This is a genomic window from Priestia sp. HNGD-A6, from assembly GCF_045784335.1.
Lineage (GTDB): Bacteria > Bacillota > Bacilli > Bacillales > Bacillaceae_H > Priestia > Priestia zanthoxyli.
The window spans coordinates 57,672-115,342 of sequence record NZ_CP138622.1; the positions used below are offsets into that span (position 1 = coordinate 57,672).

Sequence of the window (57,671 nt, forward strand, 5' to 3'; positions counted from 1 at the left end):
CTAAAGTTGTTTTAGAGAGGACGGATAAAACCGTTATGCTAATTGAGAGGTAAGATGTTTTTTACAATATAGGGTGGTACCGCGAAATTTTCGTCCCTGCTGAATGATTCAGCAGGGGCTTTTTTATGTTAAAAGGAGGGCATCATGAAAGAAAATACTGCATCAAAGAATACGTTAAAGAAGCAATTATTACCGCGACACATTCGAATGATTGCTATTGGAGGAATGATTGGAACAGGAATTTTTAAAGGAAGTGCTGATACGATTGGATTAGCAGGACCTTCCGTTATCTTTTCATACTTATTTGCTGGTCTATTGCTTCTCATTGTAATGGGAGCTTTGGCTGAAATGGCCATTGTATACCCATCTCACAATATGAAGGATCTAATTCAAAAAGCTTTTGGGAGGCGTTTTTCTTTTGTAACTGGAGCTACTTATTGCTTTATGTGGCTTACCGTGTGTGTTATTGAAGTCATCGCTGCAGGTAGTTTTCTGCAGTATTGGTTTTCTTCTATTCCTTTATGGATTCTTTGTCTTATTTGTTCCATCGTACTTATCTTAATCAATGCTACAAGTGTAAAGTCTTTTGGAGAAATTGAGTTTTGGTTTGCAGGCATTAAAATCTTTGTTATTATTGCTTTCATTCTATTAGGTGTAATTATTTTATTTGGAATCATTCCAAGTAATAGCCCATCTTCTGAGTACCTTCATAATTATAGCAACTTTGTCCCAAATGGTTGGAAAGCCGTTTTTTCTACCTTGCTTGTAGTGATCTTCTCATATGGAGGCTCAGAACTAATTGGCTTAACTATTACAGAAACGAAAGATGCTGAAAAGGTCTTACCAGGCGTAGTTAAAGGTGTTATGTGGAGAGTAGTTCTATTTTACACCTTACCTATCTTTATTATCTGTGGCTTAATACCTTGGGATAAAATTGATGCAAATGCTAGCCCTTTTGTCCAAGTATTCGAAATAGCCGGGCTTCAAGGGGCTTCTCATGTTATGAACTTTATTTTATTAACAGCTGTCCTTTCAGCAGCCAATTCAGGTATTTATGGCTGTACAAGGATGCTTCATTCTTTATCTCAGTCGGGAGATGCACCTAAAAGCTTGTCCTATGTAAATAAACAAGGCGTACCTATTTACAGTTTGGCTTTCAGCGTCTTATTCTTATTAATGGGAACATACATTGTGTACTTATATCCTGAAAAAGCTTTTTCTTACTTATTAGCTATTCCTGGTTTTACAGTTTCTCTTATATGGATTAGTATTTGCTTAGCTCAGCTAAAGCTACGTCCTCAATATAAACAAAAACCATATTTTAAGCTTTGGGGATTCCCTTATTTAACAATTTTTGCTGCATGTGCATTAGTTATTAGCTTTATAGTCTTTCTAATAGATAGTGCGAATAGATTAAGCTCTACAGTTTGCGTGGCTTTCGTTCTTGTAATGATAATCCTTTCATTATTCAAAAGGGATAACAGATTCACTTCTCGTAAAGCACCAAATGATACAAATTAGATTTTAAATTCTCTAAGAACTTAAATCAAAAAAGCTACTTTAATAAAGTAGCTTTTTTGATTTATAGTTTCTCTATAATGAGTTTACTACTGAAAGTACTCTCAGTAATTTAACTCACAATTTGTTTTTGAGTTTTTTCTTCCTCATTCCAAGCCTCTAATGTTTCACGACCTGGTAAGTGTGAGATACTGTCTGCATGAAATACCGGATCTTTCCCTTGTTTCTTTTGAGCTATATAATCTTTTAATACGGCTTTAGCTACTTTAGATAAGCGAGTAATGGCATATAAATTAATTAGAACCATTAGTCCCATAAAGATATCTGCAAGAGACCAAACTAACTCAGCGCTATATAATGCCCCAAATAGGACCATTAAAATGACTCCAAAACGATAAAATAAGATTGTTTTCTTGCTATGCTTCATAAAGCTAATGTTTGACTCACCATAATAATAGTTCCCCATGATGGTACTCAACGCAAATAAGAAAACAGAAATAGATACGAAAGTTGCCGCAAATCCACCAAGTCCTACACGTAAAGATTCTTGTGTCAATGGAATACCTGTTAACTCAGAGGTTTTATATACACCAGAAACTAATACAATCATCACTGTAGATGAACAGATAACAAATGTATCGATGATAACACCTAAAGCTTGAATAAAGCCCTGTTTTGCTGGATGAGTAACATCAGCTGCAGCTGCAGCATTCGGTGCAGAACCCATTCCTGCTTCATTAGAAAATAATCCTCGACGGATACCCTGAAGTACAGCTGCACCCATTACTCCACTAAATAATTGTTTAAATGAGAATAGCCCCTCCGAAAAGATAGCACTAAATACACTAGGAAGCACGTGATAGTTTGCAATCATAATCCATAACGATAACAGAATATAAGCGCCTGCTTTAATTGGTACTAAAATTGTAGAAAATTTAGCTACGGAATGAACGCCACCAAATATAATAAGAGCTGTAATAACCGTAAGAATGATCCCCGTCATTGTCGTATTTATTCCGAACTCATTGTTAATTGATGCAGCAATCGTATTCGCTTGAACAGCATTAAAGATAAGACCAAAAGACAACGTAATTAAAATACTGAAAGCAATACCTAATTTTCTTTTTCCTAGACCTTTTTCCATATAATAAGCAGGTCCGCCTCGCCAAGCATCTCCGTCTTTCACTTTATAAACTTGGGCTAACGTACTTTCTACAAAAGCTGAAGCTGAGCCAATTAAAGCGATAACCCACATCCAAAATACTGCACCGGGACCTCCTAATGCAACTGCTGTTGCTACTCCAGCGATATTACCTGTACCAATACGAGCAGCCATACCAATCATGAATGCTTGCAAAGAAGACACACTCTTCTTATCTTTATCTTTATTTTTGCGTCCGTCTCCTAATAGACGTACCATTTCAGGTAAGAACTTTATTTGTAAAAAGCCAAATCTAATTGTTAAGAAAAGCCCAATTGCGACCAAAAAGATAACAATCAGTTTGGACCATAAATAATCATTAAGCATTGCAATAAATTCTGTCATATTTTTCTCCTCGTTGTAAAAATTTTTAGACTATAAAGATTATAATGTTAAGCATATTGTTTTGTAAACTAGATAAAATGTGGAATTCACAAATATTTTTTATAAGTAACTAACCTATATTTAAATGGTTACACAGTTGCTATTTGAGAAAATTCATCAGAAGCGCAGGTTATTATAATGGTACTTTAAGAATAAAAAAGAGCCTCCTCAAAGAATGAGAAGGCTCTTTTTGTAGTTAGAATCACCCACTATAATTTCCGTTACAGTAAGGTAAAGATAGTATAAATAAAATTCAATAGAATGTAAATAGAAAAAAACCAACTGCCCATAAATAAAGAAACATGTTCCACCATGCCCCCTTTGAACAGTTGTCAAAATTAATTTTCAGAATAGCTAAATTATAACACATATAATCTGTTATGTATGTTTTATTTTCAAAAAGGAAATAGCATGATTTTCTTTTTAATCCATGTTATGGTTTTAGTAGAAACCCACTTTTTAATAATCTCTCTTGCAACAATCTAATGTGTGATTTAGATACTTCTTAAATTTAAAACGAAAAAGACTTTCTCAAATAAGAAAGTCTTCTCCTAGTCTGAATGAATGTACTTGGTTAAAGTTAACATTCTCCCTTATTATACGTATTCTTCAGGTGTCTGTCACCTAGAAAGCACACCATCTATTTGCGTTCTTATACTGGAAATGATTAGCGAGACAAGGAATAAAATATAATTAAAGTGTTTATTACAAAAAATGATGTGGAGGGTTGTAATGACTATTTTAAGAGGAACAAAGGATAATTTTTTCTCACTGATTAAAGAAGGTATAACCTTAGCTTATTTTTCTAACCCCCAGACAGAAGAGTGCCAAACAACTCGAGCAAACTTAGAATCTATAGAGAAGAATATTAAAAAAGATATTAAGTTCGTAGAAATTAATGTGAATGAAGAAAAAAAGGTAGTCGACAAATTCCCAGTCGACATATTCCCGACCCTTATCTTGTTTAAAAATGGAAAAATACTGAAAAGTAAAATTGGAGGACAGCCCAGATCCCAGCTAACCCATTTTATAAGTCCTTTCAACTAAATATTTCACTTTTAATATGTATGTATATCAATCAAGTTAAGTGATTTTTCTTTAAAAGTTTGTTATCATATATCTCGAAGAAACTCATTTCCGGTGAGATAATTTCTTCGAAATCACATAACATGTATTTATCTCTAAGGGTATTAACGTAATATCTTTTGGATAAACTACTTACAATGCCGAAAGGCATTGACTTTCCTATTCTATTTTAGGTGAAAAAAGCTACTGTTGGTGGAGTCAGTCAGTAGCTTTTTTCTGTTTCTTTTATCTTTTCCTCACTATTTGCCTCCTAACCAAAGTTGAACATAATATATGGCACATACATCATGATTTTTTTCTTAGACGTGAATATTCTTCTCTCTTCCATCTAAAAATAATGAATATTCATAAGGTTTTGGATGTCTAATAAACTAAGTCTTTAGTTTGACTTTTATCCTTGTTCTTGTATAGTCTTATATCTTGGAGGTGACGTGATGAAATGAAGTTTAACAAGAAAAAAATTAACGTCGTAGATATTGATAAAGCTAAAAAAAGCGTCTTTGCTACAGGGGTAGGAAACGCGATGGAATGGTTTGACTTTGGTTTGTATTCATATTTAGCTGTTATCATTAGTCAAAACTTTTTTAGCGCAGTTCAAAATGATCAACTCAAATTAATGTTCACATTTGCCACATTTGCCATTGCCTTCTTAATGCGTCCACTAGGCGGTATTATATTCGGTAAAATTGGAGACAAGTTAGGACGAAAAGTCGTTTTAACCACTACAATTATTTTAATGGCTTTTTCCACATTACTCATCGGATTATTACCTACATATGATCAAATCGGTGTATGGGCACCTATCCTTCTATTAATTGCACGAATCATTCAAGGTTTTTCAACTGGTGGTGAATATGCTGGTGCGATGGTGTATATTGCAGAATCATCTCCAGATAATAAGCGTAATATGCTTGGAAGTGGATTAGAAATTGGTACACTTGTTGGTTATATTCTTGCTTCACTACTCGCTAGCTTACTGTTTATTCTTCTATCAGATAAACAGATGGCCTCATGGGGCTGGAGAATTCCCTTCTTACTCGGGTTACCTTTAGGACTAATTGGTTTTTATTTACGAAGTAGTTTAGGGGAAACACCTATTTTTGAAAATGAAATCTCGAATTCTGAAGATGAAATTGAAGAGGAAAGCTTCCTCTCTATTTTAAAAAATCACAAAAAAGATGTGTTTGTTTGTTTTGTAGCTGTAGCTTTCTTTAACATTACAAACTATATGTTATTATCATACATGCCATCTTACTTAAATGAAATCATTGGTTTATCAAACACAGTGGGTACGGTATTAATTACGGCCATTATGATTATCATGGTGCCACTTGCGCTTATGTTTGGAAAGCTAAGTGATAAAATTGGAAACAAGAAAGTTTTCTTAATTGGTTTAGGTGGGTTAAGCTTACTGTCAGCTTTTTCGTTCTATTTAATCAATTTAAACGGTTTAATCTTTGTTTCAATTGGTATTCTTATTCTAGGTATCTTCCTTGCTACGTATGAAGGGACAATGCCAGGAACACTGCCAACGATGTTCTATACAGATATTCGCTACCGAACATTAGCAATTACGTTTAACGTTTCAGTTTCTATCTTTGGTGGAACGACGCCATTAGTTGCAACATGGTTAGTTCACGCAACAGGCAACCACTTAGCTCCAGCGTTCTATTTAACCATTGTGAGCATCATCGGATTTTTCGTGATTTTGTTCCTGTTTGCGAACACGGCAGGAAAATCACTCAAAGGTTCATATCCAACAGTTTCCTCTAAGAATGAGTACAATGAAGCAGTTGAAAATCCTAAAGATTCATTATGGTGGCACACAGAACAAACTAAAAAAACAACCGAATAAAATTGAAGTGTCTTTCTAAACTATGTTACAATTTAGATGACAAAAGACAAGCTTTAAATAAAAATCTACCTAATTTGCAACCATTAGGTAGATTTTTTATTGTTGAATTCATTTCTTTCATCCTGACTTCTCTTTTTCTTATTACCTCATTTATCCTCTATATAGAGTTAGTTTATATGAATTTGATTATGTTCAGTTTAAATTCTGTCACATCATTAAGTAAATCTAAACACATTTCATTAAAATTAACGTTATTATTTACATACCTTGTAGAAAAACTTCGTATTTGTCGTCAGTTAGTGTAAATGATACAACTAAGATTTTTATAAGTTAGTTTATCTATTTACTTTTATAAATAAAATACATTATTTTTGTATTCCTACTTAAAAATATCTAGTTAAAGACATTGTAAGATTAAATATTTCACTATTTTCCTGTTAGGATAATATAAACAAATCAATGTCTTGAAAGAAAAGTAGAAGATAGATTAGTTATAATAAAAAGCTTAATTATTTACTTCTCATTAATATTGATCCTTGTTACGTATTCTCAATAAGTATTATAGTGCTTTATTTCGTTGTGAAAGAAACAAAAACTCGTTATACTGTATACAAATTAGGGAGGAGTTAGTATGGATAAAAGGCAGCAGTTAATGAGTGAACTTATGGATTTGTGTAATGAAATAATCTGGCGTAATAAACCGGAAGTAGAATTGGCTTTAAAGGACTATAAGTTGAGTGAAATAGAATTAATCGAAAATATTGCTTTAATCCCAAATGCAAATGTAACAAAGCTTGCAGCTGCAAGCTACATGACTCGAGGTGCTATAAGTAAGCTTACTAAGAAGCTAATAGCTAAAAATATGATTGAGAGTTATCAAAGTGTTGAAAATAAAAAGGAAATATATTTTCGCCTAACAACCAATGGACAAAAAATAAATGATGTCCATCAAGAATTACACCAATCTTTTCTTGAACGTGATAAAGAAGTATTTAAGTACATGACCGATGAGGAATTTGACACTATTTTTCGTTTCATTGGTCGATATAGACATCATTTGAAAAATATCACTGAGTAAGTGGTGTTTTTTTATGTTGTTTTATTGTTGACAAGGAAACAATAAAACAATAAACTTGTATTTGTTTCCTTAGAAACAATAAAGTCAAAGGAGAACTATTATGCATACTTCAATAAATAAACATGCCCTAACGTTTGGGCTTATCACGGTCTTCTTAACGGGTCTTGGATTGACTATAGTTAGCCCTGTTTTACCTTTTTTAGTAAGGACTTATACTAGTAGTCCCAGCAGTCAGGCTACTGCAGTGACATTACTTACTTCTATATACGCTCTTTCTGTCTTCTTGGCTGCACCAGTCTTAGGTGCGTTAAGCGATAGATATGGTCGTCGTCCAGTATTAATTGTTAGTCTAATCGGCTCTGCCTTTGGTTATTTTATCTTTGGAATTGGAGGTGCACTTTGGATTCTCTTCATTGGCCGTATCATTGAAGGTTTGACAGGTGGTGAAATTTCAGCGATTTTTGCTTACTTTGCAGACATCACACCTTCAAACGAACGCACTAAGTACTTTGGTTGGATTAGTGCTGTTGTTGGGGTGGGCACTGCTTTGGGTCCTATCATTGGAGGTGCACTTGCGACTTTTGGAAACAGTGTTCCTATGTATGCTGGTACGGTTATTACATTACTCAATGCCATATATGGCTATTTTTTTATGCCTGAGAGTCTTGAGAAGTCCAGACGCTCTTCCAGTATCTCTGTTAGACATCTTAATCCATTTATACAATTATCAAAGGTTTTTTCCTTTCACTCTGTAAAATGGCTGCTAATTGCCGGTTTTCTAATTTGGATTCCTAATGGATCATTACAAGCTATCTTCTCTCAGTTTTCAATAGATACATTTGCATGGCAGCCTATATTGATTGGCCTGACATTTTCTATAATAGGTGTACTGGATATCTTTTCCCAAGCACTTATTATGCCACGACTACTCAAATCTTTGACGGATAAAAAAATTGCTCTATTAGGCATGATAAGTCAAATTATTGGTTTTATCCTTATTGCCATTTCAGCCGTTACAGCCTTTTCTCTAGTCTTTATCGTTGGGATGGTTTTCTTCGGACTCGGTGATTCAATCTTTGGGCCATCATTTAACGGGATGCTTTCAAAATCTGTTAGTGACAGTGAACAAGGTCAAATACTAGGGGGAGCTCAAAGTATTCAATCTCTAGCCCGATTTAGTGGACCTATCATTGGTGGTCAGCTGTATTCAATAGTTAGTCACACTACTCCAGCCATCATGGGTGTGGTAATGATTGGTATCTCTGCTCTCGTTTTATCCAAAAAGCATCGTTATATTTAATAAAAAACAACCATTAAACAAGAACAGAAGAACTGCCTTCACCGATGGCAGTTTTTTCTGTTTTATAAATGTATACCTTATAAGCGTTTAGTTAACATAAAACCAATTACAGGAACCAAAGGCCCATTATTCTACAACATAGAAAAATGGGCCTTTAATTACCTATAATTACTTTCTATAAGTTCTCCTAAATTATCCAAATCTTGACTGATATTTAAGATAATTAAGTAATGCCATTCGCCTTTACGTTTCCCTAAATTGACTACTTGATGGACTTCAACTTGATCATTTTTATATTCTCTAGCTGCTTCACACATTTCCCACAACTTACTGCCAAACTCTGTGTTATCCCAATTTCTTATTGTCAAATCGATATAAGACTGGCTCTTTTTTAAATTCATATCCCACTCTCCCTATTACTAAAAATAACATTAAAGTAATAGTTCATGTAAAAAACTTAGTTACCATAATCACTCTTATCGGAAATTTTAATTATAAAACAAAGCCCCTGCTTATCAGCAAAGCCTTTGTTTTATTCGGCTGATTCTTTGATAAGATCAATAAATTCCATTGCATGAGATTGATCTTGTTTTATCATCTTTATTTTTTGAGGATCTAAAAGGATCCTTTTTATTTGTTTGTCCTTCCAAATTGTAGTGTTATAAGACGGAACCTTATACAACTCTTTAAACCACTCCTCCGTTGTTAACTCTTCAATAGCTAATCTTAACTTAGAATAAGAAGTAGGCTTCATTAAAATGCCGTAAGATAGCAAATCTTTAAATTCATCCATCTTGTCACCTTCCCTATATTTAGACTTTATTAAATACTGAAATTATAAATCACCATGTATATTAATCTATAAATATGGCCAAACTAATAACGTATTCCCCCTATTCTAATAAACTTGAAAAACCTTTGCCTGTATAGGAAAAGGTTTCTTTTTGTTAACTTAATTATGAAATTATAAATCGAACTTTCTTTTTTAATTTATTTTCCTTAAAATAGTTCAATTAGGCTAATAGGCTACAAACACCACATAACAAAGCCAATGTACAAGAGCCCAAAAGAGACAAATAAAATATATTTTACTATATGCAGACGTGTTTGAGACGTCATATTTGGTTCATTACTTTTCACTTCTTGATTCATTTCTAGTTACCTCTCACTTTGGTCGAAAATATACACATTTGATCTAAAACTAATATTTAAAACGAGTCCCATCAAACACATGCTACTCATAAGAGAACTGCCCCCATAGCTTATAAAAGGTAAAGGTATGCCTGTAATAGGAAGAAGACCTATACACATTCCAACATTCTCAAGAACATGGAAGAAAATAACGGATATAATTCCTGTACAAATGTACGTAGAATATTTATCTTTTGTATGAAAGGCTACCGTTATAATTTGATAAATTAATACCATAAACAAAAGGAGAACCAAACTTGTTCCCACGAATCCATAGTTCTCTCCAATTGCACTAAAAATGAAATCTGAATGCTTTTCCGGAACATACACAGCATAATGAGAGGTATCTCGCCCTGATATAGAACCCGAACCAATTGCCTTTACAACCTGCAAGTAGTTGTAGGAAAGACTTCCAGCATATGATTCTGGGTCAAACCACGCATAAATACGATCGAACTGGTAGGGGTGTAAATGAAGGTATTTTTCTAAGATTGCCGCATGATTCAGTACCATGTATAAAATGATAGAAGCGACTACTCCCATAGACGCAAAGATAGGAAGAATGAGCTTCCACGTGACACCTGAAATAAATAACATCATAAAAAACAAGAAAATCATTACGAGTGCTGTTCCTAAATCGGGCTGTTGCATAATCAAAAGTATCGGGATAGAAAGAGTTGCACCCAGTTTTCCAATGAGCAGCAAATCACTGCTGACATCTCTAACTCTAAATTTTTCGTTATGTTGTTGAATTACTTTACTAAACGCTAATATTAAGGAGATTTTCATGAACTCGGATGGTTGTATTGAACCAATTCCAGGGAGCACAAACCAACTTTTCGCATTGTTTTTGAGAGGAGCAATACTTGTGGGCGAAATAATTAGCAAAATAAGAATAAAAATAGTAAAACCGTAGAAAAACCACGTGATCCGATTCAGTTGGTCTTCATCTGGCCTCATCATCATGAAGATAATGACTCCGCCTACAATGTACCATTCCACTTGTTTAACGACGAAGTTTGTTGTGTACTGGCCTGTTTGCTGGGCATTAAAAATAGCAACACAACTAATGATAAAAAATAACAAAAGGGTGAAAGCAAGCCCATAATTAAAGCTTTCTGATTTCTTACGTTCCATTTGTAAAACACCATTTCTATATAGATTTGTTGACATCGTTAATTAGACGCTTCAAAAACAAAATAGTTTTCTATTTCTGAGAAAAAATTACTCATACACAGTAAGGTTATAGCCCGTATTCCATTTGATATAAACTAAAAAAGAAGTACCCTGAGAAATAGTGAGCCTAATCCTCAGGGGAGGAACGCGTCTATTTAATTTAGTTTTTTCTTTCCTTTAGCGTAAATAATGATTTTATAAGGATCACCTTTTATTTTAGCCTTCATGTCATCTGTTTGAAGGAATTCATCAATAATTCCTTGGAGTTCGTTGGCAAACTCTTTATTCTCTTTAGAATAACTTAATGATGTATAAATAAACACCTGTGGTTCAGGGTGAACAGAGTAGCCGACCATCTTCACATGATATTCCTCTTTTCCTAATAAATCTTCACCAACATCATCAAGGATATTTCCCCATCTACCTTCTTGTTCTTGCTTTTTTAAGTTAATTTTATATACCTTTATAGGTGTTTTTCCTTCGTTATTTTTAACAAGAACATCGCTAATCACTTGTTTAATATCTTCAATATGCTTCTCAGTATCAAGTACTTCTAGAGCTACTCTGGCGTCCGAGTCAAATCCTGCTATGCTAGCATCTAACACATGATAATTACGTTTTTGTAATTCAGCATCAATCTCTTGATTTATTTTGTCGTATTTTTCTTGACGAGGATCAGGTTTATACTCATATTGAACAGGATCATACCGTGTAATTTTGACTTTATAACTATCATAGTTACGTGCCTCTAAAATATCTTTTGTAATTTTATTTATATCGCCTTTAACGCGCTTAAAATACTTCTCTGAACCATCCACACTTATCTCAATTTGCTTCTTTCCTCCATAATAGGTCTGACCTAAAGAATCAATTTTATAACCTTTTTTCCTTAGCGTATTAATAATTTCAGTGCCTACAGACTCTTTCTTGAAAATCTGACCCAAATAAGGGATTTTAGAAACTACTTGAGCCATTGCAGGAGAAACAAATGCTGAACTAATGAATGCACCACTCAAAATAACAAGTGCAATCCCATAGTAGACAACATTTCTTAGAAGGTGATTTTTTTTCATAGGTAATATATCGTTTCCAGGCTTTACTGATTCTGATTGCTCTAATTGATCAATGGCTTCTAGAAGTCGCTGCTTCTGTTTTTGTTTTTGGTTTGATTTCCAGACCAAATCCTCATTCAGTTTTTCTAGTGAACTATCATCCATAAAAGAATTAAACCGTTTCTTCATATATATATCCGTCCTTTACTAACTGCTTTCTCAAAGCAGGAATTGCCCTGAACTGTGTAGACTTTACTTTGCTTTCAGACCATCCTAGGATAGTAGCTGTATCTTTAACAGAAAACCCTTGCACTTTTCGTAGTACAATGACCTTTCTGTGAGCTTCTTTAAGCTTTTCTAACGCTTGATACAGTTCTAGAGAGGTTTCTTTCAACTCAATCATCTCTTGAGGTAGAGGATTATTGTCTGTTTTAGAAAGAACAAAATCTTTCAAAAGACTTAAGGGTTTTTGTTTCCTAAAATAATCCATGGTAACATTATGTGCAATACGGAACAGCCACGTCTTTTCGCTAGAGTTTTTCTGAAAGGAATCATAAGAAAGGTAAGCTTTTACAAATGTTTCATGCGTTAAATCTTCAGCTTGCTGATAATCTTTCACCAGCATTAAAATAAATTTTAATATGGCGTCGCTATGGTCGTCATACCAACGCTCGATTTCTTCTTTTTTTGTATTTTCCAATATCCTGACCATCCTTTTAACCAATATTCGTTACTTAGACGAGAGTTTTTCAAAAAAAGTTGTGTTTTTTATACAAAAAATAAAAAAACTCTCTTATTTGAGAGATTTTAATAAAAATCTTCATGTTTTTCCGTGTCTGTTTCGTAAAATGAAAATATAGATACATTTTTTAAAACTTTCACTTATGCAATAGATAGTGCAAAATTGCTATGTAACGGTTGCATAACTGATGCAACCTTTGAGTACACTACTTGAGAAGTCTTTTAGGACTCAACTTACAACCTAATATTTATCAGTAGAAAGAGCTATCTTCCCTAAAGATGGCTTTTTCGCCTTGTAGTTCACATAAAACCATTTATAGGAAAATAAACAAGGCATCTTGTAAAATAAGATGCCTTGTTTACTCAATTTAAACGCTCTCTAACTTACTTTGTTTGACTAATTCCTTCTTATGCTTTTCTTCAAACTTATTAAACATAGAGATATTAGTTAATACGCCCATAGACAACATTAATAACGTGAGGGAAGATCCACCATAACTCACAAACGGTAAAGTTACACCAGTAATAGGTAAGATACCTGTTACTGCTCCAAGGTTAACAAACACTTGAATGCCAATCATAACTGAAATGCCTATAGCTAATAATGCTCCAAATGGTTCTTTACACTTTTGTGCTATTCTTAACCCTTTTATAATAATAAAAAACAATAAGCCTAAGACAATAAGTACTCCCCAGAAACCTAATTCCTCTGCAATAACTGCCATGATAAAATCTGTATGAGATTCAGGTAAATAACCAGCTTTTTGTACACCCTGTCCTAGGCCTAAGCCCTGTAGTCCCCCAGTTCCTATAGCCAAATAAGAGTTAACAAGTTGGTAACCGTCGCCTTGTTGATTTTCAAATGGATGTAAGAATCCTGTGAAACGAGAAATACGTACTGGAGAAAAGACTGTAGCGATATGGCCAGTTACTAATAAAACAAAAAGCATAACTCCTATTCCTACTACTCCTAACATCGCAATCTTTAACATTGATTTTTTAGAAATACCAGAACATAAGACAATAGCTGCAACCATTCCTAAAATAAGAAGAATTCCTCCATAATCAGGCTGCATTGCAATTAAAAAGCAAAGAAAGAAGACGATAAGAATAGGTGGAATAATAGCACGCTTTAAGTCATTTATGTATTGCTGCTTATTTGTAAATACAGCTGATAAATACACAATGATTACGAGTTTTGTTAATTCTAATGGTTGTATTCTAATTGGACCAAGAACAAGCCAACTTGTTGCATTCCCTGCCGTATGTCCAAATACAAGAACCAGAACTAGAAGTGTAGTTACTCCCCCTAATGCAAGTTTCAACACTTTTTTTTCTTGATAAATCTTATAAGGGATAATAGCTGTAACACAAAAAAAGAAAAAACCTGCTATAAGTGCAAGCTTTTGCTTTTGATAAAAGTAATCACCCGTGAATCCATATCGAGCAATAGCTGTTACCATACTGGCACTGTAAACCATAATTAAACCAATCATACTTAAGATAACTAAAGCTATAATAAGCTTGTAGTCATAACACCTTAAAACCTTTTTAAACATAGAAATATCCTCATTTCTTGCAGTATAAAACATATGATTTTAGAGAAAAGTTCTCAATAAATTAAACAAACCAAAGGCTGAACTTGCTACTATAGCCATAGTAGCTACTGTTTTGTTTCCTCCTGTCAAATAATAATGTAAACTATGTAAGATAAATGCAACTGAGACAACCATAATGACTGCCTCGTACCAAAAAGAACTATTTAGATACCACCCTAAACTCATAAAGACAAGTAGTAGTACTAAAGAGATTGTTCTTACTCTACTTTCTGTGACAACTTCTACGTACTTCATACAACACTCCTACCGTTAAATAAAAATTACCATTATGTGATTAATTATCATTTATTAACCATAAATGTAAACAAGGCTATAATTATAACATAGTAAAACCTTAAGTAAGATAGGGATAGTGGTAAAAAGTATAAGATATTGATTCTTATTCACTATAAAATGGATTATAGTTAGTAAATAAAAGGGGCACTGGTTCTAGAACCGGTGCTCCTTTTATTTATAATCAAAAATTTTCTGTTTCTCGTCTTTAAGTGTATACATTTATTACGGCTTATTCGTTGTATAAGTACAGGGAGGATAAATAATGAAAAAAGAAGATATACTCGCCTCCTACCTTATCGATCTAGGAGAGGAAGTGCTCAAACTATTATTAGCTAAGGGCGCTACAAAGGAAGATGCAGAAGACATCATTCAAAATACTTTTTACAAGGTATATACACTATTAGATGATCTAAAAGAGAGCACATTACGTCCTTGGTTTTTTAGAGTTGCACTGAATGAATACATAGACTTGAAGAGAAAAAAGGAACAGCAAAACATCTATTTAACAGAGAAAACTTATGCAAAATTACAATATACAGACTGTGAATTCGATGCCATCTTAAATAAAAATGAGATATTTTTTTTGTTAAGGGATGTAAGAAAAGAATACAAAGAAGTCTTTTTTCTAAAGTATTACTATGATTTTTCATATGAAGAAATTGCATCTATGTTAGACGTTAAAGTAAATAGTGTGAAGCAAAAATTATATCGTGCTCGTAACTTGATTCAATCAAAAGCAGGGGGGAAACGTTAATGGAAAGTTCTTTACAGAAAGCTTTGCAAAAAGCCAAACGCAAGCAAGTTCTTAAAATAGTCATTATATCAATTGTGGTTGTAATTGTAGCATTAGCAGCCCTTTATAGGGTTGGCAATTATTTTGTAACCAAAAATACTACAAGGCTTAGCGATGCACTTTTCTTAGAAAATGAGATTGCCGAACCAAATATCCAAATTGATTCTCAAGTACGAAGTAGTAGTTCAGTATTTGGGGGTAATATTGTGACAAATCGTTCCAAAAATATTGATGGCTACATAGTTCAATGGAGCACACTAACAAGTTCATATGGTTGGTTTATGTCCCATATTGATAGTAATGAATTAGTCCCAGCTTTCTATTCGCACGATGATGAGCTTTATCATTATGATAAACAAACTAAACAGAAAGTTGGTACTTTTTATAATCCATCTATTGAAGATTATTATGGGGGAATTAAAAACGATTTAAATGCAGTCTCAAAAATGAAAAATCACGTTGCAGAAGTGGCTATTTCTTTTGAAAAACCCTATACATTAGAGGAAATACAAAAACAAATTCCTGATAATTTGAATATTGTATGGTTGTATATGGCGTCACCTATTGTAGATGAAAGTAAGGGACCTACTGGTATGCCTGTTTATGGGTTTAACCCATCTAGTTCACCTAAGGAGAGCTACAACGAATTTACCAAGAACCTAAAAAAATATAATGCTGAAGATGAAACAATTCAGAAGTTCCTAGCATCAAACAAAGACAAATCATTTGATAAAGTTAAAATTCTAGGGGTGATGGTGACAGGCCAAACCAAAAATTTTAAAGCATTAGAAAATAAAGATTTCATTCGTGGCGCTTCTGTAGGAGCCACCGCACAAATGGTTCCTTATATCAAACCAGAAAAATAATTAGCAGAGACCAAGTAAATACTTGGTCTCTTTTTTGTTTCTTTAACAGCGAATATAAACTTAGTTAACATAAAACGTATTACCGGAACTATAAAAGACCAAGAACTTTAAATGCTTCCTGTCCTTTGTTAAATAAATCTTTATATTTCTTTTAAAAATGGACTTTCAATCATTGTATATTTACGTGCAAATCTTTTATAACTGATTTCTGTAAAATTGTTTCCTTTTTGAAAGACTAACCTGTTGTGATCTATATCTTTTTCTGACAGCTTATATCCTTTTTTATTCATTGTTTTAATGTAGGTATCTAAATGTCCTTTAGGAACTATATACAAGATATCATTATCTACATTTGATGTTTCGGCTATCCCTTTATCTTTGAATTCTAGCTGATAGATTGCCTTAGCATTTGCAATTGGCCTATTTGCACCAAAAATGTGCTGCCAATTAACAAAGACAATAAACGTAATTAGAACAATGAAAATAATAGAACTACAAGCAATTATCATTATTTTTTTCATTCAAATTTCCCTTTATCATTAAAGATCTGTGCTTGTTCTATTTGTTTTTGATCCTCTGCTGAAAGACTAACTTCAACCGTATTACCACTTTCTTGAGTTAGATTCTCAATATCTCTTACAATACCTTCTCGCTGCTTATTAGTTATGTGCATGCTATGTAGCTCAGCTTCTTTTTGTTCCTCTGCTGTTATGTGTGTAGTAGTATCATTATCACCGTTTAATGCTATATCGGAGCTTTCAAATAATGGTGATTCATTTGAACTTTGAATAAGCACCCCTAATGTAGATAGTCCTAAGATACATGTACAAACTAATAAATGTTTTTTTACTTTAATTTTAGACAACCCTTTCTTTACCTTAAATATCTAATTCACCCAATAATTATATCTTCTATTTTGCGTAAAAGAAATTAATAACACATATATAGACTATAATTTAGAGAGCTTTATATCATCTTTTCAAGGCTAGTTACGTCGGGTAGGCAGGCACTCTCACGAGCGCCCGCCCCCCTAAGAACCGTACGTGACAGATTTCCCGTCATACGGCTCAAGCCTTCTTTTTATCCGAACAACTTATTTAATACATGGTACATGTACTAATTTAGCCAATTTACCTGTAGAAACCTCTAGGTTTCGTACTGCAACTTTCTCTCCATTTTGTAGAGTCTGCTTACACATTGCACAACGATATCCTTGTTTTCTTGCGAGTTTCATCCTATCAAATGTATTTTCACTATTAAAGACCTTACGGTCTCGCTTTTCCCAATATTCTTTTAGACTAGGATTATCTGGGCTATTTTTATAGGCTACCATGACATGTCGTTCTATCTTAATCCAGGACATTTTTAACAATTGAATGTTAGTAAGTGGACATGTAAGAATCCATCTATTATTTCCACCGTGGTAGGGTTTCCTAAAATAACGCTTTGTAATCCATTTCCACGACTTTTTTTGGTGTAAATGTTTAAGGTGTTTGACTAATTTAGAGAAAATATAATTGTCCATATAGCTAAACGTCTGTTTGGATACGACATGTTTCCAATACTGCCCGTAACCTCTAATAATAGGGTTTAAGACACGTATAATTTCTTTTACTGGTCGTCCTCTCATCATTGTGAACGTATCTTTTATCTTGTTTTTAGCTTTTTGAATACTGTCTTTACTAGGTTTGATAAATAACTTCTTTCCTTGTCCTGCCTTGTATTGACGCAGCGAAAAGCCTAGAAAATCAAACCCGTCCTCAATGTGTGTAACTCTCGTTTTCTCTTGGCTAAGATTAATTCCTCGCTTTTGTAAGTACGGAGTGAGTTTCCCATACATGCTTTCAGCCTGTTCCTTTGTTTCTGTTACGATGACAAAGTCATCTGCATAGAGAACGCGTCCTATCTTACATTTTGGGTCGATTACGTACCCTCCATTTGGTTTGTATGTCTTTTTATAGACAATACCAATTTCTTCTTCCATACCGCATAAGGCGATATTAGCTAGAAGGGGAGACACCAAACCACCTTGAGGGGTTCCTTCTGTTGTCGTATGAAGCATGTCATGTTCTACGTATCCCATTTCAAGCCACCTTTTAATGAGAGTGTTTCCTGGGAACATAGACGTCTGTTTCATTATCCACTTATGATTAAGATGGTCAAAGCATCCTAGAAAGTCTCCCTCAAACACCCACTTTTTCTTGCTGTTGGTGTTAAGCTTATTAAAAAGGTTGCTTATCGCATCATGTGTGCTTCGTTTAGGACGAAAACCGTAGGAAGTAGGCTCAAACTTAACCTCCCATTGAGGTTCGAGTGCGTTTTTTACTACGTTTTGATAGACTCGATCTCGCATTGTGGGAATGCCCAAAGGTCTTAGCTTTCCGTTTTTCTTAGGGATAAATGTTCGTTTGGCTGGCTTTGGGCGATGTCGAAAGACATTGTATTTCACTAGCTGGTGATAAAATTTTATACGTTCGCTTGGTTTTGAGGCCATGTAGCCATCTACACCAGGTGTACGCTTACCGTTGTTTTGTTGTGTTACTCTACGAATAGAAAGCAGTAGATTTGCTTTACTCCGGAGGAGTAAACGTTGAAGTTTCCTTACTTTTCTTCGTTGTTTTTGTTGTTCGGCACGATAAATTCTTTGTCGTAACTTCATTACATATTTTTGTATAATACTCCAATCAATAGAGTACCAATCTTTATGCGAGACGTGCGCCGACGCTCGTAGAGAGGTATTCATAACAGCACGCTCCTTTTCATTAGAAGATAGCCACAAATTTATTTTCGTGTTGAAGACCAATGAGAAGTGGGCGCTCTTTCGAGCCTGTCATTGTCCATAAAGACAACAGTATCCGTCCAGTTATACAGTATTCCTGCTTTCCTGTTCTCTTTCGAGATAACGGCTTTCGCTTTTTCTCATATCCCATACCCTCTGCCACATTGTTTGACTTTGCAGTCATCCTACTGCTTACGCAGATGACATAGGGCTTACCAAGTTCCACTTTCTACAGATGCAATAGGGGAAGGCAGGTTCTTTACTCCGGGTAAGATGCGGGACGCATCAGAGTAGCATTATGATTCTACTTTTCCTCTTACCAAGACTCAAGCGAGACTTATGCATTATCTTGAGCTAACCTTGACGAAGCTTACAAACCTTCACTTTCGTTTACCATACCTATCTTCTCCTAGCAGTGTTCTGGACCATACATTTGTCCTCTGTTTCCGCATTTCCTCATGCAACCGACAGACTCGTTACCAAGCATGCCGTTTCGGATGGAGACCATCTTTGCGTCTAGATGAGTAGCGCTAGCTACGCTGTGAGAAAGCAACTTCTTGTCGCACCATAATCCAGATTCTAGGAACCAAAACAAAGGGTCACAAGCTTTGAAAGGCTTGTGACCCTTTGTTTGATTAGCTCCATATTAGTTTCCAATCGCAACACTCATTAAAATACGCGATTCATTTGTTGAAAATCCATTTCTTTTAAAAAATAACTCAGGCTTAGCATTACCTCTTTCAGTTGAAAGATATGCTTCTTGAACACTTCTAGACTCCAAAATATGTTTTAAATACTCTAATAAGCTTGTACCAATTCCACTGTGTTGAATGTTATTTAGGACACAGATTTCATTTATATAAAAGCTCTTAGTATCAGCCCACTGTTCTTCATTTCCCATTAAAAAGCCCAATAACTCATCATTAATAGAATCGAAATAGCCTATCCCTATGTAACCAGGTGTTAAACTGATGTCTAAAAGACGTTTGTAAGCTGTTTTATAGCTCCAGGGCTCATCCCAGGGCTCATCACTGAATACACTGGCAAATATATTTGCTGCCTCTTCTAAATCTTTGCCTGATAATAATCGAACTTTACCTACCATTCATAATTTCTCCTTAAAGTTTTTATTTTGATTTTACAGTAATTTAGATATAATTTCTTGTTTTTTAAGATGCATACGATATGCAAAGCTAGTTTACATAAAGCCTCCTCTAGGAACCAAACCAAAAAGAGAACCCCTTTGGGAGTAAGAGTTCTTAGGCAGAAAAATATATGTAGTATGAAGCTTTTTATACATCCTTGGTTTGTTAGGCTTTTCATTAGGAGAACCAACATATTCAATGCATAAAAAACGCACCTTTTATTCATATGCTTGCAAGCAAAAATATAGTATTTATGGGAGAAATATAATATTATTTACTTGCGATTATATTTTGGTACTTTATAATTGTGATTCCTACAACAAAGCAACCTCACTCCAATGACCTCGGAATGAGGTTGCTTCTTATTTTGTTAACCATGTTAAAGTAACAATATCTTCGCTCTTAAAATATGTTATTCTCGAATAAAAAAAGGCGTCTTATAAAATAAGACGCCTTTTTCCTCGATTCAAACACTCTTTAACTTACGTCGTTTAACTAATTCACTCTTGTGTTTTTCTTCGAACTTATTAAACATAGAGATATTAGTCAATACGCCCATAGATAACATTAATAACGTGAGTGAGGATCCACCATAACTAACAAACGGTAAAGTTACACCTGTAATAGGTAAGATACCAGCTACTGCTCCAAGATTCACAAATACTTGAATACCAATCATAACTGAAATACCTATAGCCATTAATGCTCCAAAAGGTTCTTTGCACTTCTGTGCAATTCTTAGCCCTTTAATAACAATAAAAAATAATAAACCCAAGACGATAAGTACACCCCAAAAACCTAGTTCCTCTGCAATAATAGCCATGATAAAATCTGTATGAGATTCAGGTAGGTAACCAGCTTTTTGTACACCCTGCCCTAGACCTAGACCCTGTAGCCCGCCGGTTCCTATAGCCAAATAAGAATTAACAAGCTGATAACCATTACCTTGCTGATTTTCGAATGGATGTAAGTATCCTGTAAAACGAGAGATACGTACAGGAGAGAAGACGGTATCAATATGGCCAGTTACTAATAAAACAACAAGCATAACCCCTATGCCTACTACCCCTAGCATTGCAATTTTTAACATTGATTTTCCAGAAATACCAGAACATAAGACAATGGCTGCAACGATTGCTAAAATAAGAAGAATCCCACCATAGTCAGGTTGCATAGCAATTAAAATGCAAAGGAAAAAGACAATAATAATAGGTGGAATAATTGCACGCTTTAAGTCATTTATATATTCCTGTTTATTTGTAAAAACAGCTGCTAAATACACAATAATGACGAGTTTTGTTAATTCCAATGGCTGTATTCTAACTGGACCAAGTACAAGCCAACTTGTTGCATTTCCTGCCGTATGTCCAAATACAAGTACCAGAACTAACAGGGTAGTTATTCCTCCTAATGCAAGCATTAAGAATCTCTTTTCTTGGTACATCTTATAAGGAATAACGGCTGTAACGCAGAAAAAGAAAAGTCCTGCTATAAGTGCAAACTTTTGTTTTTGATAAAAGTAATCACCCGTGAATCCATACCGAGCGATAGCTGTTACCATACTAGCACTGTAAACCATAATTAAACCAATGATACTTAAAACAATTAAGGCTATGATAAACTTGTAATCATAACACTTTAAAACCTTTTTAAACATAGAAAGATCCTCATTTCTTGCAATATAAAAAAATATGTTTTCAGAGAAAAACTCTCAATAAATTAAACAAACCAAAGGTTGAACTTGCTACTATAGCCACAGTACCTACTGTTTTGTTTCTTCCTGCTAAATAATAATGTAAACTATGTAAGATAAATGCAATTGAGACAACTATGATGACTGCCTTGTACCAAAAAGAACTATCTAGATACCACCCCAAACTCATAAAAATAAGTAGTAGTACTAAAGATATTGTTCTTATTCTACTTTCCGTTACAACTTCTACGTACTTCATATAACACTCCTACCGTCAAATAAAATTCCTATCATATGGTTAATTACCATGTATTAACCATAAATGTAAACGAAGTTATAATTATACCATAATAATTCCTTAAATAAGCCAAAGTATATTAGCCAAACATATAATAGTGATTTTGTGTATAGGATGTTCATTAGCAGTCAACATACTCGTATATCAGAATAGGCCATAAAAAAACTCCTTTTTCCATCAGGAGTTTAAAAAGCCGTCTTATTATAGCTTAGTGCATAAAAAGTAAACCTTTTATACATATCACAGTTTAAGTAATTAATTTTGTATTCAGATATGATACGATACTAAAGATCAGATTATTTTTTACCAATTTCATTGTAACCCTGTTTAAAAGCTACCTCGCATTCAGCGAAGGGTTCTTTTTAGGGAGTATGTCTGTTTGGTACTATTACTGTTCTAAATGAGCCAAAAGCTTGTTGGCTGACATAGTTATCTTGACTTACTTGATACGGATAAGGAAAAGCTATTAATTGAAAATTGCTATCATGTTTCACCTTAGGTAACGTGAAACTAAAAAGCTGACGTTTGGACCCTGGTACTGTTGTATATAATACCTCTTGATCATCAATAACTGTTGTCTGCTTCCAATCATTAAGAGCTATAATTGCATACTTTAATGGTTCACTTGTATCATTTCCACTAGAGAACCATAGTTTTTCACCTTCTTTTCCAACCATTACAGATTGCAGCTTATGTATATCATTTGTAATAAACATTTCTTCGTTTAATCCATCTTTTACTACAACATCAGATTCTATCTCTTTTAAATTATTCAATTCATTTTTATGGTTAATCGAATAACGCAGGCTTAAAACCTCTTCTAATACGGATGCTTTGTTGAGATCCATCTCTTTTAATTTGTAGCTAGGTTTTTTAATTACTAAAATTGTAAGCTCCTGTGTGTTTGGCTTAATAGGAATTCTTACGCCTATATTTTTAGCTGAGTTCGGTTTCATAGTAAAAAGATATTTTATGAACTCTTGCTTATTTTTAAGCTTAAAGGAAACTTGTTTAAAATCTTCTAGTACAATTAAACTATACTCTCTTCGTTCATTTAAATTATGATTTATAGAGATATTCATATTTGCTTCATCATCTTCAGGATAAATAGTACTTCCATTATCAATATATTTTCCATCCAAACTATATAAGCCATATTCAATAGTATTAGCTTGTTGTTCTTCACGATCACCACTATGAGAATTTTGTGAGATTGTAGCAGAGTTATTTGGCCTTATAAACTTATGAAAAATAGAATAGAATGTAACCACGACAATCATTATTAGGATAATAGCGATAAAATACTTCTTCACAGTAGCATCTCCCATTCTAAATAAAAAAGATATGCTTTAAGCACATCTTTGTAACTTTTAAGTTTGTAAACATAATTCTTCCCTGAAAAGTTATTTCCCAAGTATGAGTTATCGTTAAAGAAGAGGTTTTGTAACAATCAACCTAAGGTTTTTTTTCTATATTGGTAAAAGAAAAAGCCTATTACTGTTCCAATTAAAGCTATAACAACACCGATCCTAAGTAGAGGTATTATAAAGTCAGATAGATCTAGATAGTTCGTTTCCTCTAAATCTCCTACAACGACTTCTTTATAAGGAACTGTAAAGAGCCCCAATGAAATACCTAAAATAAAGCCATATAGAAAGCCTTTTTCTATGAATTTTAACAAGAGTATCCCCACCTATTATGTTTAAATCTGTTTACCAGTTGTACCAAATAAAAGCTCCTACAATTATTAAAGGAACACTTGCCATCAATACTCCATAAAAGGAGAACTCAAATTTTTCTGGGTTGCCTATATATGACCTCATCCCTGCTCTATCCAAGCTTAGCTTCTCAATTTCTGATTGCTTTTTCTCTCTATCGGACATAATACACAACTCCCCACTAGTGGCTAGTAATTTTCTTTTATAAAAAGTAATGCTTTATCAAGACTAGAGGTTCTCAAAACAATTTCTTTATCATTAAAGACAATAAAAAATGGACTTTCCTTGATACCTAAATCAGGATACTCTTCCTTTACTTGATCTAGAGGAGAAAGATATTTAACCTTTTTTAATCCCACTATATCTTCTGAGTGATCAATACTTTTCCCTACTGCTAAAACAGAGTATTCATCCCCTTCTGATAATAATTCTCTCGGCAGAGAAGTCGCATATTGTTTCTTCCAAGTTACATTTGAACATGCTGCACATAGTGTAAATAAACATATAATGAAAAGTATGGATAACCACTTTTTCATAATGCTCTACCTTCCTCTCATTATATTCTATGATTGAATTTAAACTTTATATGATATACCACATGAGCTTATAAAATCCCTTTTATTAACAACAAAAAGCTTATCTACCGATAGATAAGCTTTTGTCAGTTTGATTTAAATTAGATTTATGTCTTTTCGTTGTTACATTTATCATTTCACCAAAAAATAGTCCTGTAACGGCTACTGGAATAAATAGTTTAAACGTACTAGTGGAAATATCTACACCAAACGTTACTAAAAGAAGATAACCAAATAAAAATCCTGTTAAAATGAACGCATATTTCTTTGTAATCTTTTTCAAATAAACACCTCTTTTTCTTTATAATTACATTTTAACAGAGATTAAGCCTCATTTCAGATCTTTATACGTGCTCGCCAAGTATATGGTTTCTTGCATTTATGTATAGTGGATTAAAAAAACATTAATTAAACACTCCTTGTTCTTTCCATTTATCAAAATACTTTTGGTAACCCATCTCTTCTGCTGTCATGGTGTATTCTGTACCTTCCAATTCAAAAGTATGAGTTCCTGACAAGGCTTCATAATCTGGATTTTCACGTACATCATGAAAGAGTATTTCGAATGCATTTACATCTACTGAACATGTTGTTCCATTTTTGTCCGTTTCAAGATAAATAAAGTCGACTTCTCCACGTTCTGTATGCTCTTTAAACAATAGACCAGCTTTATTTAAAGATAAATATAGCTCATTCATACTCAAGATATACACCCCTTTAAAATTCATTATTATATTCTACTTTTTAATTTACCCTTTTTTACATCTCCATTAATTAGAAACACAAATAGTCCGTAAAAGTATACCTTTTTAGACGGTATACATGCTAATTTCCTAGACTTTTCATATATAGATCTATATCACTAAAAATACGAACTACTTGAGGTACAGAATGATGGGTTACAAAAACAATCTTGTTAAGGACGTAGTTACTTAAAGAAGAAGGACAGGTTTTAAAATATCCCTGTCCTTTTTCTTATTTTATTCGTTTACACATCATAAGTATGAGCCTTAAGCATATCAATTGAAACTATTTAATTTCTAATTATCTTTAATAATTTTATTCAATTTTTCTTGATCAGAATCCAACGCTCCATAAATCACTCCAGGCATATGATAAGTGTATTGATTATTATTAATTTTATAAGAAACAATAGGTGTCATAGTTATAAAATCATACTGTTCTTTATTTTTTAAATAAAAGTTGTTAACCTTTATTGTACTTTGCTTCTGAGGCTGAAGTTGTAGGTCGTTATTAAATTTGTGTGAGATTGTTTTTGTTAGGTCATATACTTCTATCGGTAAAATCATACTCTTAGTTTTATTTTTAACTCGTGCATTTAACTCTAGAGATGGATAACCTACAGTGTACCTCCCGGAGACGTCCAGATGTTGAGATGCATTTTTCTTTTGTTGAAGATTTATCTGCCCAAAATTATATGATTTTTTGCTACCATCCTTAAAATGAATAATCATTTCTTTCGCTTGCTCAACATTCGTAGTAGTTGATGTTACATCAATTACGAAGTTAACCAGTTCATAATTGTCCTGCTTGAAGCCAGTATTGATTTTAAAATTTGCAACCTCTATATTAGGATTGTCTAAACTGATATAATCAACTGAATTTTCTAAATTTGAAGCGCGTGTTTTTACATTCTCTGCAGCAAAAATATTAAATGACACTTCATCATCATCATCTACAATATAGCTAATAAAATTATGAGCAAACTTAAGGTTGGCGGTTTCCTTTCCACTTGCTAGTTCTTTCTTACTCTCATTTAAAAAAAGGAAGGTTGAAAACATAAGTACTACTACACACAGACCAATGCCTAAATATTTTTTATTAATAGTAAGCACCCTTTCACTATTTATTTATAAACAACTTGTAAGTACGTATCTTTTCGTGATCCGTCATATGCATAGAACTCGCTAGTTACTGGAAACATCACTACATGTTGGCTTTCTCCGGTTTTACTCTCATCTTGGTAAACTCTTCTTATTTTTTATTAATTCCATAATAAGGGATAAAATACGCCATTGTAAAAGAAAACGAGTAGAGTGATGGTTTATTCGCACAAAAAAAGCCGCATTCCATGATTAAACACATGGAATGCGGCTCAGATATTAATTGTTTTTCAGCTTATAGCCTTTGAATTTATACCCGTATACACTCGTAAGATCAACGAAGCTTTTATAGGAATACGTAATGGCAACCGGTGTGCCTACTTGTACTTTATCATAAAGCTCTTCGATGTCTGCATTATGCATTCTCACGCAACCCTGACTTACATATTTTCCAATGCTACTTTCATTGTTATTACCGTGAATGCCGTATGTATCACCATACGTACCGTTTGCATTCAATCCTAACCAACGTTTTCCCAATGGATTTCGAGGATCTCCTCCAGGAATATGACCCGTATAATAAGGGCGATCTTTAATTTTATTGACGATTTTAAAGAAACCAACTGGCGTTTTCTCCCATGTCTTACCCGTCGCAACTGGTTCTACCATTTCTAATTTTCCATCATGGAAATAAGCAAGCTTATTGTAGTATTTGTTAATAATGATTAAATCTTGATTCGCTGGTTTACTTGCTGCTTCTGTTTTCCCCTGATTTACTCCACATAATGCGACCATTAATAATGTAAGAACGGTCATTGATTTCACAAAAATGTTCTTCATAAAAACTCTCCTCTTTTTTATATTTTTATAGAAAACGAAAACAGCATCTTTTAATTAGAAAGTGCTGTTTCATCACAATTATTTATAAACAAAAACTTAGTTAATCGACGATTTTGACATACAGAGAAACGCTCTCTGACGAAATGAACGTTTATTTTGCGTATAACTGCTCATTCGATGCAAATTTCAGTACCTATTTAGAGCAAGAAAAAACAGACCTTGCTATACTGAAGGTCTGCTTTTTCTTACTTCCTTATTAATTTTTTCCGTATGACGACAAGAAGGGAAAGAGGAACAACCAAAAAAGCGAGTGCCATTCCCATCTCGTACGACTAGATCTTGCCCACACTTTGGACATTTACGAGGTTCTGGTGTGATATTTTCAAAGATTTCCCGTGCCTTGAAAACGGGGTTTACTTCATTAATAAACTTTTGAAGATCCGCCCGATCCAACAAGGTCACATCACATGCAGCTGCAAGCTCTTTCGCTTGTTTCGTAAAATAACTATTGGTCACAACCCACGCCTGATTCGCTTTATAATAAGCTTTTGCCCCATACACTTCTTGTACAGCTGAAATACTGACCCGATTTTTAATTCCATATCGTTTAGCTTGAATGACAATTTTTTCTTTGCCTTTCATCACTAAATCAGCTCCAAAGTCACCAGACTTTTTGGTTACTTGAGGTTTATATCCTAACTGTTGGAAAAGGGCCTGCAAATAAATTTCGAATTGATAACCATCCATTTTATCAATATAGGGCATACCCGATTGGGCTAACTCTTTCATATACCTCCGTTCACGAAGGACACGGTAAGCAAATTGAGAAAGTTTCACTAAAATCATGATAAGAAAGAGGTAAAATACACCTTGAAACACTTTATCCATTCATTGAAAGCTCCTGTTCAGTTTGTTTATTCCGGAGACGTGATGCCACAGGTTGAATGCTTTTTCCATTCTTCTTTAACTCGTCGTTCCAATCTTTCGCTCCTTTTGGAATATCTGCTCTTATTAAATCAGCATTAACAATTTGGTTCATTTTGTCAATAAATTCTTTTCCCCCTTGGTCATTATCGACAGCCAACACCATTTCATTGATGCCTAAGCCTTCTTTTCGAGCTTCAATATAAGACTGTGCAACGGTTTTAGGCTTTAATCCATTCATACTAATAAGTCGTGTGTTTTGTAGGCTATTCTCCTGAATACTCCAATAAGAAAGTAAATCAATTGGGCTTTCAAAAAAATGAATCTTATTTGGGCGACCCACATCAATTGAAAAGCCCGTATGTGGGTTATCGTTCGGTAAGACTTGTTTAAAGGAGCCACGCTTATTCTTTATAGAAGCTGTACCTTGCCGATCCACCCCAATTACTTTTCCTTTACCTCCATGCTCACGCCATTTAAACACCACATTGTTCCGTTTATCCTGGGCGATTAAATCTTTTTGAAGGAGCCAGTTAACTAATCGAGGATCTATTTTACGTTCTTTTATGAGATAATTTTTTACTTTGCTTTGATCCTTTACTTCTAGCTCTTTTGGGTAGCGAAAAGGCTCTTTTGATGGTGAAACCGATAGTTGCTCATATGACTGAGAAAGCTCTTTATAATTGCCTTTATTGATATCTAATACAGCTTGTGGAAACGACATCCCATAATACATTTGAGCGAAACTGATTGCTCCGTATCCTGTTTCATTCCGGCTATTCCAAGCGTACATATTTCCTTTGATGAGTAAGCTATCATGTTCCGTATGACGATAATACTTTCCTTCTTTGACAAAGGTTTCGCCTTTGGCTTCCAGATACGACAACAAATCAACATCTCGTGCTTTCATGATTTCCCCCTCATTGACGTGTTTTCGTTCTCCCACCTAATCCCTCCTTCTCTTTCACCCTATGAAAAAAGAGGACTAAATATAATATTTAGTCCTCTTACCTTTTTCAAACTTTTGCCATTTTTAACGTTCTATTTCTTGTTGGTCTTTCTGTTTTTTTGAAGAAAGTGCTCCATTATTCCGTGCAAAAAACTTGGTAAATCCATTTTGTGATTTCTCTTCTTTTTTCTGCTTGTCATGATCCTTTTTCTCCGTGTCCAACGCCTTTTCAAGTTTTGTTAATTTCTCACGTTGAGAATCAGTCAAATTCAGCCCTTTTAATTCCTGCAGCACTTCTTTTTTTAATTTGTATACCTTATCAAAGGAATGCTTTTGTTCAAACTCCTTCATTTTGGCCAAACGCTGCTCTTTCTCTTGAGGTGTTTCTTGCTTGAGCTGTTTTTCGACAGGATCCTTTTCTGATTCAGCTTCCTTTTTCACTTCTTTAGAAGAATCTTTTTCATCTGATATGCCTAATTGGGCCAACAAGCTTTGTTTAAATAGTTGCTTATACTGTGTTTCTTCACTAGGCTGCATAACTTCTAGTACTTCTTGTTTATAATCTTCTTGATATTGCTCCTTCTCTTGTGCCTGTTTTCGTGCTTGGAACTGATGAGAAAGTTCATTTTCCATTCCTTTCAATTGGTCAGGAGTGAACTGTTTTTCCTTTAAAGTACTGGATTTCAACATGACATAATCGTTTTCTACGTTCACACGGGCTAACATACTATCAATATCTTGAGGCTTTTCTTTTTCATGAGCTTGTAAAAACGTAAGGTAGCTTGTTTTGAGCTGCGTTTCTCGATCTTTCTCTAAAACAGGATTCACATCATGACTTCTCAAAAAATCAACTGTCGATTCACTTTTATAGGCTTGTTTTTGCCCTTTTTCATCCGTAGAAACAAGTAAAACCTGCGGTTTTTCCTCTCCTAGAGCTGATTGTGTTAAGTAAACAGCACCAGAAGGAATGTCTTGCAGCTGTTTCTCACTGATGTTCGCCCAATCTGCGTCGATTTTTTCATTTTGTGGGTGCTTCATAAACTTCTTTAATTCTCGTTTATCGGAAACAAGCGTTTTAAATTGGTCATTTGAAAGAGATGTTACTTTTTGCATGATCGATTCCTCCATTTAATTCATATTTGGACACAAAAAAAAGAGAGCATGTACGCTCCCTCACCTTTCTAGCTCTGGTTCTTCTTTTTTTCGTTTAGCTGTACCTGTACGTTTTTGGAATTGCATGTGACTGCCCACTTCCATACGGTCTTGAAAAGTAAGAGATTGTTCTTGAACTTGACCATGGGTGACCCCCTTTTCATTTCTCCTCATCGTTAAGTCAACCTGATGCTCAAGTTTTACGACTTCCTCCTTTGTCATCCAACCATTTTTAATCGCTTGTGTTTTGGTTGAATAGTAGGTTTCTTCAGCCGTAACACGCTCTAGAATGCTGTCTACATTTTGTGCCGATTCTTCTCGTTGTTTTTGTCTATAATTTCCATACCCTTCTTTCATCTTCATATGCACATTATCAGAAGAAAGAGGCTCTGTTTGCTGCTGTTTTTCTTCGTTTTTTTCTGGTGACTGATTTTTTTCCCGTTCTTTCACTAAGGTATCTTCGATTGTTTCAATAAAGCCAACGGACGTTTCATGAACTTCTTTTAAAAGCTTGTTTTTATCTTCAAAGGTCTTTCCTTTCGTCCAATTTGAGAGGTAATCCAAAGAGTAAGAACTGGTGTCGATTCCAAAATAAGAGGAAACCGTATAAGCTGTCATTTCTGCCTGAAACTCTTTTTCCGCAGCTGTATAGTTTAGATATGTGTCCTTTGTATGAAGTTTGGCATGCGCCAATAAATCCAAACGTTTGGATTTACTCACTTATCCCAACTACTTTTAAATCCAAACCTTTTTTTCGAATCGGTATAAAAAAAGATTCTTATGATAAAAAGGTTTGGATTTTATTTATTACTTTGCTAGAGCCTTTAATCCGCAGAATGAGCTTAGATCTTTACTATTAGATTTCCACTTTTTCGAGACCTTTGCATCATTCTCATCCTCCAAAGTTGCCATGGCTTTTAACTCTGCATCTGTTGTAATGTCGAGATAAATCATTGTAGTCTGAACATTGGAATGACCGAGCAGAAAAGAAATCTGTACGATATTCATACCGTCTTCAAGCCAGTGGGATGCTTTAGCATGGCGAAATTGATGTGCATGGAGACTTAACGGTACATCACCACATATCTCATGTGCTGCTTTAGCATGTTTTTTTAACATCTTGGCAATAGCTGGTTGCGTGAGCTTCCCATTTTTACCTGTGTTTCTGGAGTAAAACACATAGTCATCTGGGGTAGGCTTGTTACCATGAAACTCTTTTAAATAGCTTTTCACATGGGCTACGGCTTTCGGCAGAAGGTATAAAGTCCGTATTTTTCGACCTTTTCCAATGATAATTGCATATGGCTTTTGGTCATTTAAATGAAGTTGAGATATTTTCATATCCAATAGTTCATCCAATCGTGCTGCAGTTCCGTATAAAAAAACCATAAATGTGATATCTCTTTTTCCTGTTCTGGTCTGTGGATTAGGAACTGCCAGAAGCGCCTTTACTGCTTCACGACTCATTCCCTGTACATTTTTCTTTGTCGTTTTCCGGGACTCGATTCTCGTAGCATCATTAGATAAGTATAGATATTTAATATCCCGGCTTCCAAGAAATTTTAAGAATACTCGTAACGAAGATAACCTAAGATTACAAGTTTCCGGACTACAGTTTCTGTTTTTCATCAGCCAAGTGAGCCATTCCTCAATCACAGGTTGTTCAAAACAGCCTGCTGAAAGATTCTCTGGGGATACAGATTTTACATCTGATAAAAATCCGATGTAGAGTGTTAGGGCAATATTATAGGACTTTAGGGTGTGCTGGCTTGTAGTTTTTTGTGTAGGAGCATAGTTGTCTAAAAAGGTATGGATGTATTGTGCCAATTCCCGTGCTTCAACATTAGCCTTCTTCATAGTCCACCTCCGGAATCAATTCATTAAACCCTGTTTCAGTTTGTTCCAAAAGGACTTCCGAGAGAGCTGGAACCAATGAGTAATAATACTTTACGGTGATATCGGCAGAAGTGTGTCCCATGCTTTTGCTAAGGTAAATGAGATTATCTTCAAATGACATCCCATGACCTACTAGCTTATTGATATTCTCAATAGCATAATTATGACGAAGTTCATAAGCCGTAGCGTATGTTGATTCAACTTGTTCCCACATAACCTTAAAATAATGTTGAACCCATGTACGACTTCTAAAACCAGTCGGTCCATTCGGGAAGAAATACATTCTTCCTGGATATAAATCTTCTATAACAAAATCGTATGTCTTCATCAGTACCAACATGCTGTCATGCATTACGACATAGTGCTGCTCATAACCTTTCGTGTTTACAATGCTGATAACACCTGTGTCAAGATTCACATTACACCGTCGAAGTTTTCTGGCTTCCGTTGTACGCATCCCCGTACTATAGAGAAGCCTAAAAAAAACAGGCAATGTATATTTGATGTTCAGGTGACTGGCAGTACGAAAGTTAAACGGCTTATAGCTGTCACAGGCCCTGAAGAAGAGCTGAAGCTCTTCTTTTGTGAACGGATGCGGAATATATAATCGCTTTTCAGCAGAGGGAATAACAGGTTCATTAGCATTCGTTAGACCCCTTTCCCTTAAAAATCTGACAAGACTGACAATGGCATATATCCTAGAAATACAGCCATTGTTTGATTCTGACTCTCTTTGATTACACCAGGAATCTACCATGTCCTGAGTAAGAACTTTTTCTTCTGGAAAGTGCTGCAGGCAATGCTTATCAAACAAAAGGAGATTCATTCCATAAGAAGTATCATTCCATTTCATACAAGCTTTCCTAAATCGTACAAAAGCTTCAAACTGTTCAGCTAGAGGAGATTTAAATTCGCTCACTACAGAATACCCCCTCTCGCACTGGAAATGCTTCTATGCTTAGTGAACATTCCTTCAGATGAATCATGTCAGCAGACAGATAAGCCTCAGTGGAGGCTGGGGAAGTGTGCCCCAAGATTCTGCTAATAACAGCTCTTGGTGCACCATTTTCAAGCATAGATGTTGCAAAGTTATGTCGGAACAGATGCCCACCTCTGCGATCGTTTGGATTCTGTCTGATTTCGGCATTTTTGTAGATTTGATCTGCAATAACGCCTATGGATCCTGGTTTTAGCTTTCCATAAGGGTAATTATAGGATAGAAAAATGTAAGGTTCATCAGATGTTTTCCTTTCCTGGGTAATGTAATTGTAAATAGCATTTCCTATTATAGCTGTCATAGGCAACTTCAATGGCACATCTGTTTTCTGCTGGTCAATGAATAGTTCATCCTTATCCCAGTCAATGTCAGAAAGTGTGAGATTGGAAATATCACAGCAACGAATTCCAGTAAAGTATAGTAAACAGCCAATTGCTCGATTTCGTTGACTTAAGGTATTATCGACATCCTTTAAAGCACTTTTGACTTTTGTTCTTTCATGAGGCTCAAGATACTGCATATTTTTTCTATGTTTTCTGATTACCGGAATGCATAGAAGAATTCTCTGGCATTCTTGACTCCATTTGATGGCACCTCTAAAAACTGCGATGATCTGCATCACATACGATGCGCTTTTAGCAGGGTAACCAGAATCATCTGTAAGAACATGCAAGATGGCATCCTCTGTAATCTCTGTTAATGAGTTATATCCAGCTTTCTGGAGTGCAAGTAAAAATGAACTGGTATTCCAGCATTCATTACGGATAGTGGTTTCTTTTTTTAGTGCTTGATCTGCATTCGCATTGTAATAATCTATAAGGCTTTTAAATTCAGGATTCAGATAGTCATACGAAGATGATTTTTGGAAATAAATTGTTTTATTCTTTGCGCCAGGGAAAGCACCATAGCAATCAAATGAAGCAATTAAGTTTAGGATAGCCTTTTTCTTCGAAAAGTCCTTACCACTAATTGCTGCTTTCTTGTAATAATCCAAAATTTCATCATATGACTGCCATTGTTCGCTTTTAGACAGTATAAATTTCAGAACTTGCTTAACAACTTGCACATAGTTTTTGGAATATCCCGCAGCATACATGAAATCTACGAGCTGTGGATATGTGTTTTGCAAGTTTTCTACATTCATAATAATGTCCTCCTTTTAACCTGAAGACATTATTAACAAAATCCAAACCTTTTATTCATAAGAATCTTCTCTTATACCGATTCAGAAAAAAGGTTTGGATTTAAAAATAGTAGGGATAAGTGAGTTCATGAAGCAGCGTTTTTGCATTTTGCTTTTCTGAATTACGAGGATTCAGTGCAACTTCTTTTGTTAATGTATAGGAAACCCCTTTTGCAGATCCTAGTTCTTCTTTAGGAGCAATGATAGAGATACCGTTCTTTTCCGCAATAGCTTCCATTCCTTTATAAAGTGCCTTGTAATCCTCTATAGTGCCTTCTAACCAACGATTCGGAAAGATCTTAGGTAAATCACTTGCTTTTGCGTTCGTTTGCGCCACATCGAAAACATGACCGACTGAAAAGTACAGTCGGCCTTGAGTAACTTCTTTTTTTCCATCTTGTATGAGTTTCTTTTCTTGTGGAGTGGCTTTATTAATCGATTTCCACTTTCCATTATCAGCTTTAAATTTAGGAACCGTTTTGTTTGGTACAAGAATCTTAATGCCCTTTTCCCCTTTATTGACAGAGAACCCTTTGTCTTTCCAAAATTTAAATGATCCAACTGCTTGAGCACCAAAGAACTGTTCTTGAATAAGAGCTGTGTTCGACATGGAGTATTGATAAAACTTACCCATAAAAGATAAATAATCTTTTAGTTCTTCGGCAGAATGAAAATGCTGCTCCACTTTCTTTTCCATCCCTTTCGTTAACTCTTCAACCTCTTTACGCTTATCCTCAACGGATTTTTTTGCATACGTTTTACTCATTGTTCTCCTCCTCTTCTTGATAGGAGATCCCCTTAAGCTCTTCTAATTCTTGTTCATACCAAGGTTCTTCTAAATCCACAAAAAGCTTCTGCGTTTTAATATTCATGGGCACCAACATATTCTCTTGATGCACCACATATTGATGAAACTCCTTCGCTTCTTCTGGACTTAAATTCACCTCTACTTCTTTGTCTTGATACTGTACAATCGCATGATCCTCCCCTACAGCTTTAATCGAAGCTAACACTAAATCTTTGTTAAAAAACATATTCATTCCTCCTCTGAATTTTTAAATCTATCTTTATATAAATCCATCAATGAGATGGTTGTTTCCCTCTTGATTCTTCTGCATCAACCTTCTTTTGACGTTGATGAGCAATCCGATTTTCGACAACTTCTCTCGCAATTCGTGTACTATCCATTTCCCTCATACTTGTCGTCATAAGTCCTTTAAAACCATGATGAGCAAATAATCCATTCATATACTCAATTAAAATTTGTGTGTTTTTATCCGCACTGTTTGCGCCAAGACGAATCTTTTTTAGTTCTTCTTTAATGACATCATGCAGGCTATTGCTGACGACTTCAGAAATATATTTCAATGACCATTCTTGCTCTTGAATCTTTCTATATTTCTCACAAATATCAATAATCGCTTCTGAAGCAAAACGAAGTTTATGTTGCTTCATATACTCTTGAATGTATGCCTCTGTTTCTTCATCCACTGTCACCTTATGTCTGTATTTCTCCATTTTTAATAACCCCTTTCGACTTCACGATTTTGTTCAATATCTTTTTGTAAACGCTCATAATATTGTTGATTTTTCCAGCTTTCATATTCTGATTTAAAAGCACGTTCCATTTTCTTTAGAGAAACGTGTACAGGTAGATGGTTAGCTGAATAGGACTTTTGCTTTGCGCCAGAAGAAGAAGCTATTGCTTTTTTGATATGTGTTTGTTTTCGATCATACTCACGCATTTCACTTAAAAAAGCATTGCCCATTCGCTTATATAATTCATCTGTTTTGCTTTGCTTATAATGTTCATACCGTTTCTTATCAAACGTTCCTTCGCCGTATGCCTTCCTTAACACCTCTACCTCTTGATCCAATTTCTTATTGAACTGTTCAAACTCTTTTGCATGATACTTTTGAATATATTTTGCACTTAATGTATCAATAGAGGATCTTAAAGGTTGCAACGTGTTATAACTGTATTGCCATTGTCTCTTATCTTCTGGAAGATGATTATAGATGTGCAAAAAGAGTGGTTTAAGCTCTCGATTTCTCCATTTAAAAGAGGAATCCTGTTTCTTGCTTCCTACCATGTTTTTGCGGATTAAATCATTTATTTCTTTTTGTTCCTGACCACGTTCAAGAATCTGACTCACCACTTTTGATTTCATGGCATCTAACGTTTTAGGTTTTCTTTTGCCTCGATCACGTGTAGGGTGAGGTTCTACTGTCGCAACATGAATATGAATGTTGTCGGTATTGTAGTGTATGGCAGCTGACCAAATAGCTGACTGATCTAACCTTTCCCTTTTAAGCATTTCCTTCATGGACTGACGGGTAATCTCCATTAATTTTTTCTCATCCACTGTATGAGTATGAGCGTCATATAAACCATTTTCTTGGAGCCAAGGGTTATGAAATGTAACAACATCTTGCCACATGATACTGTTATTTTTTTGTGCTGTTTCAAATAAACCTTTCAATTCTTTTTTCTCATCTTCATTTAACTGATTTGAGTGCTCTGTAAATAAAGAGGACGTCTTATCAGGGTTATTCATATAGTCTTGATAAAGAGAAAATAGTTTTTCCTGCGCTTCTTGATCTTTCTTCGCATCGTCACGATCAACATACTCCACGTACTCTTGAAATGCTTTCTTATCAGACGTAACAAATTTCGTTTTAAGAACGACTCCTGGTGTAACAGAGGACTGATTCATTTTTCATATCCCTCCAATAGAGAAGCGAAAAGCTCACCCCGTTTTGCTATGCTATAATCCTCAACTTCTTTTAAACTGTTCCTCGTAGATCGTTCAATATTTTGCTCCATATATAGCAACTCTTTTTTAATATGAAGTCGTTCCTTCTGTAAAAGATCCTCTATATGTTGAGTAACATCTTTTACGATCTTTTTTATTGAACTATCCTTTCTCTTTTGCGCTTCTTCATGCTCCTGACAGATACGAGAAATCGCATCACCTGTAAATGACAAGTGATGTTCTTTCATATAAGATTGGATATATTTTTTCACTTCAGGTGGTAACGATACTTTCATACGCTCTTTCATCATAACGGTTCATCTCCTCCCATCAATTCATGCATGATGTCATTCATATTTTCCATTGTTGTTGAGCACTGACCCATCATTTGAAGAACTTTCTCTAGCATGTTTTCAAGCTGTAATTCTCTGTTGGTTTGTTCATGAAAAAAAGCCAGCGTTTCAAGCTGACCTTTTAAAAATTCCTGACGAGAAATCTTTTTTTCTTTTGCCTTTTCATCAATCTTTTTGATTGCAGTTGCACTTACATTTCGTATGATTATATCCACTACATTCGTTCCTTTCCTGTAATTTGTGGTTCTCCACTGAAACAGAGAGAAGAGCATAAGGGGTTTTTGCTATCACAGGGTGTGATAGGCTAGGCAAAGCCTAGCAAAACCGTGATAGCACGGAAACCATCAAAGTGGCGACTCTCTGGCGACACATTGGCGAGTCAGTGGCGATACCTCCTTTTTCACTTCATGGCTAAATCTTGTTGCTTTTCATTCAATTTTTGAAGCTTTTCTTGTAAACTTTTTTGTTCACCTTTATAGAGCTGAATGCTTGCATCACTCGATTGAATGGCATCCTTTTTCATTGCAATTTTTGATTCTGTATCGGCTTTTTCCTCCTGTACTTGGTACTTCATATCACGTTGTAATTCATTCATTTCTTGTTGTGTTTGACGCTTATGTTTGGCTTCTACTGTGATCGCTTTTTCATAGTTTTTCATTTTCTTTTTAACAAACTGTTTCTCTAAATCATTGACCAAAAGCGCATATTCTTGTTTGCTTTTGGTTCCTTTTCCTACTTCACTTTTCGTTTTTCGTTGGTCAGAATAGAGCGTTGTAATTAACGCATGAGCATCTATTTCCTCTGTTGAATCTGTTTCTGAATCACTTGTTACGTCATCCACATTGACCGTTTCTTTTTCTTCATTTTCTTGATACAGATCAAAGGCAAGTGCTTCCCAATTTGAAGATAAATCGCTGATTCTTACCACATAATAACCATCATCTTCATACAATAACTGAACAGGTAATTTGATGTTGGGATTCGCTTTTTCTTGTGCCACAAAGCTTACTTCTCCTTCATCTGTTTGATCCATTTTGATCACCATATCCAGTGAGCCATTAACCGGATGATACACACGATTTTCAATGGTTACGGTTCCTGTTATGTTAGAAGAAACCGCCTCATAGGTTTTGGTATGATACAAAGGATCTTCCGTTTTTAAATAGAATTTTGATGTCAGTAAGGATAAAAAACCGATAAAGAAAAAGATCAACACGGCTGTATACTTCCATGACCGATTGCGATTTAAATTAAATCGATAATCTTCAAATTGCTTCTTCAATACCATCTGCTCCACCTCATTTCATGATTTCTGTTTTCAATTCTTCGATACTATAAACCACCCATTTATTCTCTTCTTTCCGTAGAGAAACTTTAATAATGTCATGCGTTTGATCGTCGACATTCTCATCTTTTATGACAAGATGATTCGTAAATTCAGCAATGACTTCGACCTCTTCTTGCCCTCCATCATATTGTTGTACATAAAGCTGTACATCGTTTGGAACTGAAGTGTAACTATCTCCATATACGAACTTTTCAGAAGGATAAAATTGCTCATAAAGCTCTTTGTCCATGATGGATTTTGCAACCTTCTTTCGTTCCTCAAATCCTTCTTTTTCACGATGATAAGACACATCGATGAATTGATGAACCGTATTCAAGTAATCTCGTTTTTGTTGTTCTTGGGCAGAAGGGCGAACCTCACTTAGTTGTTTTTTTAACTCTTTATTTTCTTCTTGTAAGCTTTCATTCGTGACTTGAATTTGTTTCGAAGCTGTTGTGTTGGAGATATTGTGGTTCAGGTAAATGTTGAAAATGGTTACGCCTGCCACCACAACGGCAAGTGCTCCAAATAGTAGTGCTGCTTTATTTTTCATCGCCTTTTCTCCTTTTAAAATCGTTTTACTCTTCCATTGAATCGTTCACCAAAATACGTTCCTTTTGCCATACTTGCGATGGCTACACCTGTTTTTCCTTGGCAGCCTAAAAACTGATTATTGCCAACGTATATCCCAACGTGACCGTCTATCTTATAGGTGTCAAAAAACACCACATCCCCAGGCTTCATGTCTTTTGGATTAATTGCTTGCCCTTGTGTTTTGAGTGTATCGGTTGTTACACCCGACATTGGACCAACATTCATTCCTACCTGTTCGAATGCCCATCTGACAAAACTTGAACAATCAAAACGTCCTGCGTTAATATCAGATTGAGAGCGTCCACCACCAAATACATAGCGTGTTTTACCAATCAACGTTTTGCCTGCGTCAATAACTTTCACACCCGATTTACCGCCACTTCCACCACTCGCAGGAGCAGCCGGTTTTCCGTCAGCTGTGATCGTTCCCGTATAATATTTTAAGACCGCATCCACATACTTTGAGTCGCCGTAGCACGCTTGATACGGTACCATTTCAAGGCGTACACAGTGATACTTCCCTGTATGTTTGACTTGTTGATATTGAATTTGAGAAAACTTAATGGCTAATTCTGGTGTATATTTGCCTCCATTTTTCATAATGAAATTGATAAAGCCGGGGCCGAAGTTATAACTTTGAAGGCATAACTTTAAATCATAATGAGATTTTTCTAGTACACTTTTAAAATGTTTGACTCCTTGATCAATAGACGCTTCAGGATTCTGAATACACCCGACTCTTCCACATTTAGACTCTGAACTTTGCATGGGATCGTTGCCTCTTCCTCCACTTTCTTGCATCATAAGTGCCATCATAATGGGCACATAAGAAGCATCTAGCCCGTGTTTTTGTGCGTACTTTTCAAGCAAGGGTTGATACTTCATAACCTCTGGTGACACATTAGCTGTTCCCACGCCAATGCCTCCACCTTCAATCTCTGTTACCTCACTTTGTTGACTATCTTTTTCAAATTCGCCTGTGATCGCTACAATCGTACTCATGATTAAGAGGCCCGATAATCCTAACAGGATCAACGTGCCTCCAATCAAATATTTCTTTGGAATGAGCTGCAAAACAATATGCAAGGCTTATGCACCTCCACCGTACAGCACTTTTTCTTCCTCATCGATTTCAATATGAAACAGAATGTTTTTTACGGACTTAATACAAAGCAGCACATCCCCAATTGGCAGCTTCGGAATCTCAGCTAGTTCGCTGTCCGTAATCCCTGTTTTAAACACTCGTTGAATCGTATCTAAGTTGTTATCATCTTGCTGCATAATGAATTTATATTGTGTTAAATCAAAAAGCTTTTTAATTTTCTCAATCGCTGTTTGTTCCGAACCGTCTGGCACAAAGTCACTGATTAAATGACTTGCATAGATCAAACCTGCAAAGTATTTACGTGCTTCTCGACTGAACTCTGTTAGGAAATCTAAAGCATGTTCATTGCCCTTTTTCGTGTTCACAATGTGGTGCGCCTCGTCGATGACAATCAAATAACGAATGGCATCTTCAAAGGATAATGTCCCTTTCGTATAGGCTGCCAATTGTGGTTCTCCATTCTGCAGCATGCCATCCCATAATAAACTCATAACGTTGAAAAGCTGTGCCTGTGCAATTTCATCTTTTAATTTCGATAAATGACGGATCGAGAAGAATACGACTTGTTCATCGTTAAAATCTTCAATGGTTGAAATGCCATCAAACAAATGCGCGTACGTTTCAACCAAGTTTTCAATGTTCAGCTCGATTAGCTCAAGACGACGTTTCCGATACTCCCCTAAGTTTGGATGATGCTCTCTTGTTTTCTCATTTGCATATAGCTCTTTCCGAATGAGCTGTAGAAACTCACTAAAAGTTGGATAGGCTTCTGGTGAACGCCCTGTAATGTGATTGCTTGCGCCCTTTCCATCGTTCCATAACTGCTTTTGAATATAGAGTTTACGAAGGAGCTTTTCATACTCTTTTAATTCATCATCTTTTGCTTCTGGTGCAATAAAGCGATAAAAAACGGTTAGTTTGGATAGGTGCTGCGTAAAACTGTTTATTTCGTGCTCATGTGTTTTAAATACCTGTAAGGGATTAATTTGCCCTTCTGATCCATCTAGCGCAATCTGTTTACCTCCTAATTCTCTGACGAGACTTTCAAACTCTCCTACGATATCAAATCCTCGAATCTTATAGCCTTTAATGGCATTATCCGTGGTGACTTTCTTTAAAAATGTGGATTTACCTGCGCCCATTAAGCCCATTAACACCGCATTGTAACTTTTACGTTGTTGGTCTTTGTGAAACAAATCAAAGATGACGCTGCCACATGTACGAGTTGTCCCTTGATACGTACCGTATGGATCATCTAAGTGAGTAAAATGAAAAGGAAACCCTCCGGCTAATGCTAATGCGGGGATTTCCTTTCCTTTTCGCTTACTGGGATACTTCTTTTGCATGTCAAAGTGCGTCACTAACGATTCCCACTCATACTCTTGTTCATTTAAGAAAATGGATCCTCTGAAGTTATGCGTTTCAAGGTGATGAATGACTTCTTTTAATCGCTTTTCTAAGTCAGGAATCGTTTTTTCCGCAATATAAATACGAAGGTGTATCCGTTTGATCACTTCACCATTTGCGACTTGACGATATAGCTCTTTCATATCTAAATACTGTTCTTGGGCATCCATACGATCAATGTTTTCTTTAGCATTCACATGCCGTGCATTTTGTTCCGACATATTTTTATTAATGGCTTCTACGACTTGTTTTCGCTCATCGCTTACCACATCTAAGGTAGTAATGGCATTGGGCATATTCATAATCGGTTCCAGCCAAAAATCATTCACGTTCGTTGGGTACTCATAAATATGAATGCAAGTCGAATATCCATCTCCGTTTCGAACAAGGTTTTCTTTAAAGCTCACGCCCCCTTGTGGTTGAATCTGTGCCACAAAATGAGGATTGTATCCTTTTTTTTGCTTGATCTCTTGAGGTGTTTTCTCTTTTTTACCAAAAGGTAAAGTTATCATGGTTTTATCATCCTTTCTTATTGTTTATTACCAAGCTTGGCGTTTTGATTGTAGAGTTTGTAAAGAAGGTTAATCTGTTTTTCATCCGAAACAGGTAAAAGAGGTATAGCCAGTTGAATATCTCGCATAAATTGATCTTTTCGCTCTTTAACAGCGAGTTCAGTCGGTCCATATAAGAAAAGAAAGTATTCTCGATTGGTTCGCCCCCATTCTAAATATTGAAGTTCTTTTAACTTTTTTCGTAAGAATCGAAGCGATAACGCATTGTTAGCCTCTCGAATTTTTTTCTCAAGATACTGTTGTTGCTTTTGTGTGGAAACAGGCAAGTTTAATGAGATAATTTTAAATGGATCTTTATCGCCCTGGTATGTTTTCGCCAATGTATAGATATTGCGTTCTGCCTCTTGGTTGTGCATGGCATTGATATCTGTACTCTGAAGCTGCCAGATCCCAAAAAAGCCTCCCTCATCCTTTAGTTGAAATAACCCACTATCCGTTTGATCGATGATAGGAATAATATCAGCTACACTTTTCTTTACCTCCGGTAGCTTCTCTTTCTTTTTTTCCTTTTCAGCCTTTGGAAGTTGTAACAAAGAAAAAGGATTCTTTTTCTTTGTACGAGCAATCTGTTTATCCAGTTCCTTTTCATCAAAGAGAAGGGATGTACTTGCCTTTTTTTCTTTTAAAATAGCTTTCTCTTTTTCTAGGATTCTTTCATCAAATAATGCCATCAATCATACCCTCCTTTATTCTTGATCCCGATCTATGGCACAATACGTGCTCTTCTTTCGCACCAATGTAAGCAATAACGCCTCATACATCCGTTTTTTAGGGTTCGTACTTGGTCTAACAATCATCAATAGACCAAATACGCCCATAAAGATATAAAAGGGAATTTGAAGCGTTGGATGAATAAAAAAACGTAACATCATCGTGACCATCAGTAAGCCAATAATAAACAGCAAATCAAAGAGATAAAGAGATTTATTAATCTTTAATTCCGTTGAAATTTCTTTTGGAATGTTATAGTTTCCCATGATCTTTCTCCTTTCCATAAAAAAGAGAAGTAACACCTGTTACTTCTCATCTGGTTTATTTCGCTTTTTTGATCCAAGGTTTCGTAAATCTCGTCCTGTATTTCGTCCAATTTGATAAGAACGTTTTGTTTTATGGATCGTTTGTGAGTTATCAATACGTTCTTTTACCTTTCCTACGCTCTCTTTGACATTATTCCGTACCACTTGTGCAATATTACGTGTTTCTGTTCGATGTTGATGCGGCATTGGAATATCTTCTGTTGAAGCAGGAACAGTATCTTGTTTAACTTGTTGTTTTACTTGACGAGGTTCCTGTGTAGCTGCCACTTGCGCTTGTGCTTGATCCATTCCTGTCGGCATGGAAACAGAAGGTTCTCTTGTTGGTGTAGGATAACTTACACTTCCTACAGAGGAGCTGCCTTCATTTATACTTCCACCGTAACCGGAAGTTTGGACTTCTTCATGAACAGGTGTACTCATACTTCCTACAGAAGAGCTGCCTTCGCTTGTACTTCCGCCGTAACCGGAAGTTTGGATTTCTTCATGAACAGGCGTACTTGCACTTCCTACAGAAGAGCTGCCTTCGCTTGTACTTCCGCCGTAACCGGAAGTTTGGATTTCTTCATGAATAGGCGTACTCACACTTCCTACAGAAGAGCTGCCTCCACTTGTGCTTTCACTATGACCAGAAGCCTGCATTTCATTATGAAGAGGAGAACTTGCCTTTCCTACAGAAGAGCTGCCCCCATTTGTGCTTCCACTCTGACCAGAAGCCTGTATTTCATCATGAAGAGGAGAACTTGTCTTTCCTACAGAGAAGCTGCCTCCATTTGTGTTGCCACTCTGACCGGAAGCTTGCATTTCACCATGAAGAGGAGAACTTGCCTTTCCTACAGAAGAGCTGCCTCCATTTGTGTTGCCACTCTGACCAGAAGCCTGCATTTCATCATGTAGAGAAGTACTTCCACTTTCTACAGAAGATCCAGTACCTTCACTTGCACTTTCAGCATAACCAGAAGCTTGCATTTCATCATGTAGAGAAGCACTTCCACCCTCTACAGAAGATCCAGTACCTTCATTTGCGCCTTCAGCGTAACCAGAAGCTTGCATTTCATCATGTAGAGAAGCACTTCCACCCTCTACAGAAGATCCAGTGCCTTCATTTGAGCCTTCAGCATAACCAGAAGCTTGCATTTCATCATGTAGAGATGTATTTCCACCTTCTACAGAGGAAGTTGATCCTTGACTATCAGTAGAAACAGCTGCTGCTTGCATCTCATCCTGTAAAGAACTTCCTTGACCTGATCCTTTTCCTTCTGGAACATTCCCTTCACTATTTTTACCTCCTTCTTGTTTTTCAGTAGAAGATAACCCTTGTTGTTGGTCCTTTTGCTCATTGCCTGCGTTTTGACCTTTAGAAGCAGCGTTTCCTTTTTCACCTGGCATTCCTGCCTTTTTCATTTCTTCATGCAGAGCTGGCTGTTTTTCTTTATTTCCTTGTGTAGCTAACCCTTTTCCAAGACCCCCAACTCCTGCTGCTGTTTGAAGGACACCACTACCAAGACCTTTTCCTACACCACCAATCCCTTTGGCAAGGTTGGCTCCTCCTTTTGCTGTTCTGCCCATCATATTTATGCCACTTTCAAGTCCTTTTGCCATCGCAAAACCTCCTGCCAGAGCACCCCAACCACTTTTGAGACCCGCATCGATACCAAAGAGACGTTCACACATGATTGGGCCATCTACGACCGCAATACTATAGGCAATTAATGCAACAATATACGGAATACCATCTAATTTATTGCTAATAAAGATTGTTCCCATCAAATAGACCTTCATCGAAATGAAAATCATAATAATAACTAGGAACGTATTCATTATGTTTTTTAGTACAGCTTTTAACTTCTGTCCATCTGCTACATCGGCAGGCGCAACTAATTGGGCCAGAATCGCATTGAACCCTAGCTCGTAACATAGTTTTGCTAACTTAATAGACGTAAATAACAACGTCATCCCTATTACAAAAAGGGAAACCGCAATTGTCCAGAAGTTCCATGCCCATCGATAATAAAGTTCGGGAAAGAAATCAAACCATCCATTATTTAGTTCTGCAACTCCATCTTTTCCATCTGGTGTTAAGGATGCTTTATGTGTGAGTATATCTTTTCCTTTGTCTGATAGTTTATCTTTCTCATTTACTTTAAAGTCACCATCAATCTTTTCAGTAATATCGATCATCATAATATTTTTTTGTGGCACTTTATTTGGTTCTTTTAATTCCGGACTCTTCCATTTCGTAAGATCAAATTGTGCGACATCTGTTAAATTACTTTTAATAATCTTTTCACTTACCGTACCTTTTTCATTTAAATCAACAGCTTCAATGGCTTGATCGGTGAATTTATCAGCTTTTAACATACTTGTATTTAATAAAAGTAAGACTGCCATTGAGATAAAAATGTTAATCATGATCTGTTCACGATTGACTTTTTTTTGAATAATCAACATGTAACCGATATACAGAAAGGAAAAAGCCAGTAACACATATAAAAAGGGTTGAATCTTCGTAATAAAGTCTTGAATATCAGGAGAATTAAAAAACGATTTAACGCCTAATACACTGTCTGTAATCCCTTCTAGTCCATCCACTAGAAATGAAAGAACTTGAATACATCCCCAACCCAATTTCCGTAATAAATAAGTGAGGATATTTCCAACATCTAAGTACTCCGAAAACTCATGTAACTTTTCAAGAATTTCTTCATCTTTCATCTGCTCATCTCCTTATGCACGTATTACATGCCTTGAAACAACGTATCAACGGTTATTTCTAATCGTTCATCCAGAGGAGAAACACGAATTTGTACAGGCGCTTCTCCCTCCTGTCCTTTTTCTAGCTGTACAGTACCGTCTAACAACCCAATCAACACCTGATGTCCTTCCTTCACAATCGGTGTATAGTCCTCTAAAATACGTTCTAATTCCTTCGAAATACGAGTCATTCTTTCTCCCCCTTTTGATATTAGGCTTCTTGTTTTTCCATTTGGTCTTGTAACTGAGTAAGAGTAGAATCAATTTTTTTACGAACAAGTTCATAGCCTTTAGGATCAATTCCGTTCATGAAAGCTAGTTGCTCAAACTCTTCATCAAAATCTCCCATAGCTAGTTGTTCAACATCTTCTGTCGTTTTCTTCATTACGTGAGGTAAAGAGGTTCTAATAAATTCAAAAACACTTGGATCATTGCAAAAGAACTCTTTGACTGTTCTAGTTTTCCAGTTTTCAAGGGTTATAGCAGTAAAAAGCTCATTTGGTGACTCCTTGACTTTCTCTTCTGTTTTTATCACTTCCTCAACTTTTTTTGTTAACTCCTCAACTGGAGGAGTTGCAAATGGTGAAAGAAAGTTATCAATAACCAGGGATCTTGGATTGACTTTTTCATGTAAAGACGAAATATCAATATCTAGAATCGAACGATCCGTATTAAAGTCATCTCCAAGGTATTCCCAACGGTATTTCAACGCTGTTTTTCCGGTGTTATAGATGGGATGTGCTTTAATTCTCTGACGTGCTTTATCTTGACGTTTTACAACACGTACAACCACACTTTCTCCTTCCTGTAATTCCATTAATTCATTTGGTGTTAATAATGGCTTTCCATCCACTCCCTCTGTTTTACTTTTATCTGTTGATAACCCTTTTCCACTTCGAGAGGTGGAATTGATTGTACCGTCTCCTAATTTTTGTGAGATGGTTCTAGCTGTTTCATAGTTATTGCTTAAAATATAAATCGTATTCCCACAGTTCCCTTCAATCGTTTCGGCATCATCTCCATATTTATTTTTTAGCTGTGCATAAGCTTGTATGACTAAGTTGAAGCGTATATTTCGCCCTAAACAAACCGTGATAATGTTGGACATTCCTTCGATTGCCGGCATGTTGCCGAATTCATCTAACAACACCACTACTTCTCGATGACACTTGTTTCCTCTTGCCAACGAAGCGTTCTTAGAAAGCACATAATATAACTGCCGAACAAAAATAGAGGCTATTACATGATTACTTGAATCGTAGTCTGGTGTGACCATAAAAATGGCGATTGGTTTTGTAAAATACGTCACTTCCTTTACATGAATAGTTGGATGCTGATTCTCGACTGTAAACGTCGTAGCTCCTGTTTCTTTCGTGATTTTATTAATCGATATCACTGTTTCAAGCCTCGATGAAGTAACGATTTTATCACTCAACTTTTCACCAAGAATAATTTCATCATTACTTTTTAACTCACTTGTAAAATTGACTTCAAATAACCCTTTGGCATCCGTTTTAATTGTTTCTTTTTGACCATTTGGAAAGATGATTTCTAAGCGAGTAAGAGGTGCTGCTGTTCCTTTGATCGTTTTCCCAAAGCCCACACGCTTTAAATCGACACTGTTTTTAGAGGTCATCTTGGCGATTTCGTCAAACGTAAAAATGGATAATCCATTCATTGTTTGAGTAAAGATCCCTCCTCTTGTCGTACCTTTTGAGAAGTTCGATGTCGCATACTGCATTTTGGCGACACTTTCTGTTGGAAGACCATCAAAGTACATATCTAACGCATTTTGGGTATCCCCTTGCTTATTAATGACAACTTCTTTTGAGCCTAGCTCCGACAACATATTTGCCACTGTGTACATGGTAATCTTCTCTTCTGTTTGTTCTGTAATGCATTTATCCGTTACGGCAAGAATCATGGCATTACATAAACTCATGGCACATTGTTGCCAGAACGGATCTTTCGCATTTGGATTGTAATAAAGCGTATACGATAGCGTGTTACATAACGCTTGAGCTGTTGAATAATCACCATCTTTATACGTTTCTTTTATCATTTCTAAAAGGTTATAACTCATCGATTCTAATGGATTGAGTAAGTTTAACACTTCAACATGATAGCCTCTTTCCTCTAGTGTGTTTTTAGAAGCAGCAAGCAACTCCCCCTTTGGATCGTTGCAGACTAGAGAAGGTTGTTTTTCAGCTCGTGAGTAGATATCAATCGTTGGAAAAACAAAGGTTTCCCCTTTCCCTGATCGTGTAATCCCAATGATTAAATTATTAACGGGTGTGTCATCAATCAGCATGTAGCTTTTCTTCGTAAAGAATCGATGTGTGTGGAGAAGCTTCTGTATTCCCTTTAAAGCTTTGTACTCTTTCCATGTTTGAATGAGGTCATAGGTTTGAATACGTGAAACAGGTACGCCACCTCCACCTTGATACGTTGTCGTTTTTTCAGGTACTTTTCGATATTGCTTTTTCAGTTCACTTCTTGTTGTAAAGCGTCCCGATCCTTTTTGATTGTGGTTTAAATCTTTGAAGTTGGATCGAATATTATAAGCAAATTTGGCCGTTAATAAGGTAGCCACTAGACACATCACTCCATATAAAGGCATGTACTGTTGAAGATGAATCTCTGTCAAAAAGGATGTTTCTAGATGAAATGGCTGCGGTTCAAACACATCACTAAATGTTGTTTGAACAAGGTTTCGCATCATGTTAAAAAGAAAGTTCAAGATAAGTAGAATAGACACAAAAAAACAAGCACTTAAAGGAATAAGTACTTGTTTTTCAGCGACCACATATTTGATGGATTTATTAGTTTGCATTTCTTATTCCCTCCTGGTCAATCTCTTCAGAAGTAGGAATAACATAGTAGGCACTCGATGAAAGAGAAAAGAACGTTTGATCTCTTGCCTCATACTTGTGTTGAAGGTAACGAAAAGCCGTGTTAATGTCCCATTGTACCTCTTTCATATCCTCTTCGGTTATTACATAGGCTTCATTAAAAACTAAGTCGTCTTTTTCTTGTTGAGTGAGCTTGGAGATATCAAAAGGAGGCATCGTTGGTTTCGTGCATAATCGAAACTTAAACGCATATTTCAGAAAATCGTCTGTAAGAGTGATCGAATCGGCATTTTTAAAGATAATGACAATCTGATTCTCTAAAAGAATGACATTATGAACACTGTTCGCAATACGTTGGGCATGAAGTTGAGTCGTATGAAAGCTGCCTAATTCAATTTCGAGGAATAAATCTTCTTCATAGTACTCGACCCCTACGACAAAGGCTTGCTTCTGGTTTTTCACTTTTGTTTGTGTATACATCCTATTCATCCTTTCTTATAGATTTTTTAGAAGTTCTTCTTGTTTCTTTTGTTGATCCGTTAACGACTTGATTTTGTTTTCATCCTTTTTGTCCTTCTTGTTCTCTTCCTCTACTTGTTTTTTTGTTTCTTCTACCTCCTTTTTCGTTTTTTCATAGGTTTCTATTTTTTGATTCAATTCTTGGTTTTGAATATGAGCTGCCTCTTCTTTGGCCTCCTTAACTTTATCTAACTTCAAATAGCAATAAGCCTTCATTTCATACCGTTTATCAGTCATTTCTACTCCTGATTGTCGCATCATATCTTCCCAACGTTGTTCGTGATAGGCAAGATCAAAGGCTCCGTTTGGAGAAGGAAACGTTTGTTGAAACGCTTTTAACGCATTGACATCTCCCTTCTTTGAAATCATACTTTCCACTACTTCTGGATGGCCTCCCTGAAGCTGAACAGCTTCTTTATACTTTTTTTGATCGACGAGAAGGCTCATATAAACGTTTTTCTGTTCTTTCGCAAGACTTTGTTCGTCAATAGAAGAAAGCTGTTTTAAAGCCCCTTCTGAATCTCCTAAGAGCGCTCTTTCATATGTTCCTGTTATTTTTTGTTCGAGTTTGACTTGTTGTTGTAAATCTTGAATGGTTTCAGCTCGATCTTGGGAAGTAGCCACTGTTGAAAAACACGTTGCTGAAAGGATAAGAAGGGATAAAATCCCTCCTATATAGGTCAACCTTCGATTACGAGTAGAAAGGACAGATGTTTGAGCCGTTTGCATATGATCCTCTGTTTCTTCCTCTAAAGAAAACGAACCATCTGTTGTTTTCAGATGGTCCGGTACTTCCTTTTCCAATTGTTCAAGAAAACTTCTCTTTCGAGCTTCCTGTATATCGTCCATTTTTAAAGAGCTTAACTTTTTCTTAATATGATCGACTACATGACGAGCATGCCCCGATCCAATGGACAATGTTCCTGCATATACCTCTTGATCTTCCTCATCGAGGATAAAAAAATCTGCATGAGCTTTTTTCTTCATACGCTGATAGTGGGTTTCTAAAGTCTCTGTCATCTCACAAGCATCCGAAATTGATAACTTTTGAAATGGCTTCAGCTCTTTTGTTCCACTTTTTATAAACATGACAGACAGCATGTTTCTCCATTCCTTTCGTCTAAAAATGAGCATAGAAAAAAGCTATACAATTAACTGTATAGCTTTCTTAGCTTCCGAATCGGATATTTGTATTAACACCTTCAGCTAATGCATAAGCACCCATAACAACCACTAAACCAACTGCGCCTCCAACAAACCATGCGATACATTTATGACGACCTCGTTCTCCACCTAAAATTAAGTGATAACCACCTATACAAAAGCCAAGAGCTGCGGCAACCATCGCAATACGCTGCAACCATTTGATAATAGACTTTCCACTTTCGATGAGGCCATTCATGCCATCGGCCGCCCCAAGGGTTAAATGCGAAGTTAACTGCGTCACATCCACGCTATTTAATAAATCTAACATGTATTTCACTCCTCTTTTCATTAATTTTGCGTTACGGGAATACTTTGTGGTCTTACAGGAACTTGTTCAGCTGTTTTCGGTTCGTTTTTTTCCTCCTCCTCTTCTTCACCTGTAAAGGCACTTAATGCTTGAAGAATTAAATCCTGATTTTCTTCAATAAACTGTTGGTGTTGTTGATGTAGCCAGTCATTGTATTTGTTTCCATTGACTTTCAGCAATTTTTCCACAAGATCTTTGGATTTCTTTAATTCCTTTTGGGAGATCGTCAAGATACCACCACCTTTCAAAGCTTATCTCTTATTCTTCGAAATACAGTTCTTTTGAGGTTTCAATAAAATGAGAAAGTTCTGTTTCTAACTGAGATGACTCATAATCGTCTAGTTTAATTTGTTGCTTTAACTCCCCATCTTTATAGGCAGCTAATGTATCGGAATCTTGTGGTACTCCATAATAGTTACTATTTTTATCACGATCATATTGTGGATCACGACTATAGATTTCTTTTGCATCCACATCATTTTCCTTTAAAGCCTTTTTTACTTCATTCATATATACTGGACGCGTACTTTCACGGAATGAATACATCACAAATCCTGTGCCATCTTCTTTCATAAATTTTTTCATTCCTAGTGGATGTAATTCTTCTAGTTCACCATTTCCTTTCACTTCACTTGAATTGTAGGAAGAGACAAACGCTGTGCCTATTCCAAGAGCCACAACGATTCCTGCCACCGCAGAAAGTAACCATTTTTTGTTTTTCATAACCATTCTCCTTTGTTCTTAATATTCAGACATAACAAGCGATTCTGAAACCTACCGAGAGTCATATTTTACCACAGGTTTAGCGATCATCTCTGTCTTTTCAAGTCTATGAAAGGAAATATATACCCGTTTCTGGCTGGAAGGGCAAACCCTATATTGGCATGCATAGTTTTCACTAAGCCCAATAATGCACAACGTTTTCGGCATGTACGAAGAACCTCGTGTATCTACTGTTTGAAGTGTTGTCGCTTCTTCGGATTTACCCTCACGCCATCACTCTTCACAGATCATGGATACACCGTCACTGTTTTATTGCTAGATCACCGATGAGTTTTAGGACGCACTCATCGAACCTTATCGTTATCGTATACCTTCACCCCCTTGTGATCCGTTTAGGGGAGGCACGCAATATGTAATTGTCAAGGTACCACTTCTCGTGCTCTCGGCACGTTTCAAAATCGCTTGTATGCTGCATCTAAGAACTAGCAGGTCTTTTGTAAAACTCCCTTCAATTCTTCATCTTTTTTTCTGCGCTTGGCGACGATGGTATGAGCCTGATCCATTACTGAGCGTACTTCATAATAAATATCAGCTACACGTTTGACATCGCCCGTTCCTTTTTCTACAGCTACCCCTCCTTTTAACGTATACAACTTTCCATCAAAGGTTTTGGCACTTTTCGCCCGTGCATCTGATATATCATAGAATGCTAGTCGCTTTTGTGCTTCCATGTTCATCGCCCCTTTAAGCTGTTAAGTATTTAAAAACTTAGTTCATATCCTTCTGACCTGTTAAGAAAATATCTTCTAATCTAAGATCCAATGCTTCTGCGATTTTCTTCATATTTTCAAAAGTTGGATATTGACGAGTCCCATTTTCGATTTGAGAAATAGTTGGTTGCGGGACTCCTGATAATTGAGCTAGATAGGTTTGGCTCCATTTCTTGGATAACCTCTTTTCTCGTATGGTATTTATTTCTAGCACCTCCTTGAACACATTATATTCTATTTTAAATAATTTGTAAACTGATTATAAATAATTTTTTTACGAATATTTTTAGGTTTTTATTATTTACGAATTTTTTCTGATAAGATAAATCTAAATACAAATATTTTATAAGGATGAAGTGCAATGGATATCAAGAAATATATGGGTATAAAAATCAAGGAATATCGAAAGGCAATGAAACTTACTACTATGGAATTAGGTTCTTTATCTGGAACTTCACAAAGTACCATCAGTGAAATAGAACGAGGTACTCGATCTATTCAAGTGGAATCCTTAGCCAAAATTTGTAACGCTCTTGGTGTCACGCTTAACGATGTTTTGCCTATAAGTGCTTCTCAAGAAAAAACAGATGCCTCTTATACTCCTGAAATAAGTCAACTTACAAATTTAATTAGCTCTTTGTCTTCTGACGAAGTTAGATTACTTACAGATATACTTTTAAAGGTTAATCGATTACCACAGTCCGACAGAGAATCCTTAAAATCTTTACTTAACTCGTTAATGAATAATAAGTTATAAATATATGTTAGAAGATTTTATCAGTTTAGGGGAGGGTCAAAAAAATACCCCTCCTCAAACGGTTATAATCGTGGTAAAATATGTAGTTTTCTCTATAAATTATAGTCCTTGAAAACATAACAAAAAAAACAAAATGTAATGAAAAAATTAGCTGCAAACTAACTCCTCACTGCATTTTGCTTTTTATAATTCGTAATTGTCTTTTTATTGTTTCGACAGATTTATATAATTTGTCAGCAATTTGTGATTTATTTAACCCCTGTTCCCTTAAGGTATAAACTTCACGTTCTGTTGGCGTTAATATCTTTATTTTTCTTTCCTTCCTTAACTCTCCAACTAATACATTTGTGACATCAGCATGGAGACTAACTTTCCCTCTGAATGCTTCTCTAATAGCATTAGGAATATCTCTATAAGACGTTTTTGTTATGTAATTAACAACACCTGTATCAAAGCATTCAAGTATAATATCCTTTTCATCCCAAGATGTTAGCATAATGATCTTCTTTAAACCTTTTTTGTATAAGTGCCTAGCAACTTCTAAACCATTTAGGTTTTCTTCATCACCCTCATCTTTTAGTAACGTTAAGTCCAATAAAACTACATCAATATTATTATAATCAACTTGTAAGGCTTCTTCTTTATTGTAAGCTTGTGTAACGACAGTAATATCGTTCTCTTTTTCTATATAATCACTTATACATTGCATCCAAACAGGATCATCTTCTACAATCATTAATTTTATTTTGTCCATAGGTTATTCTCTCCTATTAGTTTAGAGTTAAATTGTTCATTTACCCTAAATTCAATAATTCTCTTGGAAGGCAAAGTTAATGTAAAAGTTGTTCCTTTTTTGACCTTACTTTTTACTAAAATATCGCCACCATGTTTTTTGAGGACATTGTAACAGTAGGTTAAACCAAGTCCAAAATTTGTTTGATTATGTTTAGTTGAATAAAATGGATCTAATACGTGAGTAAGTTCATCTTTTTCAATTCCTTTACCCTCATCTATAAAGTCAATATGAATCTTCCTTCGAGTCTTATAGACTTTTATTAGAATTACACCTTGGCCACTCATTGCCTCACTGGCATTTTTGATTATATTTAAATAAGTTTCTTGTAATTGCTCGGTATCACCAAAAACTATAGCATCGACTTCATATTGTTTAATGATTGTGATATCAGGATTCATATTTAAATAAGGTTTAAGCAAGTTAATTGCTGAATCTATACTTTTCATGAGGGAAAATTCAGATTCTTTAAGGTTTGTAACGTTTATCTTACTTTGAATACGCCTTGAAAGTTCTAAAACGTGATTTGTTGAATTTAAAACTAATTCTAGATTTTCAGCATACCTTTCTTCAGGTGGAATTTGTTCTTTGATCTGATTCACTAATAAATCAATTTTAGCTATTTCATTTTTTATTGTATGGTTGAACAACGCTGTACCGGAACGCGCTGCTTTCATTGTGGAATCACGCATTTCTTTTTCGAACCTAATTCGCACTCCAAGAATTCCATATTTAACTCCAAAGTAAACAAAAACAAGAAATTGAATTACTATAATCCAAGGATTATAATGCCATACGCCCACAATCCCCAACGCTTCTAAGATAATATTTGTGATTAGCGCAAACGTAAACATTGGAACTACAAATACACAAGTCAGTATTTTTCTTCTCTTAATAATTGGACGATCTTCTCGCCATGCGGCGTATATCAATAAAATATTAGCTACTATCACATATGGTACTACCCAAATCGCTAAGATACGGAAATTAACTTTAAACTCTGGATATACTTGAAACATAAGATACATAATAAAGATTGGAATTAGTAAGAGCACCTTTAATATATTTCTCTTTCTTACATTACCAATTGCATCCGAATAAACTATTCCAAAAATCAACATACCATATGGTGTAAAATAGTGTCCTATCGATGTAAATATCCCATCCAAATGTAATACCCATTCTGGCCGATGTATCCCTTTTCCTAGTAAGGCTCCTATCCCTCCAAAACCTCCACAAAACCCTATAACACTTGCCCATCTAATTTTCTCATTTTGAGGATTTCTAAAAAAAAGAATTGAACTCATTAACCACAGTAAAGCCACCATTATAAACATGAACATATGCCCATTACCTCTTTAGCTTATTTTGTAGAAAAGAAATCGTATCCTTTGCAATCTTTTTTCGTTTAAGTACTATTCCTGCATGCCCACAATTATAGACACAACGTGTAGGTTTACCCCAAGACTCCCATAATAGATCTGCATCTTGAATATGAACGTACTGATCATGTTTAGCAGAAATTAGTAGTATATTTTCTTTATTCATTTTTGGAGGTGCTTGATTTGGCTCGGTTAATTTCCAATACTTCACCAGATCGTTGTAATTAACTCCATGAGACTCTAAGTCCTTTCTTATATACTTACCAGGAATCGTATTCCATATTGAATAACTAAGGCGATTAGAATAGAATATAGAAACTAATGCATCAATTTCTGACTCAAGTGTAGCAACTAAATTTGAGATAAAGCCACCGAGACTAACACCAATTATAATTACAGGACCTTGTTTGTTATTTTTTATCCATTGAATTAGAGCCCTTAAATCAACGATTGCTTGCCTAGTAGATTCAACAGTCCTATTAACATTGGCACTAACCATAAGTTCTCCACTGTAAAGTGATGCTTCTGGCTGACGTTCTAAATGGTAAGGAAGTGTATAGTAGTACATATTCCACCCTAAATTATTCATAATTGAATCATGAAAAATCTTCTTTACCCTATCAAACCCTTTCATTCGCCAACCATGTACAAAAATAACATTAGGCTTACTTCCAGCTTCATTTAAGAAAGACTCACCTCTTACGTAATCATTGGAATGATTCCCAGAAGGTATCAAACTTTCAAATCCAAATTCTCCTATGTTATAGCCATTTTGTTTAGAAGTTATATTCAAATCAATATCTGCAAGTGATGATGGTAGTTCAAAAAAAATATCTCTATCTATATTCGTTTGTGCATGAGCAGAATCAATATGGTATTGATTCTCTTTACTGCGGTCTTTATGCAAATCATGCAGAGCATAATAATCTATCAATTTTGAAAGTAACAAGTTAGTATCCCCCCCAGTCGATTCTTTATGTTTTGTTATTTTTTACATTATTTCTCATGATATCAAACTCTCTACTATATTTACATGAATCAACAATCCCTTTATTTCTGATATACGAGAACCAATTAATCTCTTTTTGTTGACATTAAGATAAATAAAACTATTTTTTTACCAATTTTTGAATTGTGCGATAGTCTATAGACCTAACTTTTATAAAAAAAGAATTTTTGTCACTTTAATTAATGTTAAATGTCTCACTAACTGAGTAGAAATTCTCTACATTGGGAATAGAAATTATCTTAATTCCATCCTAAAAATAGATAATGGACTGTTATTAGTTCATTGCAGAACCCACCCTATTTCTTTAGAGCAGAAATCGGCTTCATTCAAAGCAATAAGTCCACCCTTAGTTTAACTTAATTTGAACTTAATAACTATTTTTCAAGCAACCAAAGGATAAGTTCAACTAAACCCACCACAAGTTCATCATACGTTCACCACAAAACACACCAACACTAATTCAAGTAGAACTTAAGTTAAACTTAAGTCATAACAGTTCATAAAATAAGATATATAAGCAAACTCCAAACAGGAATTGTTGATTTTTTGTCGAAATCATATAAAATTAAATGAATAGGTGGCTGTGAATTGAGTGAATACACATAAACCTAACAGGTAAATAACCGTGAACTGAGTGAACATAATCAAATGAAGTGAGTGAATGACTGTGAACCGGATGAACTTTCATAAAACTTACAAATGAATGACTGTGAACTGAGTGAATGTACATAAAACCCTAATAAATGGTGGTGGATTACATGAATAATTCTGAAAGTGCAAACTTCATTGGTGTACCAGAAGCATCTGAATATACCAATATTCCTCCTGAAACATTAAAAAGGTATTTAATTAACCATGAACAGTTTTTGAATTTCAAAAAAGAAGGTAGACGTTATAAAATAAGTATTGAATCGCTAGATCTATTAAAGAAAATCCGTGAACTCTATAGCGAGGGGTTACTAAAAGAAGATGTAAACGATAATTTGGCAAGTGATGGACTTCCTATAACTATTACAGTCAAAAATCAAGAAGAAAAAGGTTCTATCTCTATAAACGATGAACTAAGTGAAATAAAAAAGATGTTACAACAACAAGAACAACAGATGACACAGCAGATGCAATTTAATCAAAAGTTAGTAGAAGAGTTACAGAAAGTTAGCCAAACCAATCAAGAATTAAAACAAATGATAAATAGAAAAGATACTGAGTTGATAGGAGAGTTAAGAAAAGGATTATCAGAAAGTAAAAGGATGATTGAAGAAGCTTCTGCTAGTGCAGAGTTAGAAAAGAAAAAAACATGGTGGGAAAAATTAATAGGTAAA

61 protein-coding genes, 2 pseudogenes and 1 other annotated feature (2 of these 64 cut by a window edge) are annotated in these 57,671 nt (G+C 35.3%); of the genes and pseudogenes, 9 read left to right on the plus strand and 54 right to left on the minus strand.

Translation table 11 applies throughout. The annotated features are described in order from the left end of the window. Positions 1–101: a binding site (T-box leader), on the plus strand (it extends 115 nt beyond the left edge of the window). A 43-nt stretch (positions 102–144) separates the two neighbouring features. Next, complete coding sequence (locus SCI76_RS26905) at positions 145–1,521, plus strand: amino acid permease (RefSeq protein ID WP_407545307.1); 1,377 nt, start codon at positions 145–147, stop codon at positions 1,519–1,521. Between the two features lie 109 nt (positions 1,522–1,630). On the opposite strand, the gene SCI76_RS26910 is transcribed toward SCI76_RS26905, so the two are convergent. Continuing rightward, the gene (locus SCI76_RS26910) at positions 1,631–3,064 is read right to left on the minus strand and encodes a sodium:alanine symporter family protein (RefSeq protein WP_048018741.1); all 1,434 of its coding nucleotides are present in this window, start codon (positions 3,062–3,064) and stop codon (positions 1,631–1,633) included. A gap of 771 nt (positions 3,065–3,835) precedes the next feature. Between SCI76_RS26910 and SCI76_RS26915 the strand changes: the two genes are divergently transcribed. From SCI76_RS26915 to SCI76_RS26930, 4 genes are all read left to right on the plus strand, one after another. Continuing rightward, positions 3,836–4,150 (plus strand): co-chaperone YbbN, encoded by a 315-nt coding sequence (locus SCI76_RS26915; protein WP_157774346.1) that lies wholly within the window; start codon positions 3,836–3,838, stop codon positions 4,148–4,150. Positions 4,151–4,628: 478 nt separating this feature from the next. Next, the gene (locus SCI76_RS26920; RefSeq protein ID WP_099331388.1) at positions 4,629–6,044 is read left to right on the plus strand and encodes an MFS transporter; all 1,416 of its coding nucleotides are present in this window, start codon (positions 4,629–4,631) and stop codon (positions 6,042–6,044) included. A 631-nt stretch (positions 6,045–6,675) separates the two neighbouring features. Beyond that, positions 6,676–7,122 carry a MarR family transcriptional regulator gene (locus tag SCI76_RS26925; RefSeq protein WP_098113792.1) on the plus strand — a complete coding sequence of 149 codons (447 nt, stop codon included), beginning with the start codon at positions 6,676–6,678 and terminating at the stop codon, positions 7,120–7,122. A 100-nt stretch (positions 7,123–7,222) separates the two neighbouring features. Continuing rightward, a complete protein-coding gene (locus SCI76_RS26930) occupies positions 7,223–8,422 on the plus strand; it encodes an MFS transporter (protein ID WP_098113791.1) in 1,200 nt (399 codons plus the stop codon). Between the two features lie 158 nt (positions 8,423–8,580). Here SCI76_RS26930 and SCI76_RS26935 read toward each other — a convergent pair whose 3' ends face one another. From SCI76_RS26935 to SCI76_RS26965, 7 genes are all read right to left on the minus strand, one after another. Then, a complete protein-coding gene (locus SCI76_RS26935; RefSeq protein WP_047751991.1) occupies positions 8,581–8,823 on the minus strand; it encodes a hypothetical protein in 243 nt (80 codons plus the stop codon). A 131-nt stretch (positions 8,824–8,954) separates the two neighbouring features. Beyond that, entirely contained in the window at positions 8,955–9,215 is a 261-nt protein-coding gene (locus SCI76_RS26940) for a hypothetical protein (protein ID WP_048022077.1), read from the minus strand. Between the two features lie 365 nt (positions 9,216–9,580). After that, positions 9,581–10,750 (minus strand): FtsW/RodA/SpoVE family cell cycle protein, encoded by a 1,170-nt coding sequence (locus SCI76_RS26945; RefSeq protein WP_155017591.1) that lies wholly within the window; start codon positions 10,748–10,750, stop codon positions 9,581–9,583. Between the two features lie 194 nt (positions 10,751–10,944). Beyond that, positions 10,945–12,030, minus strand: coding sequence for a DUF4030 domain-containing protein (locus SCI76_RS26950; RefSeq protein WP_155017592.1), 1,086 nt, complete (start codon positions 12,028–12,030; stop codon positions 10,945–10,947). Next, complete coding sequence (locus SCI76_RS26955) at positions 12,014–12,541, minus strand: RNA polymerase sigma factor (RefSeq protein ID WP_247807465.1); 528 nt, start codon at positions 12,539–12,541, stop codon at positions 12,014–12,016. The genes SCI76_RS26950 and SCI76_RS26955 overlap by 17 nt, the downstream gene beginning before the upstream one ends. A 409-nt stretch (positions 12,542–12,950) precedes the next feature. Continuing rightward, positions 12,951–14,141, minus strand: a complete 1,191-nt coding sequence (locus tag SCI76_RS26960; protein ID WP_155017594.1) for an FtsW/RodA/SpoVE family cell cycle protein — start codon at positions 14,139–14,141, stop codon at positions 12,951–12,953. Positions 14,142–14,180: 39 nt separating this feature from the next. Further along, on the minus strand, positions 14,181–14,435 hold the full coding sequence (locus SCI76_RS26965; RefSeq protein ID WP_155017595.1) for a hypothetical protein: 255 nt from the start codon (positions 14,433–14,435) through the stop codon (positions 14,181–14,183). Between the two features lie 304 nt (positions 14,436–14,739). Here SCI76_RS26965 and SCI76_RS26970 point away from each other — a divergent pair, with 304 nt between their 5' ends. Then, entirely contained in the window at positions 14,740–15,231 is a 492-nt protein-coding gene (locus SCI76_RS26970) for an RNA polymerase sigma factor (RefSeq protein ID WP_155017596.1), read from the plus strand. Then, complete coding sequence (locus tag SCI76_RS26975; protein WP_155017597.1) at positions 15,231–16,136, plus strand: sigma factor regulator N-terminal domain-containing protein; 906 nt, start codon at positions 15,231–15,233, stop codon at positions 16,134–16,136. Before SCI76_RS26970 ends, SCI76_RS26975 begins: the two co-directional genes overlap by 1 nt. A gap of 140 nt (positions 16,137–16,276) precedes the next feature. On the opposite strand, the gene SCI76_RS26980 is transcribed toward SCI76_RS26975, so the two are convergent. The 43 genes and pseudogenes from SCI76_RS26980 to SCI76_RS27190 form a co-directional block, all read right to left on the minus strand. Further along, positions 16,277–16,657 (minus strand): hypothetical protein, encoded by a 381-nt coding sequence (locus SCI76_RS26980; RefSeq protein WP_098113468.1) that lies wholly within the window; start codon positions 16,655–16,657, stop codon positions 16,277–16,279. Further along, on the minus strand, positions 16,654–17,001 hold the full coding sequence (locus tag SCI76_RS26985) for a hypothetical protein (protein WP_154990994.1): 348 nt from the start codon (positions 16,999–17,001) through the stop codon (positions 16,654–16,656). The genes SCI76_RS26980 and SCI76_RS26985 overlap by 4 nt, the downstream gene beginning before the upstream one ends. Before the next feature lie 228 nt (positions 17,002–17,229). Then, positions 17,230–18,879 (minus strand): group II intron reverse transcriptase/maturase, encoded by a 1,650-nt coding sequence (gene ltrA, locus SCI76_RS26990; protein ID WP_345936451.1) that lies wholly within the window; start codon positions 18,877–18,879, stop codon positions 17,230–17,232. Positions 18,880–19,561: 682 nt separating this feature from the next. Then, positions 19,562–20,020, minus strand: a complete 459-nt coding sequence (locus SCI76_RS26995; protein ID WP_048018820.1) for an N-acetyltransferase — start codon at positions 20,018–20,020, stop codon at positions 19,562–19,564. Positions 20,021–20,526: 506 nt separating this feature from the next. Beyond that, on the minus strand, positions 20,527–21,717 hold the full coding sequence (locus tag SCI76_RS27000) for an FtsW/RodA/SpoVE family cell cycle protein (RefSeq protein WP_407545308.1): 1,191 nt from the start codon (positions 21,715–21,717) through the stop codon (positions 20,527–20,529). 40 nt (positions 21,718–21,757) lie between these two features. Beyond that, positions 21,758–22,012, minus strand: coding sequence for a hypothetical protein (locus SCI76_RS27005; RefSeq protein ID WP_048022057.1), 255 nt, complete (start codon positions 22,010–22,012; stop codon positions 21,758–21,760). Positions 22,013–22,413: 401 nt separating this feature from the next. Next, the gene (locus SCI76_RS27010; protein ID WP_407545309.1) at positions 22,414–23,364 is read right to left on the minus strand and encodes a hypothetical protein; all 951 of its coding nucleotides are present in this window, start codon (positions 23,362–23,364) and stop codon (positions 22,414–22,416) included. Positions 23,365–23,501: 137 nt separating this feature from the next. Further along, positions 23,502–23,732 (minus strand): hypothetical protein, encoded by a 231-nt coding sequence (locus SCI76_RS27015; RefSeq protein ID WP_048022053.1) that lies wholly within the window; start codon positions 23,730–23,732, stop codon positions 23,502–23,504. 31 nt (positions 23,733–23,763) lie between these two features. Then, a complete protein-coding gene (locus tag SCI76_RS27020) occupies positions 23,764–23,934 on the minus strand; it encodes a hypothetical protein (protein WP_407545310.1) in 171 nt (56 codons plus the stop codon). 23 nt (positions 23,935–23,957) lie between these two features. Further along, positions 23,958–24,305, minus strand: coding sequence for a hypothetical protein (locus SCI76_RS27025; RefSeq protein ID WP_407545311.1), 348 nt, complete (start codon positions 24,303–24,305; stop codon positions 23,958–23,960). Positions 24,306–24,405: 100 nt separating this feature from the next. Next, on the minus strand, positions 24,406–24,627 hold the full coding sequence (locus SCI76_RS27030) for a hypothetical protein (RefSeq protein ID WP_407545312.1): 222 nt from the start codon (positions 24,625–24,627) through the stop codon (positions 24,406–24,408). Between the two features lie 121 nt (positions 24,628–24,748). Then, on the minus strand, positions 24,749–25,042 hold the full coding sequence (locus tag SCI76_RS27035; protein WP_048022180.1) for a hypothetical protein: 294 nt from the start codon (positions 25,040–25,042) through the stop codon (positions 24,749–24,751). 342 nt (positions 25,043–25,384) lie between these two features. Further along, the gene (locus SCI76_RS27040; RefSeq protein WP_407545313.1) at positions 25,385–26,200 is read right to left on the minus strand and encodes a hypothetical protein; all 816 of its coding nucleotides are present in this window, start codon (positions 26,198–26,200) and stop codon (positions 25,385–25,387) included. Positions 26,201–26,467: 267 nt separating this feature from the next. Then, complete coding sequence (locus SCI76_RS27045; protein WP_407545314.1) at positions 26,468–27,028, minus strand: L,D-transpeptidase; 561 nt, start codon at positions 27,026–27,028, stop codon at positions 26,468–26,470. Between the two features lie 222 nt (positions 27,029–27,250). Then, complete coding sequence (locus SCI76_RS27050; protein WP_407545315.1) at positions 27,251–27,916, minus strand: restriction endonuclease; 666 nt, start codon at positions 27,914–27,916, stop codon at positions 27,251–27,253. After that, entirely contained in the window at positions 27,909–28,862 is a 954-nt protein-coding gene (locus SCI76_RS27055) for a toprim domain-containing protein (protein WP_407545251.1), read from the minus strand. Before SCI76_RS27055 ends, SCI76_RS27050 begins: the two co-directional genes overlap by 8 nt. Positions 28,863–28,985: 123 nt before the next feature. Continuing rightward, positions 28,986–30,014, minus strand: a complete 1,029-nt coding sequence (locus tag SCI76_RS27060; protein ID WP_407545252.1) for a hypothetical protein — start codon at positions 30,012–30,014, stop codon at positions 28,986–28,988. A 473-nt stretch (positions 30,015–30,487) separates the two neighbouring features. Beyond that, a pseudogene (locus SCI76_RS27065) lies at positions 30,488–30,746 on the minus strand (hypothetical protein); the annotation flags it as partial. A 114-nt stretch (positions 30,747–30,860) separates the two neighbouring features. Continuing rightward, a complete protein-coding gene (locus tag SCI76_RS27070; RefSeq protein WP_205662998.1) occupies positions 30,861–31,910 on the minus strand; it encodes a tyrosine-type recombinase/integrase in 1,050 nt (349 codons plus the stop codon). Then, entirely contained in the window at positions 31,897–32,868 is a 972-nt protein-coding gene (locus tag SCI76_RS27075) for a tyrosine-type recombinase/integrase (protein WP_182031260.1), read from the minus strand. Before SCI76_RS27075 ends, SCI76_RS27070 begins: the two co-directional genes overlap by 14 nt. Then, a complete protein-coding gene (locus tag SCI76_RS27080; protein ID WP_407545253.1) occupies positions 32,855–34,090 on the minus strand; it encodes a tyrosine-type recombinase/integrase in 1,236 nt (411 codons plus the stop codon). Before SCI76_RS27080 ends, SCI76_RS27075 begins: the two co-directional genes overlap by 14 nt. 115 nt (positions 34,091–34,205) lie before the next feature. After that, positions 34,206–34,895, minus strand: a pseudogene (locus SCI76_RS27085) (ArdC-like ssDNA-binding domain-containing protein); the annotation flags it as partial. Continuing rightward, on the minus strand, positions 34,888–35,163 hold the full coding sequence (locus tag SCI76_RS27090) for a hypothetical protein (protein WP_099331409.1): 276 nt from the start codon (positions 35,161–35,163) through the stop codon (positions 34,888–34,890). The gene SCI76_RS27090 and the pseudogene SCI76_RS27085, both read right to left, overlap by 8 nt. A 46-nt stretch (positions 35,164–35,209) precedes the next feature. After that, the gene (locus tag SCI76_RS27095; RefSeq protein WP_099331410.1) at positions 35,210–35,647 is read right to left on the minus strand and encodes a hypothetical protein; all 438 of its coding nucleotides are present in this window, start codon (positions 35,645–35,647) and stop codon (positions 35,210–35,212) included. Positions 35,648–35,649: 2 nt separating this feature from the next. Then, positions 35,650–36,846: a MobP2 family relaxase gene (mobP2, locus tag SCI76_RS27100; RefSeq protein ID WP_407545254.1), complete on the minus strand. Its 1,197-nt coding sequence runs from the start codon at positions 36,844–36,846 to the stop codon at positions 35,650–35,652. Then, positions 36,843–37,196, minus strand: a complete 354-nt coding sequence (locus SCI76_RS27105; RefSeq protein ID WP_099331412.1) for a hypothetical protein — start codon at positions 37,194–37,196, stop codon at positions 36,843–36,845. The genes mobP2 and SCI76_RS27105 overlap by 4 nt, the downstream gene beginning before the upstream one ends. Continuing rightward, a complete protein-coding gene (locus SCI76_RS27110; protein WP_061859916.1) occupies positions 37,193–37,453 on the minus strand; it encodes a hypothetical protein in 261 nt (86 codons plus the stop codon). The genes SCI76_RS27105 and SCI76_RS27110 overlap by 4 nt, the downstream gene beginning before the upstream one ends. A 185-nt stretch (positions 37,454–37,638) precedes the next feature. After that, positions 37,639–38,526, minus strand: a complete 888-nt coding sequence (locus tag SCI76_RS27115) for a hypothetical protein (protein WP_407545255.1) — start codon at positions 38,524–38,526, stop codon at positions 37,639–37,641. 10 nt (positions 38,527–38,536) lie between these two features. Next, a complete protein-coding gene (locus SCI76_RS27120) occupies positions 38,537–39,118 on the minus strand; it encodes a MerR family transcriptional regulator (protein WP_099331414.1) in 582 nt (193 codons plus the stop codon). Between the two features lie 14 nt (positions 39,119–39,132). Then, entirely contained in the window at positions 39,133–40,245 is a 1,113-nt protein-coding gene (locus tag SCI76_RS27125) for a bifunctional lytic transglycosylase/C40 family peptidase (RefSeq protein WP_099331415.1), read from the minus strand. Between the two features lie 3 nt (positions 40,246–40,248). After that, entirely contained in the window at positions 40,249–42,183 is a 1,935-nt protein-coding gene (locus SCI76_RS27130; RefSeq protein WP_099331416.1) for a VirB4 family type IV secretion system protein, read from the minus strand. 17 nt (positions 42,184–42,200) lie between these two features. Then, the gene (locus tag SCI76_RS27135) at positions 42,201–42,914 is read right to left on the minus strand and encodes a hypothetical protein (protein WP_099331417.1); all 714 of its coding nucleotides are present in this window, start codon (positions 42,912–42,914) and stop codon (positions 42,201–42,203) included. 15 nt (positions 42,915–42,929) lie between these two features. Further along, on the minus strand, positions 42,930–43,220 hold the full coding sequence (locus SCI76_RS27140) for a DUF5592 family protein (RefSeq protein ID WP_099331418.1): 291 nt from the start codon (positions 43,218–43,220) through the stop codon (positions 42,930–42,932). Positions 43,221–43,259: 39 nt separating this feature from the next. Beyond that, positions 43,260–45,992 (minus strand): pLS20_p028 family conjugation system transmembrane protein, encoded by a 2,733-nt coding sequence (locus SCI76_RS27145; protein ID WP_099331419.1) that lies wholly within the window; start codon positions 45,990–45,992, stop codon positions 43,260–43,262. Between the two features lie 23 nt (positions 45,993–46,015). Continuing rightward, a complete protein-coding gene (locus tag SCI76_RS27150) occupies positions 46,016–46,222 on the minus strand; it encodes a hypothetical protein (protein WP_407545256.1) in 207 nt (68 codons plus the stop codon). Positions 46,223–46,242: 20 nt separating this feature from the next. After that, positions 46,243–48,864 (minus strand): VirD4-like conjugal transfer protein, CD1115 family, encoded by a 2,622-nt coding sequence (locus SCI76_RS27155; RefSeq protein ID WP_099331421.1) that lies wholly within the window; start codon positions 48,862–48,864, stop codon positions 46,243–46,245. Beyond that, on the minus strand, positions 48,854–49,363 hold the full coding sequence (locus tag SCI76_RS27160) for a hypothetical protein (protein ID WP_099331422.1): 510 nt from the start codon (positions 49,361–49,363) through the stop codon (positions 48,854–48,856). Before SCI76_RS27160 ends, SCI76_RS27155 begins: the two co-directional genes overlap by 11 nt. Before the next feature lie 15 nt (positions 49,364–49,378). Then, positions 49,379–50,422: a hypothetical protein gene (locus SCI76_RS27165; RefSeq protein WP_407545257.1), complete on the minus strand. Its 1,044-nt coding sequence runs from the start codon at positions 50,420–50,422 to the stop codon at positions 49,379–49,381. Between the two features lie 148 nt (positions 50,423–50,570). Next, a complete protein-coding gene (locus SCI76_RS27170; RefSeq protein ID WP_099331424.1) occupies positions 50,571–50,876 on the minus strand; it encodes a hypothetical protein in 306 nt (101 codons plus the stop codon). Between the two features lie 20 nt (positions 50,877–50,896). Further along, positions 50,897–51,145 carry a hypothetical protein gene (locus SCI76_RS27175; protein WP_099331425.1) on the minus strand — a complete coding sequence of 83 codons (249 nt, stop codon included), beginning with the start codon at positions 51,143–51,145 and terminating at the stop codon, positions 50,897–50,899. A gap of 28 nt (positions 51,146–51,173) precedes the next feature. Next, on the minus strand, positions 51,174–51,638 hold the full coding sequence (locus SCI76_RS27180) for a hypothetical protein (protein ID WP_099331426.1): 465 nt from the start codon (positions 51,636–51,638) through the stop codon (positions 51,174–51,176). A 482-nt stretch (positions 51,639–52,120) separates the two neighbouring features. Continuing rightward, a complete protein-coding gene (locus tag SCI76_RS27185; protein ID WP_099331427.1) occupies positions 52,121–52,369 on the minus strand; it encodes a hypothetical protein in 249 nt (82 codons plus the stop codon). Positions 52,370–52,406: 37 nt separating this feature from the next. Further along, entirely contained in the window at positions 52,407–52,622 is a 216-nt protein-coding gene (locus tag SCI76_RS27190) for a helix-turn-helix transcriptional regulator (RefSeq protein ID WP_099331428.1), read from the minus strand. Positions 52,623–52,769: 147 nt separating this feature from the next. Between SCI76_RS27190 and SCI76_RS27195 the strand changes: the two genes are divergently transcribed. Further along, a complete protein-coding gene (locus SCI76_RS27195; RefSeq protein WP_099331429.1) occupies positions 52,770–53,165 on the plus strand; it encodes a helix-turn-helix transcriptional regulator in 396 nt (131 codons plus the stop codon). Between the two features lie 166 nt (positions 53,166–53,331). On the opposite strand, the gene SCI76_RS27200 is transcribed toward SCI76_RS27195, so the two are convergent. The 3 genes from SCI76_RS27200 to SCI76_RS27210 are packed head-to-tail and all read right to left on the minus strand — an operon-like array spanning position 53,332 to position 56,289. Continuing rightward, positions 53,332–53,919, minus strand: coding sequence for a response regulator transcription factor (locus SCI76_RS27200; RefSeq protein WP_099331430.1), 588 nt, complete (start codon positions 53,917–53,919; stop codon positions 53,332–53,334). Continuing rightward, positions 53,907–55,265 carry a sensor histidine kinase gene (locus SCI76_RS27205; protein ID WP_228123072.1) on the minus strand — a complete coding sequence of 453 codons (1,359 nt, stop codon included), beginning with the start codon at positions 55,263–55,265 and terminating at the stop codon, positions 53,907–53,909. Before SCI76_RS27205 ends, SCI76_RS27200 begins: the two co-directional genes overlap by 13 nt. A gap of 43 nt (positions 55,266–55,308) precedes the next feature. Next, positions 55,309–56,289, minus strand: a complete 981-nt coding sequence (locus SCI76_RS27210) for an alpha/beta hydrolase (protein ID WP_099331431.1) — start codon at positions 56,287–56,289, stop codon at positions 55,309–55,311. An 818-nt stretch (positions 56,290–57,107) separates the two neighbouring features. Between SCI76_RS27210 and SCI76_RS27215 the strand changes: the two genes are divergently transcribed. Beyond that, positions 57,108–57,671 carry the 5' portion of a hypothetical protein gene (locus tag SCI76_RS27215; RefSeq protein ID WP_043981748.1) on the plus strand. It continues 3 nt past the right edge of the window, so only the first 564 of its 567 coding nucleotides appear in the window; its start codon is at positions 57,108–57,110; its stop codon lies off the right edge, out of view.

Excerpts from the sequence above, each read along its gene's own strand:
- SCI76_RS26965 (WP_155017595.1), bottom strand. The coding sequence starts at position 14,435 with ATGAAGTACGTAGAAGTTGTCACAGAAAGTAGAGTAAGAACAATCTCT.
- SCI76_RS27135 (WP_099331417.1), bottom strand. The coding sequence starts at position 42,914 with ATGGCATTATTTGATGAAAGAATCCTAGAAAAAGAGAAAGCTATTTTA.
- SCI76_RS27140 (WP_099331418.1), bottom strand. The coding sequence starts at position 43,220 with ATGGGAAACTATAACATTCCAAAAGAAATTTCAACGGAATTAAAGATT.
- mobP2 (WP_407545254.1), bottom strand. The coding sequence starts at position 36,846 with ATGAATCAGTCCTCTGTTACACCAGGAGTCGTTCTTAAAACGAAATTT.
- SCI76_RS27160 (WP_099331422.1), bottom strand. The coding sequence starts at position 49,363 with ATGTATACACAAACAAAAGTGAAAAACCAGAAGCAAGCCTTTGTCGTA.
- SCI76_RS26995 (WP_048018820.1), bottom strand. The coding sequence starts at position 20,020 with ATGGTAGGTAAAGTTCGATTATTATCAGGCAAAGATTTAGAAGAGGCA.
- SCI76_RS26970 (WP_155017596.1), top strand. The coding sequence starts at position 14,740 with ATGAAAAAAGAAGATATACTCGCCTCCTACCTTATCGATCTAGGAGAG.
- SCI76_RS27170 (WP_099331424.1), bottom strand. The coding sequence starts at position 50,876 with ATGTTAGATTTATTAAATAGCGTGGATGTGACGCAGTTAACTTCGCAT.
- SCI76_RS27205 (WP_228123072.1), bottom strand. The coding sequence starts at position 55,265 with ATGAGTTCAATTCTTTTTTTTAGAAATCCTCAAAATGAGAAAATTAGA.
- SCI76_RS27000 (WP_407545308.1), bottom strand. The coding sequence starts at position 21,717 with ATGTTTAAAAAGGTTTTAAAGTGTTATGATTACAAGTTTATCATAGCC.
- SCI76_RS27150 (WP_407545256.1), bottom strand. The coding sequence starts at position 46,222 with ATGACTCGTATTTCGAAGGAATTAGAACGTATTTTAGAGGACTATACA.
- SCI76_RS27180 (WP_099331426.1), bottom strand. The coding sequence starts at position 51,638 with ATGAAAAACAAAAAATGGTTACTTTCTGCGGTGGCAGGAATCGTTGTG.
- SCI76_RS26930 (WP_098113791.1), top strand. The coding sequence starts at position 7,223 with ATGCATACTTCAATAAATAAACATGCCCTAACGTTTGGGCTTATCACG.
- SCI76_RS27195 (WP_099331429.1), top strand. The coding sequence starts at position 52,770 with ATGGATATCAAGAAATATATGGGTATAAAAATCAAGGAATATCGAAAG.
- SCI76_RS27070 (WP_205662998.1), bottom strand. The coding sequence starts at position 31,910 with ATGAAGAAGGCTAATGTTGAAGCACGGGAATTGGCACAATACATCCAT.
- SCI76_RS27115 (WP_407545255.1), bottom strand. The coding sequence starts at position 38,526 with ATGGTATTGAAGAAGCAATTTGAAGATTATCGATTTAATTTAAATCGC.
- SCI76_RS26915 (WP_157774346.1), top strand. The coding sequence starts at position 3,836 with ATGACTATTTTAAGAGGAACAAAGGATAATTTTTTCTCACTGATTAAA.
- SCI76_RS26905 (WP_407545307.1), top strand. The coding sequence starts at position 145 with ATGAAAGAAAATACTGCATCAAAGAATACGTTAAAGAAGCAATTATTA.
- SCI76_RS26980 (WP_098113468.1), bottom strand. The coding sequence starts at position 16,657 with ATGAAAAAAATAATGATAATTGCTTGTAGTTCTATTATTTTCATTGTT.
- SCI76_RS27120 (WP_099331414.1), bottom strand. The coding sequence starts at position 39,118 with ATGAAAAATAAAGCAGCACTACTATTTGGAGCACTTGCCGTTGTGGTG.
- SCI76_RS27045 (WP_407545314.1), bottom strand. The coding sequence starts at position 27,028 with ATGAAGAACATTTTTGTGAAATCAATGACCGTTCTTACATTATTAATG.
- SCI76_RS27005 (WP_048022057.1), bottom strand. The coding sequence starts at position 22,012 with ATGAAGTACGTAGAAGTTGTAACGGAAAGTAGAATAAGAACAATATCT.
- SCI76_RS27155 (WP_099331421.1), bottom strand. The coding sequence starts at position 48,864 with ATGCAAACTAATAAATCCATCAAATATGTGGTCGCTGAAAAACAAGTA.
- SCI76_RS26940 (WP_048022077.1), bottom strand. The coding sequence starts at position 9,215 with ATGGATGAATTTAAAGATTTGCTATCTTACGGCATTTTAATGAAGCCT.
- SCI76_RS27035 (WP_048022180.1), bottom strand. The coding sequence starts at position 25,042 with ATGAATGAGCTATATTTATCTTTAAATAAAGCTGGTCTATTGTTTAAA.
- SCI76_RS27105 (WP_099331412.1), bottom strand. The coding sequence starts at position 37,196 with ATGATGAAAGAGCGTATGAAAGTATCGTTACCACCTGAAGTGAAAAAA.
- SCI76_RS27050 (WP_407545315.1), bottom strand. The coding sequence starts at position 27,916 with ATGGATAAAGTGTTTCAAGGTGTATTTTACCTCTTTCTTATCATGATT.
- SCI76_RS27130 (WP_099331416.1), bottom strand. The coding sequence starts at position 42,183 with ATGATAACTTTACCTTTTGGTAAAAAAGAGAAAACACCTCAAGAGATC.
- SCI76_RS27145 (WP_099331419.1), bottom strand. The coding sequence starts at position 45,992 with ATGAAAGATGAAGAAATTCTTGAAAAGTTACATGAGTTTTCGGAGTAC.
- SCI76_RS27025 (WP_407545311.1), bottom strand. The coding sequence starts at position 24,305 with ATGAAAAAGTGGTTATCCATACTTTTCATTATATGTTTATTTACACTA.
- SCI76_RS27165 (WP_407545257.1), bottom strand. The coding sequence starts at position 50,422 with ATGACAGAGACTTTAGAAACCCACTATCAGCGTATGAAGAAAAAAGCT.
- SCI76_RS27060 (WP_407545252.1), bottom strand. The coding sequence starts at position 30,014 with ATGCAAAAAGTAACATCTCTTTCAAATGACCAATTTAAAACGCTTGTT.
- SCI76_RS26925 (WP_098113792.1), top strand. The coding sequence starts at position 6,676 with ATGGATAAAAGGCAGCAGTTAATGAGTGAACTTATGGATTTGTGTAAT.
- SCI76_RS27055 (WP_407545251.1), bottom strand. The coding sequence starts at position 28,862 with ATGAAAGCACGAGATGTTGATTTGTTGTCGTATCTGGAAGCCAAAGGC.
- SCI76_RS26975 (WP_155017597.1), top strand. The coding sequence starts at position 15,231 with ATGGAAAGTTCTTTACAGAAAGCTTTGCAAAAAGCCAAACGCAAGCAA.
- SCI76_RS26960 (WP_155017594.1), bottom strand. The coding sequence starts at position 14,141 with ATGTTTAAAAAGGTTTTAAGGTGTTATGACTACAAGCTTATTATAGCT.
- SCI76_RS27200 (WP_099331430.1), bottom strand. The coding sequence starts at position 53,919 with ATGGACAAAATAAAATTAATGATTGTAGAAGATGATCCTGTTTGGATG.
- SCI76_RS27185 (WP_099331427.1), bottom strand. The coding sequence starts at position 52,369 with ATGGAAGCACAAAAGCGACTAGCATTCTATGATATATCAGATGCACGG.
- SCI76_RS27095 (WP_099331410.1), bottom strand. The coding sequence starts at position 35,647 with ATGGAGAAATACAGACATAAGGTGACAGTGGATGAAGAAACAGAGGCA.
- SCI76_RS26945 (WP_155017591.1), bottom strand. The coding sequence starts at position 10,750 with ATGGAACGTAAGAAATCAGAAAGCTTTAATTATGGGCTTGCTTTCACC.
- ltrA (WP_345936451.1), bottom strand. The coding sequence starts at position 18,879 with ATGAATACCTCTCTACGAGCGTCGGCGCACGTCTCGCATAAAGATTGG.
- SCI76_RS27090 (WP_099331409.1), bottom strand. The coding sequence starts at position 35,163 with ATGTTTTTTAACAAAGATTTAGTGTTAGCTTCGATTAAAGCTGTAGGG.
- SCI76_RS26950 (WP_155017592.1), bottom strand. The coding sequence starts at position 12,030 with ATGAAGAAACGGTTTAATTCTTTTATGGATGATAGTTCACTAGAAAAA.
- SCI76_RS26935 (WP_047751991.1), bottom strand. The coding sequence starts at position 8,823 with ATGAATTTAAAAAAGAGCCAGTCTTATATCGATTTGACAATAAGAAAT.
- SCI76_RS27080 (WP_407545253.1), bottom strand. The coding sequence starts at position 34,090 with ATGAATGTAGAAAACTTGCAAAACACATATCCACAGCTCGTAGATTTC.
- SCI76_RS26920 (WP_099331388.1), top strand. The coding sequence starts at position 4,629 with ATGAAGTTTAACAAGAAAAAAATTAACGTCGTAGATATTGATAAAGCT.
- SCI76_RS26910 (WP_048018741.1), bottom strand. The coding sequence starts at position 3,064 with ATGACAGAATTTATTGCAATGCTTAATGATTATTTATGGTCCAAACTG.
- SCI76_RS27020 (WP_407545310.1), bottom strand. The coding sequence starts at position 23,934 with ATGTCCGATAGAGAGAAAAAGCAATCAGAAATTGAGAAGCTAAGCTTG.